Raw genomic sequence first — 57,671 nt, forward strand, 5'->3', positions numbered from 1 at the left:
GACAAGTTGAACAAGGATTGGAGAATACTGATCCATCTAATCTCATAATTGCTTATGAACCTATATGGGCGATTGGTACCGGTAAAACTTGTGAAGCAAGTGATGCCAATAAAATATGTGCTTTGATAAGGGAGTTAATAGGTTTTGATGATGTAATTATTCAATATGGAGGTTCTGTTAAGCCTAATAATATTGACGAGATTATGTCGATGAGCGATATTAATGGAGTATTGGTAGGGGGCTCTTCTCTAGATCCAATTAGTTTTTCAAGAATTGCAAATTACGAATAATAATTATCCTTGGCCTGATTATTGGGGACGAAAAACTTCAATAATGGGGATTATAAATTTAACTCCCGATTCATTTAGTGATGGAGGTGAATTTTGCTCAACTGAAAAAGTTTTAGAACAAGTAAATAATTTTGTATCTAATGGAGTAGATGTTATAGATCTTGGTGCTCAAAGTACCAGACCTGGTGCTTTAGAAATTGGAGCAAAAAAAGAATCAAAAATTTTAATACCTTATTTAAAAAAAATTAGAAGCCAATTTCCCAGTATTCTCATATCTATTGATACATTTAATTCTGAAGTTGCTCATGACGCTCTCCTAAATGGAGCTGACTGGATTAACGATGTCACTGGAGGTAGGAGAGATGAGGAGATATTAGATGTTGTTTCAGAATTTAATTGCCCTTTTGTAATTACTCATAGTAGAGGAAATAGCCAAAACATGAATAATTTGACAAATTATGATGATTTAATAAGGAATATAATAGATTCTCTTGAAAATTTGAGCAATATAGCAACAAGTAAAAATGTTCCTAAAGATAAAATAATTTGGGATCCTGGTATGGGATTTTCAAAAGATACTAATCAAAACTTAGAAATTTTAAGAAATATTGATGCCTTCAAAAATTATGGGTTCCCTCTTTTGATTGGTGCTTCTAGAAAAAGATTTATTGGAGATATACTTGAGGAAGATAATCCAAAGGAAAGAGACATAGGAACTCTTGCTATTAGTTGTTTTTGTTCTCAAAAAAACTTACATCTTGTAAGGGTTCATAATGTAAAAATAAATTATCAAGTTTTAAAAGTCTCAGATCAAATTTTTAGGTAAAAAATATTAAAATTTATTCTTTAACTCCTTCAATTTTATCTTCTACCTCTTGATAAAGTTCTTTTAATTGTTCAATATTTTCATCTGATGTTTCCCAATAACCTCGCCCATTAACTTCTAATAATGTACCTACAATTCTTCTGAAACTATTAGGATTTAAATCCATAAGCCTCTTCCTCATTTCTTCATCATTGATGAATGTTTCATTAGTTTCTTCGTAAACGAAGTTATCTACCTGGCCGCTTGTTGCACTCCATCCAAGTGTGTAGTTTAGTCTATTAGAAAGTTCTCTAACCCCTTCATATCCTGATTTAAGCATCCCCTCATACCATTTTGGATTTAAAAGTTTTGTTCTTGAATCAAGTCTAATAGTCTCGCCTAGTGTCCTAACTTGAGCATTAGAAGTAGTTGTATCAGCAATGTAGCTACTAGGTTCTTTTCCATCCTCTCTTAATGTTTTTATTAATTTAGTTGGGTCAGAATCAAAATAGTGACTTACATCAGTTAGAGATATTTCAGAAGAGTCGAGGTTTTGAAATGTTACATCAGCCGTTTTCATGACAGACTCAAACACATCCCTTTTTTGGTTCATTTCTCCTGGATTATCAGCATTAAAAGCATATGTTTTTCTTGATAAATACATTTCTTGCAATTCATTTTCTTCTTCCCAGGTCGAATTTTCAACAGCTAAATTGACATTTGAACTATAACTGCCACTTGCATTAGAAAATACTCTTGCTGAAGCTTCCCTTATAGATGTCCCCTCTTTTTCTGCTTGTTCTAAGGAATGTTTTCTTACAAAATTAGATTCTAATGGTTCTTCCGCTTCTGCAGCTAATTTTACAGCCTGATCAATAAGTGCCATTTGGTTAATAAACAGGTCTCTAAAGACGCCTGAACAATTCACAACAACATCTATTCTTGGTCTCCCAAGCTCCTCTAAAGAAATAAGTTCTAATTTATTTATTCTTCCAACAGAATCAGGTTTTGGTTTAACTCCAATAAACCATAAAATTTGTGCAAGAGATTCACCATAAGTTTTGATATTATCCGTTCCCCATAAAACACAAGCGATTGTCTCCGGCCAAGTTCCTTGCTCTTCTTTTTGTCTATCAATAAGTTTATCTACAACAGATTTAGCTGCCGCTACAGCAGCTGTGGTAGGAATTGATTGTGGATCAAGTGCATGGATATTTTTTCCACTTGGTAATACACTTGGGTTCCTAATAGGATCTCCTCCGGGTCCAGGTAATACATAATTTCCATCTAATGCTTTGATGAGGCTATCCATTTCCTTATCAGCACAAACCTGCTCCAAGCAGAATAATAAATAGTCAAATAATTTGTTTAATTCTTTTTGATTTACGTCATTAAATCCATTCAATCTACAGATCCTCAGCCAAGGAGTCGGAAAATTTAATCCAAAGATTTTCAAGAAGTCTAATAATTTGGAAAATAGAGATTTCTCCAAATAAACCCTTCCATCAACTATTTTTAAAGAGTTGACCATTGCAAATATTGATTCTCTGGCAGTTTTAATAATTTTTTCATTAAGTTCAACAAACTTAAGTTCTCCTTTATTATTGCCGTCATAAACTTCTTCTATTTTTAGATTTATTGATTCCGCCAATAAACCAGGAAGAGACCTTAGACCCTCTTGTTCTCTCTCTAATGAAGCTATGTTTACTAAGGTAGCAACAGCCTCCTCAGCTGTTGGAGCCTCTCCAATTGTATGTAGTCCACAAGGTAATAATCTACTTTCTATTTCCATTAATTGTTTATATATATTTCCTACGAATAGGTCTCTTTCTTCAATAGTTATTTCGTCTACCTCTCCCATTGGAAGATCTACATCTTTATCAAGATTACATTGCTTTGAAGTTTCTACAATTGCATTTACTATTTGAATACCTCTACTGCTTTCTCTTAATTGTTGATAAGAGCCTACAAGCTCGCTTAATTCTTTAAGACCTTTATATAGACCTGCATTTTCGGCAGGAGGAGTAAGATAACTTATAGTTGATGCATATCCTCTTCTTTTGGCGATTGTTGCTTCTGATGGATTATTCGCTGCGTAATAATATAAGTTTGGAAGGGATCCTATTAAAGAGTCGGGGTAGCAAGTTTCACTCATACCCATTTGTTTGCCAGGCATAAACTCAAGTGAACCGTGTGTTCCAAAATGAAGAACTGCATCTGCTCCCCATATTTTTTCAACATAGGTGTAATAAGCCGCAAAGCCATGATGAGGGCTGGCACTTCTTGAGTAAAGTAATCTCATTGGATCACCTTCATAGCCAAATGTTGGTTGTACTCCTATAAAAACATTTCCAAAATGTTTTCCGTAGATAAGTAAATTTTGACCATCGCTGTTTAAGTTGCCCGGAGGTTTCCCCCAGTTCTCTTCTAATCTATTTGAGTAGGGTGTAAATTCTTCGTATTCTTTTACAGTCATTTTATGTGCAATATTTAGTTCAGGAGAACCATCCATTGCCTCTGGATTATTAATAACCTTTTCCATTAATTCTTTTGAGTTTTTAGGAAGATCATCAATTTGATATCCTTTATCTTTCATTTCTAAAAGAACTCTATAAATAGATCCAAATACATTCAAATAAGCCGCTGTACCAACATTTCCTTTGTCAGGAGGAAAACTAAATACAGTTATCGCTAACTTCTTTTCTTCTCTCTTTTTAACTCTTAGAGTGGACCACTTTATTGCTCTTTCTGCAATTACATCCACTCTATCTTGGAGAGTATGAGCCTTTCCTGTAGCGTCATCACGTCCTGAAAGAATTATTGGTTCAATAGCTCCGTCTAACTCTGGAATCGCAATTTGTAGGGCAACTTGAACAGGATGCAGCCCTAAATCACTCTCCTCCCATTCTTGAGTTGTCTGAAATACTAAGGGTAATGCGACCATATAAGGTCTATTTAGCTTTTTAAGAGCATCTATAGCCTTCGGATGATCTTGTCTAGCAGGACCACCAACTAGTGCAAATCCTGTTAATGATACGACCCCATCTACTATTGCACTTTTCTTATCAGTTGAATAATAAAATTCATCTACAGGTTTAGAGAAATCTAATCCACCGCAAAAAATAGGAACTACTCTAGCCCCTCGATATTCTAGTTCTTGAATAACAGCTACATAATGAGCATCATCTCCAGTGACGATGTGACTTCTTTGAAGAACTAATCCTATAGTTGGAGTATTGTTATCCTTTGGTTTTATATCATTTCTATTATCTTCCCAATTTTGATATTCACCAAGAGTTTCAAACATATTTGGCGCTAATGGATGCCATATTCCTAAATCAGGAAATGTTTCAGGATCTTGGATTTTAAACTCTTCTAATTGATCTTTTAAATTTTCAGTAACTACATATTTTTCTGAAATCATAAGTAAAAAATTTTTCAGATTCTCTTTAGTTCCCCCGAGCCAATATTGAAAACTTAAAATAAATGTTCTTGCATCTTGCGCTTTCTCAACGGGTAAATATTTCAGAATTGAAGGTAAAGTATTCAGCAATTTCAACATAGAATCTTGGAAACTTGCACCATCAGATTCTTTCTTCTTTTTAATAAGATCTCCGATGATACTTTTAGATTGACCAAGTTGAGCCATACTAAATGAACCCAATTTATTTAATCTCATCACCTCAGGCATTGAGGGAAAGATAATAGAAGCTTTAAGTTTTTCTTTGTATGGAGAGACAGCATCGACAACTTTTTGTGCTAAGTCTTCAATGAAGATTAATGAAGCAACAAATATGTCAGCATCAGCTATGTCTATTTTAAAATCTTCGTAATTTTTTTCGTTTCTTAACTCTTCAATTAAATAACCACTAAGATCTATCCCTACAGGGCCGTTCATATCGTTTATTGATTTTGCAGCTTCGGTTAAGGAGTTTTGGTATTGTGGCTCAAGGACAACATAAACTGCTTTAATAACAACTTTATGTTTGTTATCCTCAACAGGAGATACTCTGCGACTTGCTGAGCGGACCTGCGTAAACATTGATTTTCTTTAAGTATTTTTACCAGCCTACGGGTGAATTGACGTTATTGTGTGCTTTATAAATAGCGTGTAACAACCTTTAAAAATTTTATTTTATTAAAAATGACCGAAATTTCAAAAAAAACCATTCCTGTACTTGTTTCTGGAGCATTAGGAAAAATGGGGAGGGAAGTTGTAAATTCCGTTTTAAATGCCTCAGATTGTGAACTTGTTGCAGCAATTGATATAAATAAAAAAAATAATGGAGAAAATATCTCGCAATTATTAAATTTAAAAAGCAGCGAAATTTTTGTTTCAAATGATCTAGAGGGAACTTTATGTTCAATCAGTCAAAACTATAGAAATCAAGAAATAAATCCTGTTTTAGTAGACTTTACACATCCAGATTCTGTCTTTGAAAATACTAGATCTGCAATAGCCTACGGAATATCACCAATTATTGGAACTACTGGTCTTTCTCCTTCTCAAATAAATGATTTATCTATTTTTGCGCAAAAAGCCGAAGTTGGTTGTGCAATTATTCCTAATTTTTCAGTAGGTATGGTACTTCTTCAACAAGCTGCTTCTGTTGCGGCAAAGTTTTACGATAATATTGAATTAATAGAAATGCATCATAATCAGAAGGCAGATTCTCCAAGTGGAACCTGTATTAAGACCGCTGAAATGATTGAGGAATATCCAAAGCAATACAATGAAGGATTAGTTAAAGAAACTGAATCTTTAAAAGGTGTTAGAGGTGGAGTAAGAGATTCTGGTCTAAATATTCACTCAATAAGATTGCCAGGGCTATTAGCTCATCAAGTTGTAATGATGGGGTCCCCTGGCGAGACATATACGATAAGACACGACACCATTGATAGAAAAGCTTATATGCCAGGTGTATTACAAGCAATAAGAAAAATTGGTAAATTTAACTCTCTAATTTATGGACTTGAAAAATTAATTTTTTAAATGCTTATTCCAATAAAACAAACTCAAATATCTAAACTCATTCCTTCTGTTGGAACAGGGGGGCAATTTAAATATGCTCTTGGAGATCCCAGAAAGATTCTTCAGAGGTTGATTATTTCGTCTATCGGAGGTGTTTTAAATCTTTTACTTTTTATTAATCAATCATCTACTCAGACAGAAAATCTTTGGTTGATATTATGTGTAATTTTTATTCTATATATAATTTGGGGACCAATACTTGAATCCAGTAGAAAAAATATTAGTTATAAAAAATCAAAGTTCTTCTCAATCTTTGATGGTTATATTTCTGATATTTACAAAACTGAAAAAATAGAAAGTTCACGTGAACAATCAAATAGACAAGGTCGTTTAGAGTTGATTGAGAAAAAAAGAACCTGGCTTGTGATTGAATTAGAAGATGAAGATGGGTATTTAGATAAGTTAAGTTTTCCTATGGAAAATAAACATAGTCAAATTAGAATTGGCTCCAATATTAGATGCTTGGTTTCTTCTAATTACCGTAATTTTGATAGAGGTCTCTCTTTGACCGATGCATGGATACCTAATTCAAACATTTGGGTAGGTGAGTATCCATATTTGCTTAGACCAGCGTTTGAAGAAATTTGCTATATTTATTTGAAATGAGGAGACAGTTACATATTTCTTGCAAATGAATAATTATTTAAATTTTAAAATTGTAGGTTCAGGCCCTACAGGTTTGCTTTTGGCAATAAGTTTATCAAAATTAAATTTTAATATATACCTTACAGATACTCTAACTAGAGAGAAACTCATAAACAAAGATAAAACATATGCTATTACTCATTCCACAAGAAAAATACTTTCAAAATTTAATCTTTGGGATAAATTAAGTTCTTATCTTTATAAATTTGATTCTCTTTCAATCTCAGACAGTGTTATCTCAAAGTTCACTATATTGACTACTCCTGATTTAGATAAAGATATAAGTTCTTTAGATACTATTGGATGGGTAATTAAACATTCCGAGCTTATGAATGTTTTTTTCGATGAGATTGATAAAGTAGACAATATATCTTTTAAATCTTCCTTAGATTTATCTTATGAAAAGATTAATTTTGATTATAAATTTATTTCAACTGGAGCAAATTCAAATTATAAAAAAAATCATAACTTTTTATCTTTTAAAAAATCATATAATCAGTCTTGCTTAACGTTTGAGGTTTTAGTTAGAGGTAATGTTCAAAAACGTGCATATGAAATTTTTAGGAAGGAAGGCCCCTTAGCATTGTTACCTTTGGATTATAATAGATACCAAATAATATGGACATCTAGCACTTCTAAATCAGTTGATAGATTAAACTCTAATAAAAGCTTTTTGTTAGATAATCTATCTACAATATTACCTGAATGTTTTAAGCTAGATCAAATTAATAGCGAAATTAATCTCTTCCCTGTTTCACTATCTTTATCCCTTCCAATTTTTAATTTCAATAAAGAAGTACTTGTAGGAGATTCATTTCATACCTTTCACCCTGTAGGTGGTCAAGGACTAAATACTTGCTGGAGGGATGTTAATGTGATTTATGACATGTTTAATAAACATTTATCTACAACTAATAATGCTTTAAATATATTTAAATATAAATATTATTTTAAAAGATCTTTAGATATATTTTCAATTATTATTATTACAGATACTTTAATTAAACTTTTTGCTAACAATAATATTATATTATTACCTTTTAGAAAAATCTCATTTTTACTTTTAAATAAGTCTCATTTAATAAGAAAGTTTGTCTTAAATAAGATGACTAAGTCTTTAATCTTTTCATCTATTAAATAATATTTATGATTAATAATTCAAATAGTAAAATAATATCTTTTCTTATGGATGAAATTGGTTTAGAAGAGCCTTCAATTGAGCTAGGAATAAAGTTGTCAATAAAGAATAATATCCCACTACCAATTCTCCTTTGGAGTTATGGAATGTTGACAATTGAAGAGCTGGATGATTTATATACATTTTTGTTTAAAAGAATATAATAGATATTCTGTTATAATTTTTATATAGCTTTCAAAGTTAATCATTACTACTTTATTTAAAGGAAAAAAGATATCAAGAGAATCTATTCAAAGACTTGATTTGCTTTTATTAGCATTAGAAACTATTGATCTAAATGGTGCTGAGTCTCTATATTCTTTATCGGGTAAACTTAAATTAAATGAGGTTTTACCTAATAAAGTTACTATTTGGAAATTAAGGAATAATAATCCAATGAGAAATTCATTTAATAATAATAATATTAAATTTGAGGAATTTGAAGCATTGATTAAACTAACAGCTGAAATGGGAAAGTTTTTATATCCTTATATAAGGCAAATACTTCAATCCAGAGATGATTTCAATAGGAACCCCAAAGAATGGAATGAATTTAAGAGTAGATATATTGAATTAATTAGTGAGAGATTTAATACTAATAGTATGAGAGTTAAACGCCTGCTTGATCCAAATTATAATGACGAAGTTTTCATAAAAATCATACTTACATTAGCGTTTTGCATTTCAGATGATGGTTTTTTAAAATTGAAAACAACTCTCCTTAATTATTGATATGTTGCAAAATAAAATTTCATTTAATCAATCATCAGTCAGTCTTGAAATTATTGGATTACCTGATTATTCGAATAACGAAAATATAGATAATATATCAATTATTTCTCAATGGAAACTTATGATTATTGACAAACCAGTTATTGAGGGAAACATAGATCATCTAAGTTCGGTAATGAAGGCATTCTATTCTTATTCTATTTCTTTTTTACATGATGAAATCGCATTATATGAGTCAAGTTTTATAGATATTAAACCTCAAAATTACTATACACATATTCTCCATTTAAAAAGTTCAAAACCTGAGGTTAAGCCATTAAATATTAAAATTGGCAATTCAACATTAGCAGACATAATCTCTTGCTTTGATCAATTAACCTCTTCAAGTCAAGTGAAAAAAATATCTTCTAGTGAATTTAAAAGGTTAAAGAAAAAAAAGAAAAAAAATTTATTGGATAAAAAAAATATTTCAAATTTATTATTGCCACCATTAGTTTCCTTATTCTCCATTTTTCTTGTATCTACTGCTTTCATCTATTTTTATGATGGAAATGATAGTGATAGTAATCGCTCATTATTAAAGAATAAAAACAAACTTATTAGCATTGAATCCATAAACAAGTTACTATAAAAAAAATAATTCTCATCTAAGAAGAATTATTAAATAAATTGCGTAATTTTTATAAATGGTTGATTTGAAAATACCCAATTTGAATAAGAAATCTAATAAATTTTTTTTAAAAAAGAAGTTAACTTTAAGAAGAAAATCCAAGAGAAAGCTAATAAATGAAAGCATTATTATGTTGTCTCTTAGTATATTTATTTTTTATCTTAATTATATAATTCCAAATCAAATATCCATCTTAAATAATCTGTCTAATAATTTCAATAAATTATTTGCTAATTTTTTGTTGTCATTGTCATATTTTTACGAAATATGTATAGGTTTGTTTATTATTATCTCTTTAATATTTGCTTTGATTCTGATGTTGGGCTCCCTCTCAAGATTTATTAAAATTATGAAAAGAAAAAAAAGAAGAATTAATTTAAATTAAAAATTTAAATAGGATTCATTAATCCTCCACTTCCTGAATCAGAATCGTCATCGTCATTTTCAGTCTCAAAATCAATTAGTGCGTAAGCTCCAACCGCAATTGATGAAAGTAATAATGTAAATGGTAACATCGAACTTTGCAATCCGACATCGATGTATTCGCCCATACAATAAGTAAATTTTTACAAACCTAACGGAATTTAGACTCTTTCGTGATTATTAAATATTTATTTAATATTTAAGTTTTTGGATTCAACTGTATTTTTATCGAAGTTATTTATTTCATTTACAAATAAACCTAACCAATAAATTAACTGATCAATTTGATTTTGTATATCAGTAATACCTATCCCTCTAATTGTTATTTTTGAGAACTGATCATCTTCCTCAAAACTAAATTTATTTTGAATATTTGTTGGTAACGCTTTTTTAATAAGTTTAAATGTTGAGATTTTTAATCTAGTCTCTATTATTATGTTAGGTTTTTTAAGTTTAATTTTATTAAAGCCACATTTTTTTGCTAATAATTTTAACTTCATTAAAAGTATTAAAGATTCAACAGGTTTGGGTAAAACTCCGTATCTATTAGACCAGTCAGTTGCCAGCTCTGTAAGCTCCTTGTGGGTATTACATTCTGTAGCTTCTTTATAAGCATCTAGTTTCTCTTCTCGGTTTAATATCCAAGTTGCAGGGATAAAAGCATTAATTGGCAAATCTACTTGAGTATCCTTTACTTCCGGTATTTCCTGACCATTTATTTCTGAGATTGCTTCGTGTAACATTTCAATATATAGATCATATCCAATTGCATTAACTTTTCCACTTTGCTCTTCCCCCAATAAACTTCCAACTCCTCTTATCTCCATATCTTTCATGGCAAGTTGATATCCGCTTCCTAGTTCAGAAAAATCTTTTATAGCCTTTAGCCTTTGCTTGGAAGCTTCATTAATGTTGTTTAAATTTGGATAAAATAACCATGCATGAGCTTGTATCCCACTTCTCCCGACTCTTCCTCGTAATTGATAGAGTTGCGATAGCCCAAATTTATGTGAATCTTCAATTATGATTGTATTTACTTTGGGTATATCTAATCCGCTTTCAATAATTGTTGTGCAAATCATCAAGTCTACCTCGCCATTATTAAATGCAATCATTGCATTTTCAAGATCTATTTCATTCATTTGGCCATGAGCAACTATAAATTTTAAATCATTAAACATATTTGTTAATTTATTAACGGCTTGATCAATATCCGATATTCTTGGAAGAACGTAAAAGATTTGACCACCTCTATCAAGTTCTTGACTTATTGCAGTTCTGATTACATCCATATCAATTTCAGATAAATATGTTTTAATTGATCTTCTGGATGGTGGAGGAGTATTTAATAAACTCATTTGTCTAAGGCCAGACAAACTCATGTAAAGGGTCCGTGGTATTGGTGTGGCCGATAGAGTTAACACGTCAATATTAGTTTTAATATTTTTAATTTTTTCTTTTTGTCTAACTCCAAATCTTTGTTCTTCATCAATAACAAGCAATCCTAAATTTTTTATTTCGATTTCTTTTCCTAAAATTTGATGAGTGGCTACAACTAAATCAATCTTATTATTTTTTAAACCAGCATAAATATCTTTTTTCTCACTACTAGTTTTAAATCTATTAAGTAAAGAAACTTTTATTGGATAAGGTGAAAATCTATTATTAAAAGTTCTCCAATGTTGTTGAGCTAAAATTGTTGTTGGAGCAAGTAAAATCACTTGCTTCCCTGATGTAATTGCTTTAAAAATTGCTCTTACTGCTACTTCTGTTTTTCCGAAACCAACGTCTCCACAAACTAATCTATCCATAGGTTTATCACTTTCCATATCAATTTTGATTTCCTTCACGGCTGTTAGTTGATCAGGAGTAGGTTGGTAAGGGAATGACTCTTCTAATTCTTTTTGCCACGGTCCATCTTCAGGATATATATGGCCTTTAAGTTTCTCTCTTTTTGCGTAAAGTTTTAGAATATCATAAGCAACTTTTTTTATTATTTTTCTATTTTTATCTTTAATTTTTAACCATTCTGCTCCTCCTAATTTATTTATTTTGGGCATAATTTTACCAGTAGATCTATATCTGTTTATGCTCCCTAGTTGATCAGCAGCAACACTTATTTTTCCATCAAGATATTTAATAACTAGATAGTCTCTTGATTCACCTGTTATATTTATTTTTTCTAATTTTAAGAATTGTCCAATACCATGATTTTTATGAACTATATAGTCTCCAGGATTAATTTTATTAACATTTATATTTGAATTTACGCTCCTTTTTCTTCTCCTTATAAAGACATTATTAAATAAAGCTTGTTGTGAAAATAATTCCTTATCTGTTATTAAAATTATCTTCCATATTGGGAGATAAAAACCTTCTATTTCATAGTTGTTTTTATTTTTAATAATAACTGGTGTAGGAATATCTATTAATTTATAAGCGTTATCAAGATCATTAGGTTTTTCCAAATAATTAGTATTGCAATCATGTTCAAAGAGTAAACTCCTTGTTCTTAATGGCTGTGCAGATAATATCCAGACTTTATCTTTATTTAAGATAAATTTATTAATTTCTTTTGAAAGTTTACCTATGTTTTTAGAGGATGAATTTATACGTTTATCTGATAAAAGAAATCTGTTATCTAAATTTCTCTTTGATTCAAATTCATACAAGTTTATTACAATAAAATCACTGAATGTTTTTAATATATACTCGAATTTTTCATGTAGATTAGGTTTAACTTTTATATTTATATTATTGGACCGTAAGTTTTGAGTAATTTCATCTTTGAAATGATCAAAATTATTAACTGATTCAATATACCAATTGTTTGCAAATTTAGTGCAGTCATCTATTTCATCTATAACAATAATTGAATCTTCATTTATATAATTTATAAGATTAGATGGATATTCTTCAATTATTCCTAAGTATCTATCTAGATTATTTTTAGTTGTTATTTCTTCTGAATTAAAAACCCCTTCGTCTGATAGTAGTTCTAACTTTTCTCTTATTAATGAATTATATCCAACCTGTACAATCTCAACTTTATTAATACTATCTAACGTTCTTTGAGTTACTGGATCATATTCTCTAATTTTATCAATAATATTATCGAAGAATTCTATTCTTATGGGTAGTTCATTGTTAACTGGGTATATATCAATTATTTCTCCTCTTCTGCTCCAAGAACCTTCCTGTGAAGTAAGATTTTCCTTGTTATAACCTAATGAAACTAACTGACTTGTTAACTCTTTTATTTCTATAGCTAAACCCTTATTAAGTGTTATTATTTTTTGCTTAAATATATTTTTTTTAATTAAATGTGGTTGAAGAGATCTTTCAGTTGTTATTATTATATTTTTTTCTTCTTTGTCATTATTTATTAGTTTTGAGATAACTGATAACTGTGAATATTCAGTCTCTTTTGATTTATTAATTGATCCGTAAGGTAAATTTTTACTAGGTGGATAATATAAGATATTTCTGTTACCTATACTATTAAAATATCCATACCATTTATAAGCAATTTCTTCATTAGGGCTCACAAGTATAATATTTTTATTTTCTTTTTTTGCTAAACTATTTATAATAATAGATTTTGCATATCTACTAGACCCAATGATATTTAGTTCTTTATTTTTTTCAATTCTTTTTACTAACTCTGTTATAATTTGTGAATTTGAAATATAACTAATTAAGGAGTTTAAACTCATTTATTTCTAATTAACTTGATTACTACTTAAGGTTATATTATATTATATTTTATAAAGATTGTGAATAATAATAGATGGATTCAGCCGCAATAAATTCTTTTATTCCAACGCTAGATCAAGTTGATAGTTGGTCTGAGATTCTTACACTTCTACCAATTTTAATTATTTTAGAATTGCTACTTTCGGCTGACAACGCTATAGCTTTGGCTTCACTCACTAAATCTCTTGATAGTCCAGAATTAAGATCTAAGGCCTTAAATATAGGTATCACTATTTCTTTATTATTTAGAATATTTCTTATTCTATTATCTAATATTCTTCTGAAATTTATCATAATTCGAATTTTTGCAGGACTGTATCTTATTTATTTATTTATTTCAAATGTTTTTTTAAGTAATGAAACCGATTTACAAAATTCTGACAATGACAAAACAAATATTAATTTCAAATTTTTAAAGATTGTAGCTTTGCTATCTTTTACTGATTTTGCTTTTTCAATAGACAGTATTACAACAGCTGTTGCTATAAGTGATCAATATATTCTTATTATTTTTGGAGCAATTATAGGTGTATTAGCATTACGATTTACCTCCGGCATCTTTCTTAAACTTTTAGAGAAATTTTCAAGGCTAGAAACTGCCGGTTATATCGCTATTCTTATTGTTGGGATTAAGCTTCTTCTAAATACATTAATTACAGAGACAATTCTTCCTGATTATTATTTTTATATTTTGATATTAATCTCCTTCCTTTGGGGTTTGTCCAAAAGGGAGATAATAACTTAATCTGAGAATTTTTCTCCTATAAGAGGATTTAATTGTTGTAAAAGCTGCTTTTGCTTAGATATATTTTTACCCTCTAGTTTTGCCTCTAATAAAAGAATTGGATCAGTTTTAGTTGATATAATGATACCTTTGTTTTCTATAAGACCAATAACGTATCCAGGTTTAAATTTATCGCTTACAATTTTATAATTTTTATTCTGTATCTCATCTGTTGTTAGAATTTTTATTTTAATTATTTTTAGATTTTTCTTTTTAAATGTTGTACTAACTCTAGGGTATAAGGCATTTATTTTTCTGTATATATCAGTTGAATTATTTGCCCAATCTATTATGTAGTCTGATTTGTTAATCATTCTTGCATATTTTAATTTTCTTTGAAGATCTTTTTGTTTTTTAAGTAAATGATTAATATCTTTATTTTTATTTTGCTCTATTTTTGATATCGCTTTTAATAATAATTCTGATGATAAATCACTTAATTTTTTTGTTAACGTCTGAAGATTATCTTCTTTCTCAATTTTGATTTGTTTTTCAACTAATACATCTCCAGTATCTAATCCTTCTTCCATTCTCATTATTCCAACACCAGTAAAATCATCTCCCTCCAATATTGACCATTGGATGGGAGCGGCACCTCTCCATCTTGGAAGTAGTGATGCATGCGCATTCCATGATTTATATTTAGGAATATCTAATATTTTTTTTGGTAATATTTTTCCATAAGCAATAACAACAAACAAATCGCAAGAAAATTCTTTAAGTAAACTTATAAAATGATCATTTTTCTTTAAAGTTTCAGGTGTGAAAACTGGAAGCCCTTCCTTCATAGCATATTGCTTTACTGGGGACGCTATTAATTTATTACCTCTAGATCTTTTTTTATCTGGCTGCGTTATGACAGCTAAAATTTCATGATCTGATTTTTTTAATACTTCAAGACTTTTTACTGAATATTCAGGAGTTCCCCAAAATATAATTCTCACTCGTCTCCAGTTATTGATAATTCACTAATCCAAATATGTGGGGAAATTCCACTTGTAGTTAATTCTTCTTCATTTTCAATATTAACTATATTTCTAAGAAGATATTTTATATCCCCTGCTACAGTCGCAGACTCAATTGAGGATTTTTTCCCATTACTATAAATCCATCCCTCGAAAGGAAGAGAAAAGGATCCTTGACTGGCTCTTACTCCTGCATGAATAGCATTCAATTCTTCAATATATACAAACTCTCCTTCATAATTTGTATGCTCCAATGACATATTTAGTTCCGAACAATCGCTTGATCTTTCAATTACTAGCCAATCTGGAGAAACCGATACTTTTGAACCAAGACCTGCATGACCAGTAGGTATGGTATTAAAAATTTTTGCTGTCGATTCAGAATGTAGAAAGTTTTCTAATTTACCTTTTTTAATTATGCTCAGTTTTTTTGTTGGAGTGCCTTCACCATCGAATGGTGCTGAAGATATATTTTTATCATTAAGTCCATCATCATAGATATTCAAAGCTGAGATTGAAATCATGTCGCCTATGGAGTTTTTATCTGAAAGACTTACACCATCAATAATGCTTCTTGCATTGAAGAGTGAACTAAAGGCATTTATTATTGTCAGAAAGGCTTCAGGTGATAGACAAACTAAATACTTACCAGTTTTTATTGATGAATAGTCTAAATGTGCAATTGTTTTCTTTGAAGCTTCTTTAATGCATGATTCAATATCAATGTCTTCGACACCATAACCAAGTTTAACTGAACCTGAACTCCTGGGTTTTTTATCTTTTTCTTCTGCTCTGGCATATAAATATAAAGCAGCTTGACTTTTACTGTAGTTTCTAAATGCGCCATCACTATTGGCATAAATTCTTTCGTAAAAACTTTCTGACAAACCATTGTAAGGAATAGATTTAATAGCTTCGTGACTGTCAATAAGTTTCGATTCGGCTTCCCTAAGAATTTTAAGTAGCTTTTTAATTCCTAATGGATTCTTTTTATCTATTTCTTTAACTTGTATAGGATCTTTGGCTAATGGAGAAAAATCGGTAAATTCATTTTTATTTCCAAATTCTGAGGCAATATTTGCTTGTTTTAAGGCTTTTTTGATTCCAGTTTCACTTAAATCACTTGTCGTAGTTATACCAACTAAATTTTCTTTATTCCAAACTCTCAACGTTATAACCTGTTTTTGAGAAGCTTTTAATTGTTTTGCTGCACCTCTATCAACTTGAACAGAATAATCATTAGAAAAACTAGCTCCGTAATCCCATTTATCGATATTTAATATATTTGCTGTGTGTTTTATTTGATTTGTTATTTCTGTTGCATTCATTTTTATCTACCTCCTACAGTTATTGAATCAACTTTTATATGTGGCTGACCGACTGTTACATTTACGCTTCCGCTTACTGAGCCACAAAAACCTGGTGCTAACTCTAAATCATTTCCACACATAGATATTTTTGGCATGACTTCTTTCGCGTCCCCTATCAATGTGGCTCCTTTAACAGGTTTAGTTAATTTTCCATTCTTTATTAAATAACCTTCCTCAACAGCAAAATTAAATTGACCTGTCGCCCCTACACTTCCACCTCCCATAGATTTACAGTAAAGCCCATCAGCAATACTATTTATTAATTCTTCCTTTGTGAATTCACCTTTAGCTATATATGTATTTCTCATTCTTGATGCAGCAGCAAATGAATAGTTTTGCCTTCTACCACTACCAGTTCTTTTGTGACCAGTTCTTAGTTCACCTGCTCTATCAGAAAGAAATTTCTTTAAAATTCCATTCTTAATAAGAATTGATTTCTCAGGTTCCATTCCTTCATCATCAATGGATAATGATCCAAAGGATCCTTCTGAGAGGCCTTCATCTATAGCCGTAACTGATTCATGAGCAATTTTTTTATTTAACTTATCGCTAAATGGAGTTGTTCCGCGTTCAATCTGTGTTGTTTCGAGTAAATGACCACAGGCCTCATGAAATATTACACCACCAAATTTATTAGCTAAAACAACTGGCATTTGTCCAGCTTGTACATAGTCTGCATACAACATATTCAATGAACTCTCATATACTTCATTTGCTGCTTTTTCATGGTCCCATAATCTAAATTCATTAGGAATTCCGTGTGATCCAAATCTTCTACTGCCGTTCGATCGATATTGAGCATCATTAGCAATTAAGTTAAGTCCTACTGTTTGATGTAATCTAATATCAGTAGCGTAAGTTCCGTCACTTGAAGCTATTATTACTTCTTGCCAATTTCTTGAGTAGCTCCCTTTCCTCACAACAACTTTGTTGTCCTTTTTTAGACACTTTGTGCTGAGTAATAATTTTTCACTTATTTCGTATATTGTAGGTACTTCATTAATCCAATTGATTTTTGACTTACTGTAATCCTTTAGTTTATTAAGTCCATTGAATATAGAATTATTTGTTTTTTCAGTTATATCTAACATTTCAATAGCTTGAGAAATTGATCTCATTAATCCATGTTTTGATAAGTCGTTCGTGCTAACAAAACCATCTCTTTTATCTTTAAATATTCTTATACCTGCTCCTTTACCAAATGATGGACTAACACTTGTAATAAAATCTTCTTCTGCAAGAACACTTGAATTATCCGAATTTTCAATAAACAATTCTACAAAATCAGCACCAAGTGATATTCCATAGAAAATAACTTCTTCTAGAAGTTTTTTATTACATTCTCCAAATTTAATTTCACTAGTGTTAATAATCGAAGATACCATTTGAATCTTATAGCTTATTCTCTTAAGTAGGTCGGATTATCTTATTGATGGTTGAAAATCGTTGCTTTCAAGAGGTTTTAATAAGTATAGTCTTATCAGTTGATAACCGTTTGAAATAAAGATAGGTAATTTAGAAATAACTTTAATTAAATTTGAATTATTTCTTTTATCTATGGCTGATAAGAGAGTACCATTCTCAACTATTTTGTCTAATCTTTTGTAAAAAGATTCATCATAAACATTTAAAACAACGGGAAATACTCTGGCTGAGGTTTCATTTGTTTTGTTAATAACAAACTGGTCATATTCTCTAGCGTTTAATCCTAGTGCTCCATAAAAATCTTTTTTTGTTCCAAGATCTCTTATATACATTGTTGCAAAAACAGCTAGTAGAAAGAATCTAGACCATAATTTTGAAACTATAGGATGATTATTTAAAAAATATCTAAATCTATGGTAGTAATCAAAAATCGGATGTTTAAAGGTATAACCGAAGATCTCAAACTTATGACTTAAACTTTTTACTGTTCGGGGTTGTGCTTTCATTAATGCATCAAAGAAATCCCCATGTCTATTTTCATCTTGACACCAATTTTCAAAAAAATTAAAAAGAGGGAAGATCTTACCACCAGGGTTTTTTTCGAGGTGTCTGAAAATTGCTATATATCTCCAATATCCAATTTTTTCAGATATGTAGGTAGCGTAAAAAATTGCTCTAGGAGCAAAATATGTATAATCTTTGTTGGCTGTAAGAAAACCTAAATCCAACTGTAAACCAAAGTCATTCATGGATTTATTCAAGAATCCTGCATGTCTTGCTTCGTCTCTAGCCATATGAGCGAAACATTCTGCAAGAAGTGGGTTCTTATCTTTTATTCTTTTACTTAATTCTTTATACAATAGGAAGCCTGAAAATTCTGAAGTGCAACTTCCTTCAAGAAAATCAACAAAAAGTTCTCTAGTTTCAGGATCTAGTTTATCTGCAGCACCCTCAAACTCCTTATTTCTTACAAAGTGATGTCTATTATAATCTTTTCTAAATTCTTCACATATTGCTTCAAGTTCTTCTTCATTAATGGATAAATCCATTTTTTCCATAGCTTCAAAATCGGTCGTATAAAAATTTGGGGTCAATATTGTATCCTTTGCGATATCCTTTCCCCTATTAATCGATTTTCTATTATTTGTTGTAATTGTTTGTTGAGGCATTTTCCATAATTCGTTATTACTATTATTTACTATTTATTGCATTTTTGAGTAAAAAGTTAACTAGGTGTTATTCTTTTAGATTTTTTAATTAATCCCAATTAATTTCTGACCATTTAATCTTTGCAGAATTCTAGAAATGATTAATTTGAGAGTTATTCTTTTTTCATCTATTAAAAATGATTCAATCACACTTGGTTTTTGATTAGATTTACATAACGAAATACTTTTTGATGAGCTTATGTCTTCTTTCTCAAAGGATAGCCAGAAATTACATATGTCTTTTATTTCGCAGAAAACAACCCAACATTTATCTCCAGCAATTGGTCTTGATGTGTTTTTTAGATTAATTTCTTTAACTTCAAATCCTCTTAATTTAAATTCCTGAATTATTGAAGGTAGTAAATGTTCATTAATAAATTCTTTAAAAGGTTTTTTTTCAATAGGAATTTCCTTTTTTGGCTTTATTTTTAAAGGTTTTAAATTTTCCTCTGCAACTTTTTCTTTATTAATATCTTTGTTTACTTCTTTTGAATTTTCTTTTGCAACTTTTTCTTTATTAATATCTTTGTTTACTTCTTTTGAATTTTCTTTGGAAACTTTTTCTTTATTAATATCTTTGTTTACTTCTTTTGAATTCTCCTCTGAAATTTTTTCTTCATTAATTTCTTTGTTTACTTCATTTGATTTTTCTTTGGCAACTTTTTCTTCATTAATTTCTATGTTAACTTCATTTGAATTTTCTTTTGCAACTTTTTCTTCATTAATTTCTTTGTTAACTTCATTTGATTTTTCTTTGGCAACTTTTTCTTTATTAATATCTTTGTTTACTTCTTTTGAATTCTCCTCTGAAATTTTTTCTTCATTAATTTCTATGTTAACTTCATTTGAATTTTCTTTTGCAACTTTTTCTTCATTAATTTCTTTGTTTACTTCATTTGATTTTTCTTTGGCAACTTTTTCTTTATTAGTATTCTTGTTATCCTTTTTAAAAGTATCTTTTTCATTAATATAACTATCTCCTATAGAATCTACATTTTCTTCCATAACAACAAATTAAACTTCAGGTATTATTATAAATAGAATTTTACATATTTTTATCAATATTTAAAATTAACTATATTTTCACCATTCGGAACCATTATTATTCCAATCATCGTCTGATTGCGTATTATTGATTGATTGGTTTCTACCTTTGAATTCGTTTTCGCCATTATTTTTAATAACACGGTAATTAACAGAAATTGTGGGTTGAGGATCTCTTATATCTCTTTCAGGAGTAATTTCATACTGTTCATTATTTTCGTCTTTATTTGTAAGATATTCATCTTCATCAGTTGTTTTATCATCATTATCAATTATACGTTTAGTAATAAAGTTATTATTTATTGATTTGTTTAATAAAGAACTCATTAATAATCCAGATACAAAAGAAATACAGATTAATCTACCGATAGAGACTTCTTCAACATTCCAAATTAAATATCTAAAAGAGGATTTTTGTTTGTTATTTATTAACAATAAAATCTGTATTATTAATATTAAGAAAATACTTAATAATATACCTTTTTTTTTATAATTCATTTTATTGTAAGTTATTAATAAAAATTAATTAAATTGTTTAGAGTATATAGATTAGTTATCTCTAAACAAGTTCAAGATCTATTTGATATTTAAGAATATCAACCTTAATAATTTTGACATCAATTATATCTCCAATCTTATAAGATTTCTTTGATTTTCTGCCAATTAATACGTTTTGTCGAGATCTATATTCGTACCAATCATTACTTAGGGTACTTACATGTACTAAACCTTCCACAAATAACTCTCTTATCTCAACGAAAAAGCCATAACTTTGAACTGTCATTATTAAACCGCTATATGTATTTCCTATAAGTTTTTCTGCTTTTCTTACTTGTTTTATATTAATCATATTTAACTTGAATTGCCTTACTTTATTTTTATATTCGTTAATTTTGTCTATTAAATGTTGATTAAATAATAAATCCATACTTTTTAAAGTTGTTGAATTATAAATACTCCAACTAACATCTTTCCAAGTGTCCTTTTCCATAATATTAATAATATTTCCTTTAGTATTTTTGGTTCTTTTACCATTTATTATCATGTTATAGATATTGTATTGATTAATTAAATTTATAAAATCGTATGATGGTAAAGTCCATGGTGAAATAATTTTTTTAGAATCTATTTTATTAAAATCTTTTGTTATCAGTTTCACTTCATTATCTCTTAAAACATTTATTAATAACTTATGCAAAATTCTTTTTTTATTATCATCATCGCTACATAATTCAACTAATTGCTTAAATGTTAAGGTGCCATTTTCATTTAGCTCGATATCACTATTTATTAATTCTGAATTTTTAATAATTTCACTAATATTTATGTAATCTAACTCTTGGGAAATATATGAAGCATTAATTAAGCCGTATTTATTTGAATGTTTAAACCATAATGAATTAGCCTCGTATAGTAAAGGTGATAAATATGATTGAATATCATTATTATTTAATGGTTCAAAATATTCCTTTGAATAGTCAACAGGATTGTGGACTAATAATTCCCTTAAAGAATCTATATTACTATTTGGTTTTGGTATCTCAATTTTTCCATGCAATATTTGTTTTGTTCTAAAAAACTTAGATATTTCTATAATTTTATCTAAATCTTCTATGTAATCCTTAATAGGTTTGAGGATTCTCGACGTAATTCTAGTACTACTTTTCCTCGTTAATAGGGCATCTAAATGTTTATTCTCCACTAAAAGTGTACATTTTACTTTTGTCAAATGGAATGACCAGTTTGTTATTTCATTCTCAGTATTAATATCTATACATAAACTTATAGCTTCATTAATTTCTCCTACATTAAATTTTGAAGAATTGCATATTTCCTCACTAATATAAGGTTGCCATTTTTCTAGCAAAGGGAATGATTCAAAACTATTAAAAAATACTTCTAAGCCCTTCTTACTACTTAGATCTATTTTTTCTGCAATTGTATTTGTGTGAACCCAGAGTTTATATGAATCATCTTTATTTTTGTCTATTTGAAATATTGGAAGTGTTGGTGAATTTTCACCATTCCAACTTTTGAACATATATGAATTTTTATTCGTTAAATCTAATCTTGGAAGTTCATTTTTTCCAGCAATTTTTGGATCTTTAAGTTTGATAATTCTATTAAGATTACTTTTAGATAATACGAAATCTGCATCTAGTTTTTCGTTATTATTTAGTTTTAATTCCTTTATGACATGACCAACTCCGTCTTGTTGTCCAATTGGGAATAGGTCAATCTCTATTTTTACAATATTTTTATTATCAGGAATATATTTATATTTTTCATCTTCTTTTGGGAGTTTTATTTTAGATAGAATTCTGTCATCAATAGGTACTCCATATATCTCCTCGTTGATTACTTCAACTTTTGCTAAAAGTATTTGGTTTGTTCTTTCAAGTATACAATCTACTATTCCTTCAGGTGATCTTCTTCTAACTCCTTCTTTTATTATTCTTACAAGAACTTTATCTCCATTCCAGGCACAATTAAGTAAATTTTCTTTGATGTATATATCTTCCTTATTGTTTTCTCTAACTGCAAAGCAATATCCCTTGCTGCTACATCTAATCCTCGCAACTAAATGATTACTTTCTTTAACATTGAAATATTCATTATTTTCATTTTTATCTATTATTTCAAGTTCTTCTAATGCTCTTAATGCAATATCTAACTTATCTTTATCCGCATTTTTTGATAATTTTAATAATCTGCATAATTTTTTATATTCCAATCCTTCCTCTTGTTTTAATTTATCAATTATTGAGGAGGTTGAAAACATAATGACCCTAGATATTCAACTGATGTGTAGAGATACGTTTACATTATATCTTTCTTTTTAATCAAAAACTAATTAATATTCCTTTCTTTATTATAAGCTTCATTTGAAATGAATGAATTTATAAAAATTCTAATCCCAAGAATAAAAAAAGTTAATGATGCTATTGATTTCAATATAATTTCGGGTACAAAATTTGAGATTGACCCACCTGCTAATGCTCCTATTAAACTTGCTAAAACAAGAGCAGTTGAAGAACCTAAAAAAACAGCTAATGGTTTATTGGATGTACCACTCATTGTTAAAGTGGCTAACTGCGTTTTGTCTCCAAGTTCAGCAATAAATATTGTTAGGAATGTCGACAAAATTAAGCTTAAGATCATTTATATGAAAGGTCTAATAATGTCATATCCTAAGAATAAACTAATTAGTATCATTAATAAACCTGTAAAAAAGGCAAATTTATTAGGAGAAATTTTATTTGATAGCCATTTACCAATTAAAACACCTACTAGGCTAGAACTTATTAATGCTATTGAACTACCTAAGAAAACAATAACTGGTTTTCCCGATTCTGCTGATAACATTAATGTTGCTATTTGCGTTTTATCGCCAAGTTCAGCAATAAATATAGCTGTAAATGTTGTTGTAAAAACAGATGAAAATCTTTTTTCGACGTTTTTGTCTTCTTTTTCTAAATTAATATTCATTTTGTAGAAATAGCCGTTTTAAAAGCCTTCATTTGTTTACTTTTTCTCCCATAAATTGATGATATATGTTGATTACAGCATTCTATTAAAAATTTATCTCCTTTTTTTAAATAAGCTTTGAATGATTTTGAAAATTCACTTACACGACAAAAATGAGGTCTAGATTCATAAATCATGCACGCTTTTTTTGATTTATCAAAATATTTACACCAACCATCCTTCCTTGTCATTGAATTTATTAAATCAATATCTTTACGACTTAGTACACTTGATATGTTTTTTCTCTCAGCTAAATCAAAACGACAACAAGCTCCACAATTTTCTATACAACTCCATGACTTCATAATTTAATTCAATCTTGTAACGTATTGGTACAGTTGAAAGGTTTATTTGTAAAAATAGTATCACATCACATCATTATTTACATGGCAACTCTTATACCTTTAGCAGTCGTAGCATTGGCTGGACCAGCAATAATAGCTCTTGTATTTTTTCGCAAATAAAACTATTCTCTAACTCTTTGTGACTAACCTTGAGGGTGTTTATTGGGATTTAGATGGAACAATTGCTAATACTGAATTAGAAGCTCATTTACCGGCATTTAATTATGCTTTTAATGACTTTAATCTAAATTGGAATTGGGACATAAATACATACATAGAGCTTTTAAAAATTAATGGAGGTAAGAATAGAATTTCTTATTATTCAAAATTAATAAATAAGTTTATTGATAATGAAGAAGTCAAAAGGATTCACGAAAGAAAACAATATCATTACATTAATTATGTTAGAAAAAATAATGTCATTTCACTTAAAACAGGTGTTTATAGATTAATAAAGGAATTAAAGAAAAAAGAAGTTAGACAGTTCATAGTAACTTCAAGCTCTAAAAGGCAAGCTAGTCTGATAACTAATCAATTATTTAAAGAATTTAATCCATTTGAATTTATCATTTCAAGTGATGATGTTAAATTTCATAAACCACATCCCATGCCTTACTTAAAAGCCATGAAAATAAGTGGTATTGAATTTAATAAATCAATAGTTTTTGAAGATTCGTCTCCAGGACTTAGATCCTCCTTAGCTGCTAGGCTTCCCACTATTTTTGTTCCTTCAAATATACCGGCTGTTATTGATAGTGATATAGATTTAAATTGTTTTATAGATAGTCTAGGTAATGAAAGTTGCAAATCTAATGTAATTAAAGGACCAAAGTTAGATAGTAATTATGTAGATTGCGCCTATCTTGAAAAATATTTATTGACATTTTAAAGTGCAACAAACTAAATTCTCAAGAATTAATGATCAATTTAATAAATTATTGTTTGGTTTTTTAAGTTCTTCCTGGAAATCAAAATCTATCAATATTATCTCTGTTTTGACAGGTTATTTTTTATTTGCAAATTTTGTGACTAAATTCATTTCTGAAGGTCGAAATGAATTAATAATGGTTCCCATAATAATCTTGATTATTGAAATAATTATTAGGATTAGACCATCCACAAGTTCTGGTTTCTTTAACCTTTGGTCAATATTAGATAAAGTTCGAATTGGAGCAACATATGCTGTGATTCTTGAAGCATTTAAATTAGGATCTTGATTAAATTATTCTTCACTCTCTTCTTCCTCGTCAATAGGATATACAAATCCTTGAGCTTTACCAGTTAAAACAGATTTACCTAGTGAAATAGCTTTTTGTGCTGCCAACGCTGCTTTACCTTTCCATACAGCATGTCTGTGATTTCTCTTGCTTTTTGATTTTTTCTTCTTAGGGACAGCCATACTAATTTCTTATTTCCATCTATTAATATAACCTTTCGATGGTTATCTCCCAAATATTTGAGTATATTTGTTTTAAATACTGCAATTCTTAAACTGGGCTTTTAAGCTCTATTCATTATATTTTATTGAAGATTAGTGTTCTTTAAATCAAATTTTTCTTATTCAAATTCTAATAAAAGTTATTCTGATCTCATATTAGAACTAGATTCGGGAAACATAGAATCAATATATTTCTATCCTCGAAAGAGAGAAATCGATGTTTTGTACAAGAATGGGAGAAAGGAAAAAGTACCCATACTATACAATGACCAATTAATTCTTGAAAAAGCATCTGAAAATAATGTTGATCTAACTATCAATAACAGTCGTAAAGAATATTCGGCAGCAAATTCAATAGCATCAATTGGACTCTTTTTTATTTTTTTAATAGCTATAGTTTTAATATTGAGAAGCACTTCTAAACTTGCTTCGAGAGCTTTAGGTTTTGGAAAAAGTAAATCTAAATTTGTCACCATTGATGATGTTGATACACGATTTGATGATGTTGCAGGAGTCCCTGAAGCAGCGGAAGAATTAAAAGAAGTTATTAAATTTCTTAATGAACCAAAAAGGTTTACAGATTTAGGAGCAAAAGTGCCCAAGGGTGTTTTATTAATTGGTCCTCCTGGAACTGGTAAAACATTATTAGCTAAAGCAATTGCAGGTGAGTCAGGAGTTCCTTTTCTTTCTATAGCTGCTTCAGAATTTGTTGAACTATTTGTTGGTGTTGGTGCAAGTAGAGTTAGAGACTTATTTGTAAAAGCAAAAGAAAAGTCTCCATGTATTATATTTATTGATGAGATTGACTCTATCGGTAGACAAAGAGGCTCAGGAATAGGCGGAGGTAATGATGAAAGAGAGCAAACTCTTAATCAGCTTTTAACAGAACTAGATGGGTTTTCAGATAATTCAGGAATAATCGTTATAGCTGCCACAAATAGGCCAGATATTCTTGACTCAGCTCTTCTAAGGCCAGGACGATTTGACAGAAAAATTGAAGTCATGTTACCTGATTTAGATGGTAGAAAGAAAATACTTTCAGTTCATTCCTTATCGAAACCACTTTCAAAAAATGTAGATTTGGGATATTGGGCTACACGAACAGTAGGTTTTTCAGGAGCTGATCTAGCAAATTTAATGAATGAAAGCGCTATTCATTGTGCTAGAGAGGAATCTAAATTAATTTGTGATATCCATATAGAAAATGCTTTAGATAAAGTTACTTTAGGTCTACGTACATCAATTATTTCATCTCATAATATGAAAAAAATAATTGCTTATAACGAGGTTGGACGTGCAATTGTATCAGCCGTTAAAAATGGTATTGATTCAGTTGATAAAATAACAATTCTTCCGAGATCTGGTTATTTAGGCGGTTATACTAAATTAAATCCAGACGAAGATATTGTATCAAGTGGATTAATTTCGAAGAAATTATTATTATCTAAAATTGAAATAGCTTTGGCAGGCAGAGCTGCTGAAACAATAGTATTTGGCAAAAATGAAATTACTCAATGCTCAATTAATGACATATCTTATGCGACAAACATTGTTAGAGAGATGGTAACTAAATATGGATTTTCTATAATAGGTCCTCTATCTCTTGAAAGTCGTAACAATAATTTCATGGGAGATGGTTTTGTTAGAAATAATTCAATAATAGCCGACAATACTTACTCCAAAATAGATAATGAAATTATTAATATTTCAAAAATTTCTCTCAATAATGCTATTAATATTTTAAGTAAAAACAGAATATTATTAGACAAATTAGTTGAAATTTTAATCAATAAAGAAACTATAGATAATAATACTTTTAAAAAAATAACTCATAATTTGTTAAAAGTATGATTTAAATCCTAAATTTATTTATAAATTATTTATTTTGATAATAAAATTAAACCTATTAAGAATTTTTATAATTTCATTATTAGTTATAATTTTTCCATTAATTCAAAATCAATGGTTAAATTTATATCTATTTGATAAAAATAGTTTTACGATTTATAAGACATTATATTTTTTAAGTGGATTATTGATTCCAGTTCTTGTAAGCATTACTTCATTAAAAAATTTTACATTTTATAAATTTAGTAATTACAAAATTAAGAAAAATAAAGAAATTACCGGTAAATTATTATTTATAATCGTAGTGACAGCTTTATTTATATTCTCTTCACTTTTTTTGACTTATCTTTTTATTAATTTTAAAATATTTTTTAACATAGTTATCTCTAATAATAATTATTTATTGGATTTTAACTTTAATAAATACATTATATCTGTTGTAATTATTTCTATATTATTAATATTTAGAAAATTAAAATTAATTATAAAAAAAATTATACTTATAAATTTTCTTATGATTTCATCTATGATTTGGTATGCAAAATTAAACAATATATTATTTAACGATACATTCTTGGTTAAAAATCATTTAACCTTTGATAATGTAAATTCTATAAATTTACTTTTATTGTTATCACTTGAAATATCATATTACTTATGGTCATATCTTTCACAAGCGAATTATTTAACAGATTGGAGTATTCCAGCTCAACCAAATAATTTACTCATTTCATTTGTTAAAATTATATTTTTTTATTTAATGGTTATTTTATATTATTTTATAATTTCAAATTAGATAAAATTTATATCTAAAATATATAATTATATCTAGAGTGCAGAAAAGTATTCTTTACTTCCTTTTGGATCTTCTAACATTGTTTTTTCTCCTGGAGTCCAGTTTGCGGGACAGACCTCATCAGGATTAGCTGCAACATATTGGTAGCCTTGAAGTATCCTTAACGTTTCGTCTACATTACGTCCTACAGGTGCTTTATTTACTGTGGTATGCATTACTATTCCTTGCGGATTAATAAGGAATAAACCCCTATCTGCTTCTCCATCATCATTAAGAACATTGTATTCTTGGCAAATTTCTCGTTTTAAATCTGAAACTAATGGATAATTAATATCACCAATACCACCTTCATTTCTTGGTGTTTGTATCCATGCTAAATGACAATGCTTACTATCTACGGATACTCCGAGTATTTCGGTATTTAATGCAGAAAATTTTTCGTATTCATCACTAAAGGCAGTAATTTCAGTTGGACATACAAATGTAAAATCTAGTGGATAGAAGAATAAAACAACCCACTTACCTTTGTAACTTGAAAGAGTTATCTCTTTAAATTCTTGATCATAAACTGCTGTTGCAGTGAAATTTGGTGCTTCTTGGCCAACTCTTAAACTCATGGAAATTGTAGTCCTTTTTTTGAAAAAAATTATAGGCCGTGGAGACCTTATTTATTGTTAAATTAAACGTATATAATATAGCAAGAAATTCCATAATTTGAATATATGAAATGGCATCAATCTTTAACTAGAAAATTTACAATTATGAACTATTCAAAATTAATAAAAAATCTTAAACGTGAATTAATCAAATATCCTATCAATAGAAGCGGTGATGATAAGAATAGTAAATAATAATGTTTTTTTTAGATCAATATAGACATTTTTTTATCTAAATTACTATAAATTATTTTAAGAAATATTTTGGTGGATTATTATTAAGTATGTCAAATTATAGAGAAAAGTTAAAAGCCAAACTTAAGATTAAAAAGTTAGATTCTGATCAACCGATTAAAACTTGGCTTTTTGTTTTATTGTTAAATGTTGTTGGATTTGCTGGATACTTTTATTTAAAGATAAATAACATTCATTTGGGAGAATAATTTTAGCTTATCTCTTTTTTTATTGAACGACAAAAGTTTCTATATCTCTCTATTCTAGTTAAATCTGGTAAAGTCCAGACAGATTCATAATCAAATAATGGATCTTGCCATTCCTTGAATTCTTCTTTTATTGAATTATCGTTTAATGAAGTTAATCTTTTTGTTCTTTTCTTTAAATGCCTTTTAATTATCTTTATATTAGTTTTTATATATTCTCTCATGGAAATAGTTGAACTTAATTAAATTTAGCATTTAATAGGTTAATTAATATTTTAATTAGACGTTCTGTACTGCTTGAAATAATCCGAATGAATAACCCCCTATTAAAATCCAACCCAAAACACTAGAGATTATAGTTGATCTCCTATTATGTCTTCTTAGGGCATTTTCGATCATTTCATTTGCTTCTTCCTTACTTATGTAATTTGGAGTTGATTTTTTGTCCATATAAAGTTTCTTTTACATTAAACGATAAGTAATAAAATTGTGTTTTAATTATTTAATTTAAATTTATAAAAAGGAATTAAAATTATTAATTTTACTAATAAGGGATAATGTAATTTAATTTAGAGCAAATTGATCTTTATATAAAAAAATCTCCAATAAAAACAAGTAACCTTTATTTCTTACTACAATAAATGTGAACGAATTAACCAAATTAAAAATTGAATGAATGTTAATGATGCTTCTGTTCTCGAGATGATTAATAATCTTATTGCTTCTAAAAGATTAAATGAGAATCAAATTCTTCAATTAGTAAACTTGGCATCAATTTCTGATAATTTAAAAGAACTAAAAGAAAATATGAGATGGGAGAAGTTTAAATCCAAATATTAAATTAATATAAAAATCAAGATGATTTCTGTAATTATAAATAAAATTAAAAAAAAAAATCATCATTACATGTATTCTAGATCTCTTGAAAATAAAAAATTAAAAAATAATCTTCCGGAAATTAAGGAAATATCAAATAAATGTAAGGTAAGTAAAGCTAGTAATGAGATAATGCTCGATAGATTTTATAATGGGAAAAGTATAGAATTTCCTTTCACATAATAATTATGAAATGTTATTTTTAGAAGTTTCGCTAATGTTCAGATATAAGTGAGATTGGTCGTCACTATATTCGGCTCTATTAATAAAAAATATTGTTGAAATTATAATTACTGAAACTATTAATAAATCACCGACAGTTACTCCTCTTTCTTTTAAATTCATATCTTTTTTTAATTTAATATAATTATAGCTGAGTTACTAAAAATTCTTTCTTAGAATATGTAAAAGTTTTGTCCTCTTAACAAAATTTTCCTCTTCCCAAATACATGTTGCTTCATCATTATTTATTGGTTTAGCTTCATAGGCTAAATACCATAGAAAAAATCCTATTGGAATTATTAGAACTTCCATTAATTTTACGTTGACTTATACTAAATATAGTGCAACACTAGAAAGACGCAAGTGTCACAGAAATATTGTATTATGCCCACTCAAAGAAAAAGAATTGGGTTCTTACCAAGTGCAGAAGTTCAGAAAATAATAGATCAACTTTGCAAAAATAATAAATTAAGTCAATCAAAAGTGACTGGGATATTAGTTGAAGAAGCACTATGTTCTAGGGGAGTATTAATTAATTCAAAAAATAAAAAAAATTATGAATTTTCGTCTAATATTGATAATTCGGCACTAATTACTAATGATATTTTTGATAACAAAGAACATAAAAAGTGTGAAGATCTCAATTTAGATGAAAAATATGTAGAGGATGAGGTCCAAATGATTAATGACTACATTGAGTTCAAATTTTTCAAGAATATAATGAACAAAAATAAAAAAATAAATTAGCTGTACGTGTCACACCATAATAATAATGTCTCGAGCGTGACTTGAACACGCGACCTGCGGGCTATGAATCCGCCGCTCTAACCAGCTGAGCTACCGAGACCTACATATATCTTAAATCATGAATAGTCTTAATTACCAGTTTGAAAATTTATTTGTTTATTAGCCTCATAAATTGCTATTCCGCACGCAACTGATAAATTAAGACTCCTAACACCTTTTTTATCATTATTAGATAATTCTACATTAGGCATGAAAATTGATATTAATGAATTACTACCGTTAATAACGCTTTCTGGTAATCCTGTATCTTCTCTTCCAAATAATAAAATATCATCTTTTAAGAATCTAAATCTGTTCAGATAAATACCATTTTTTTTGCTAAAGGCGATAATTCTTTTATTTTTTTTTGATTCCTTAAATTTTTTAAAATTAGGATAATTATTTAATTTAACTAAAGGCCAGTAATCAAGACCAGCTCTTTTTAAATATTTATCTTCTAATTTAAAACCTAATGGCTCTATAAGATTTAATGTTATGTCAAAAGCAGCACACGTTCTAGCGATACTACCAGTATTTTGAGGAATCCGCGGTTCAAAAAGTGAGATTTCCAATTACTAAAAAGGTATTTCAATACTAATTTTATCTAATTTTATTGCTCTACCATTTATGGTTAGCCAATTCTCTTCTGAAATTCTAGTTATTCTTTTTTGAAGATCTCCAAGCCTTTCTATATATTTATTACCAATTTCGTATTCTGAAACTAAACTCCAACCAACTTGTTCTCCAACAATTAATGTTGTTTTTATTCTGTTTTTTAAAAGATTTAAAAGCAAATGTATTTGATTTTCCCATTCTTCATCATTTTTATAGATACTCTCCATTATAAAGCCTCCTATAGAGTCAATTAATATTGGACCTTTGTCTTTTTTTAATACATTTACAAGATTATTTGTTTCTATTAACGCCCAATTTTTAGGCCTTCTTTTACGATGCTGAAGAATTTTTTTTTGCCAATTTAAATCGTCTGGTCTTGACTCAGATAAGGCTATATAAGTTATTTTTGGTAATTTTCTACCTAAATATTCTGCAAATTCGCTTTTACCGCTCTTTGTTCCCCCAGTTATAAATATTACTTTTGCAAAATTATTACCATGATTTTCCATCTTTAAAAAAACTTATTTTGAGAAAAACCACCATGTTGCAAGAGGTATTATTGTAGCTGCAACTAAGAGGCCAATAACTATATAAGTAGCTGTAGAACTCTCAGCATCCTCAGCTCTCATTGCGTTAAAGTTGGGATCAACTACTGGGTTATCAATTGAGGAAGGCTGACTTTTTTCGTAATTTATAACTGTTTTTTGCTGAGTAACAATAAACAGGTCGCTAATTTTATTAAAATTATCAGCATAAGTTTTTATTGGTAATGTAATGAAAAGAAAACCTATCATTACGATTGAAAACACTGACTTATAAATAGACTTAATCATTTTGGTTTTTTAGACAATTATATAATAATAAACTATAAGTCTGAGAATCTTTGGATAAAACCCAATATAATTATTTCAAGTAATTTTTTAATTTACTTAGAAGCAGATATGAATTTTAATGGTAAATCGTTAATAATTATTGGCTCCATACTTTTTTTCTTTCAATTAGGAAATTTCTTTTCAATTGATTCAATATCCCCCGCACTTGAAAGAGCTCAAGTTTTAGCAGCTATCTCATCAGTAATCATTGTATTAATAGGTTTTTTATTTAAACAATTTAATCCAAATCTTGGAGAAAGAGTTGATTTAATAGGGGAAAATAGATTTATATTTGATCCTGAATTATCATCAGAAATATTAGATGAATTGGCTTGGGGATCAGAGACAATATTAACTTCAACAGCTGCGGCTACTATATTAATTCACAACGATGGTAAAAATATTTTAAGAAGAGGTATTATTTCCAATGATGTTTTTAAACCTCGAGAAACTTGTTTGAGATCTGTGAAAGATATGAAATTAATTTCTTTAGCTAACACGAAGTTTTATCCAGGAAGAGATGAATTCTTCAGTTTTTGCCCAAATATACCTTCTGTGCTTATAGTTCCTATAAATAAAAAATCTTTTATTTTAATAGGAGGATGGAGTTATAGATGTTTTACAAAATCAGATGAAAAATGGATTAATAATTGGGCAAAAAAATTAAACAATCTATTTTTGAAAAATAGTTATTAAAAATATATTTTAGAACGAACTCTCTCTTCTTTTGATCTGAAGATTACAGATTTTTTATCGATATCATAGTAGGCATTTTCAGAGTTGACTTCATATCCACTGTCTTTATTACTGTTATTGAATTTATATTTAACTGGATTATAAAATTCAATAATTTTATTTTTTTTATTAAGAATTGCTTTATTAGAACTTAGTGTAATTGAGTCATTTTGAAATAAAACATTTCCAATTAATAAAAACTCAGAATTTTTAATATCCCATTTAAAAGAGTTTGAATATAATTTATCTTCTTGTTTAAGTAATGTTTTGACTGATACATTACCAGACAATTCTAGTAGTGTATTATTGTTCGAGAGTTTTGACTTGTCCGAATTTATAATATATTCACTTTCATTATTTTGAAAGAGATTTATTGTGGTTTCATTAAGATTTAAAGTATTTTTTTCCCTATCGTATCTTGAGTAGGGACTCTCAATTGAAAGTAATTTATTACCCTCATTAGAGAATATATTCATATTTAAACTATTAATACTTTGGTTAGTTATTTTATCTTCTATATCTCGAGTTTTACATCCTCCAATAATTATTGTAGTTATTAAAAAAAGTTTATAAAATCTATTCATATTCTAGTTTTTCAATAATTGGATATGGAGCTGGTAAATTTGATTTAGATTTCAATAAACCCCAATTCAATTGATCATTCCAAGACTCATTTTTATTATATAGAGATCCCAATTGCATGTTAATTTTGGAGGATAAATCCGGTAATATTGGTAATAATAATAAGCCAATAATTCTTGTACTTTCTAATACATCATAAATTATATTACATACAATAGAAATATTATTTTCATCTTTAATTAATTTCCAAGGCTGTTTTTCGTTAAGATATAAATTTGTATTAATTGCAAGATTAAGTATAACATTAGCTGCTAAATCTAACTCATATAAATTAAAATGATTTATAAATTTTTCTACTGCTTCATTGCAGCATAATTGCAATGTATTATCAATGATTAACTCATAAGTATCTGGAACTTTATTGTCAAACCACTTTCTAGACATTGAAGATGTTCTATTTAATAAATTTCCAATTGTGTTAGCCAAATCATTATTAATAATGTCTACAAATCTTTTATTTTGAAAATCACCATCACTACCCAATGAAATATCCTTTAAAAGATACCATCTAACTGCTTCCTTACCATATTTAGATAATAAAAGATTTGGATCTAATACATTTCCTAAGCTTTTCCCCATTTTTTGACCTTCTCTTGTTAAGAAGCCATGACCAAATACTCTTTTAGGTACATCCATACCAGCTGAAAGAAGCATCGCTGGCCAATAAACAGCATGAAACCTTAGGATATCCTTACCTATAAAATGTATGTCAGCAGGCCATCCATTATTAATAGATGATTCCAATGATGGATCACTCATATTTGGGCATATAGCACTTACATAGCCAAGTAAAGCATCAAACCATACGTAAAAAGTATGATCCTTTGTATCGGGTACTGATATTCCCCAAGATACATTTGTTCTAGATACTGAGAAATCTTTTAAACCTTTGCTTACGAAATTGATAATTTCATTTCTTCTTTCTTTGGGATAAATAAATGAAGGCTCATTAATAAGTTCTTCGATTTGTGATTGATATTTAGATAATCTAAAAAAAAGATTTTCTTCATTTTTCCATTCTAAGTTTTTTTGATGAATTGGACATTTATATGATGATAGATTTTCTGGATTTTCTTTAAATTCTTCACAACCGACGCAATACCATCCTTTTTGGACTCCCATATAGATATCTCCAGAAGCTTTTACTCTGTTGTAAAATTCATTAACTATAGATTCATGATTTTGAGAACTGGTTCTTACAAATTTATTATTTGTTATGTCCCAAGATTTCCAATTTTGTTTAAAAATATCAGAAATCTCATCACAATGAGATTGAGGATCTACACCTTTATTACTAGCAGTTCTTTGAATCTTTAAACCATGTTCATCAACTCCAGTAATGAAAATTACATTATCGCCTGATAGTCTCTTGAACCTTGCTATGGAATCACAAATTAAAGTAGTATAAATGCTCCCTAAGTGAGGCTTATCATTTACATAATATAATGGGGTAGTAATTACAAAGCTCATAATATCTTTTTTCTAATAGTAACAAATATAATATCTAAATATTATGATATAGAGTTTATTTATAGCTAGTGAATAAATTCTAAAAGATTATTATCATTTTCATTATATTTAACTTTATATATTTTATTAGTATATGTTTCTATAGAAATATATAATATTATTAGAAGCTCTAATGAGTATTCTTGAAAATAGACTAAAGCTATACTTTTTTTTATATTTATCCATTTAATAAATATTATTTTGTACGATGATTTATTTTCATTAATAAAAAATATATTTAAATATTTTAATTTATTATTTTTATAAATATTGTTAATCTCTAATTGTTTAATCTTTGTTAAATCTATTATTTCATTAATCTTATTTATATTTAGTTCCTTTTTATTTGTAATATAATTAAATACTTGTCTTTGAACAATTAAGTCTAAATATCTTCTAAGTGGTGAAGTACATTGAGTATACATTTTAAGACCTAATGATTCATGTTTATTAGCCTTTGTAGTGATATAACTTTTACCCATAAATTGTTTTAATATTGAAAACTTTATATCACTATTTTTATATTTTGCTAGTATCTCAGATACATCACAATTTATTTTTTGGGTTCTATAAGGTGTAACTATATTATTTTTAAATAAAAATAAACTAGTGACATAACCCATTAATATCATTGATTCAGATACAATTGTTTGCGAAACATTTTTATATATATTATTAATCACGACATTTCCGTCGATAATATCTATTTTATTACTTGGCATATCAAAAATAATTGCACCTTGTGTTATTCGATATTTAAGACTTTTAAGTAATAGATTTTTAATTTCTATTAATTCAAATTCTTCTTTAGGTTCTAATTCAATAATTTCTTCTGCATCTTCGTATGTTAATTGATATTTAGGTATTATTTTCGCCTCTAACATCTCATATTCATTTATTGAACCATTCTCATTAAACGTTATTGAAGCACTTATTGTTTCTGATAATTTATTTTGATTTAAATTTGCATTTTCAATTATTTCAGAAGGCAACATAGGAATATATTGATCAATTAAATATAAACTACTGCTCTTACTTTTTGCCTCAAGATCTATTTTTGAATCAGTTGAAAATAATTTGCATGGATTGCTAATATGAATCCATAATTTTTTTTTACTTCCATCTATTAATTCTAAAGAGAAAGCATCATCAATCTCTTTGGGATTCTCAGAATCAATAATAAAAGTTTTTAAATTAGTTAAATCTCTCAAATATTTAGAATATTATTTAAGTAACTATTAAATTTAAATTTTTTATCCTTCCGGATTAACAAATGGCAATAAGGCAACAATTCTTGCTCTTTTTACAGCCAATGTAAGATCTCTTTGTTGTTTGGAGGTTAGTCCTGTCATTCTTCTTGGTAAAATCTTGCCTCTTTCAGTAATGAATTTCTTTAGAAGCTCAACGTCTTTATAATCTATAGGGTCACCAGGTTTGATTGGTGATAATTGTTTTTTAAAAATAGAATTTGGCATGTTTTTAATTTATTTGATTTCCTTATGAATTGTCATTTTGTTCAAATGAGGATTAAACTTTTTGAGTTCTAATCGTTCTGTAGTATTTCTTTTGTTTTTTTCTGTTGTATATCTTGAGATACCATTAGATCTTCTTGGTTCTGAACTTGTTCTAGCTTCAGTGCATTCTAAGGTTACTACAACTCTTGTACCTTTTTTTGCCATTTTGATTAATACGCTGATGTATAATTTTCTATTGTACAACTTCAAGAAACTATTTTGCATATATTCACTTTTCTTTTAGTATCATTAGACAAAAATAATAAATGAAGGTTTCTCAAAATTGGTTAAAATCCCTTGTAGATATAAATACTTCACCTGAAGATTTATCTGAAAAATTATCAATCGGCGGATTTGAAGTTGAGTCTCTTATTAATTGCTCAGAAAATGTTAAAGGAGTTGTCTTAGGAAAAGTTATATCAGTAGTTAAACATGATAATTCTGATAAATTATCTATCTGTAATGTTGATATTGGAAGCTCGAATTCTCTACAAATAGTATGTGGAGCAAAAAATGTAAAAGCAAATATATATGTCTATGTTGCTACTGTTGGAGTCCATTTAAACGCAATCAATTTAACTATCAAAAAGAGTGAAATAAGAGGAACTTTGAGCGAAGGAATGATATGTTCATTAGAGGAGTTGGGAATTGAAGATAATAGTGAAGGTATTGCTATTATTGAGGAGGAAAAGGCTTCAAAGCATATATTAGGTACCCCTGCTGCCCTTTTACTTGATTTGAACGATTACGTATACGATCTAGCTATAACTGCTAATAGACCTGATGGAATGTCTGTTGTTGGAATTGCTAGAGAAATATCCGCTCTTCTGGAAACAAATTTAAATCTTCCAAAAATAAAAAATGTATACGAAATTAATGTTCATAAGGATTTTGATCTGTGCACTGAGGCTATTACAAAAAAATGTCTTTATTCAATTAGTAAAATTGTATCTGTGAGTGGTAAGAAAATTACTCCTCAATGGATTAAAGATCGTTTAGATAAATCTGGGATTAATTCGATTAATCTTTTGGTGGATATAACTAACTTCATACTTTTAGAGCAAGGTCAACCATTACATGCATTCGATTTCGATAAATTAACAAATTTAGTTGGTAGAGAGGTTTTACCTGAAGATTTTTCTGTTAGAAAAGCAAAGGAAAACGAAAGTTTATTGTGTTTAAATGGTGAGATTTATAAATTAAATGAAAACATAACAATTATTGCTTGTGATGATAAGCCAGTTGCCATAGCGGGTGTGATTGGTGGTTTGCAAACAGCTGTGGATAAAGAAACATCTTCAATTTATCTTGAAGGTGCTGTTTTTAATCCCGTTACAATAAGAAAATCAGTAAAAGAAATTGGAGTTAGAACAGAATCTAGTAGTAGATATGAAAAAGGAATCTCTTTTAAAAATACATTAAATTCTGTAAGCCGCGCTATCAATATAATAGAGGAGTACTTTAATATTACGAAACCTGTAATTCATACTTCAATAGATTTACCGAATACCGAAATATTAATACCACTAAGGAGAAATAGAATTCACAAACTACTTGGTCCTTTGGCAATTAGAAATAACGATTATGAGATGAATGGTCAAATACAAAAGAGAAATTTATCAGATAAAGAAATAACAGATAAATTAAAGCTAATTGGTTGTAAATTAAATAATAAAGAATATGGATGGGATGTTGAAGTTATTCCCAACAGGTCGCAAGACTTAGTAAGAGAAATAGATTTGATAGAGGAAATTGCACGGTTAATAGGTTATGACATGTTTGATTTTAATTTGCCAAATCCTATAAAACCAGGAAAACTTTCTTCTTCTCAAATAGCACTAAGGAAGTTAAAAACTGGATTTATAGATAATGGCTTTAACGAAGTGTTGTCTTATTCTCTTGTTCCAGAGACTAATAATGATTTAATAAAAATTTCAAATCCATTATTAACTGAAACAAGTTGCTTAAGAGATAATATCTGGCAAGAACACATTAAAATTTGTAATCAAAATATAAATTCAGGATATGATTATTGTTGGATATTTGAAGTTGGAAATATATTTCATAAAAAACCTGACATATCACAAGAAGAAATCTTAAATGGAGCAATTTATGGAAATAACAAATTCGATAAATGGTACAGATCAAGTAAAGATGAAAATTTGAACTACTACGAAGCAAGAGGAAAGTTAAAGGAAGCATTAACGCTTTTAAATATATCAATTGAAGATAAGCCAACTGATTCAATAGATTTTCTTCATCCAGGTAGGACTGCCAAGTTATTTACTGAAGGTAAAGAAGTTGGTTATTTTGGAGAAATTCATCCAAAATTAGTCTCGAATAAAAAGGCATTAAAAAAAATGTACCTCTTTAGTTTGAAAATACCCAATATTTTAAATGCATGTACTAGAAAAAATAAATGGATACCAGTTTATAAACAATTTCCTACAGTTCCAAAAATGGAACGAGATATTAATTTTATATTCAATAAAAAATACTTAGTAAATGAGATAGTCTCACAAATAAAGAAATCTGGCAAAAAATTATTAGAAGAAGTTAATTTAATTGATGTTTATGACGATAATAGTTTTGGTAATGATTTCATAAGCTATACATTTAGATTGTCATATAGAGATTCTGAAAAAACATTATTAGATTCTGATATCGTTGATCTACATGAAAACATAGTTGAAATTATTGAAAAAAAATTCTCCACAAAATTAAGATAGCAGCATTATCGTAAGTCTTATAATAGACTAATAATAGGTCTAATATTAATTCTTATATGAGATAGTTAATATTCATATAAAAACAACTAATCTTATATAATAATGATCATGATAAATATACTCTCTTTTTTAATTTCATCCGTACTGTGGGTTCAAGTTCCTCAATGGGCTGATGACTGGTCTAAATGTGCAGTTGATGTGCCAGACTCGTCATGCCATTGGTATATTACAGCCCCAGATAATACATTCGGAGAAGGTTTTGATTGGGCCAATGCTCCTTGGTTTGATGCAAATGGATTGAGTGACATACCCAGCATTGATAAACAAACTGCAATTGAGAAATTACAAACTTCGTAGTACTGTCTATAAGGCAGATCCTTGTTCTCGTAAATACAGTTATATCAGTCTATAAATTAATTAATCTTATTTTTGGACACTTGAAGGACTTAATTTATAAAATATTCTAAGATGTATTACAAATCTAATAATAGAATCAGAGTAAGACTATTTATTAGTCTAGTTTAAGACTGTTGATATCAAAATTTCTCTATTCAATAATTAGTGTTTTCTATTTAAACTAGCCTTAAATTCGACTATCGAGGTCTGCTGTGATTATTTAATAAGAGATTTGTTTATTACTTAAGCTGTTAAATAAAACTAAGATTTATATGTCTTAATTTTCTTTTTTTGGACTAAATAATAGACTTAATCTTAGTCTCATATAAGACTACTGCTACTTCTTTCTGTATAGGTTTTTAAGTAACTGATATGCATCGTTTAACTTCCTCATTTCATCAGTTGATCCTCCTGCGTCTGGATGAGTTTCTAAAGCTATAGTCTTATATGCCTCTCTAATTTTATTTAAAGTATGAGCTGAACCTGCCGCTGTTGATAATTTTAATAATTTTAAAGCACTATGAACTGTCATTGTTGAATCCAATGCTTCAAAAGAATTTCCTTTGTTTTTTCTTTTAAATCTGCTTACAAATCTTCTTACTAATGTTGGTACTCTGTTTATTAAATCAGCTGTCGCAAATGGATCTTCCAAGACTCCTATCATTAAAATGACTAATTCTAAGGAAGGCGTTTGTTTGACCCAAAAGGGGCAAAGTTCAGAAATTAATTTGTTGGCTGCACTCCATGTGAATGGTAATTGTTCAGTTCCATCTATATTGGGCCATATATCTATACAGAACCAATCCATTGATGCTTCTATTATCTGTTCATTCGGAATAGTTCCATATAAATTTTTCCAATGGCTAATTATTTCAATTCGACATTTTATTAAGTCATTTTCTTTGATCGTATTAATTTGAATATCATTAATATTTTGTTGTGTCTTTTCTATATTTATACTTCTCCTAAGATTTCTAACTTTTTTTCCTACAAAATTAGGTAAGTTGATGTTTAAATTTGGTTTTTCAATAACTTTTTTATTATTTATGGGGATTTTTACTTCAAAATCTTTTTTAATTTTCTCTTCTTTATCCGATTTAATTAGAACTAAAGCATTATTTTCATCAAAGTTAGAATAATCATTTATGTTTTCCTTACCGCCATAATCTATTGATTGTTGTTGATGTTTAGGTAATAAATCTTCTTCTTGAAGAAGTTCTGTTAGCAACTTTTCTATTACAGGACCTCTTGCTCTAAAACCCCATTCTTTTCGTAATTGATCGAACCTAGAAATTAATTCTTCTGGCAAATCAATTGAAATCCTTTTAGTATTTGAATTCTCAGAAGTACTCAATTAATCTTTTTTTTTATAATAGAACAAAAAATTAATTGTATTAATAATATGAAAGTCTATATAAACATATTGTCTTTAAATCAGAATCAAATCTTATTTCAGTCACAAGTAAATTAAAAAAATTTTTATAATATAAAGAAAAAAAAATGTTTAATTGTAATTTCAAATCCTCTAAAGAAAGAAAATCTTTTTATCAAAATAAGAAGCTAGAGATGCTTAATTTTGTCAAAGACTCCCTTGAGAGAAAAATAGCATCAGTAAGCGCTTCGATTGAAGTTCTAGAAAATCAAATAAAAAGAGACAATATTGAAATTATAAATTAATTTCTAAACGAAATTTTCAAGGAGTTTAACAGGTCCATATTTTTGCAAGTATTTAATATTTGAATTATCTGTAATTAGTAAATATCCAGCAAAACCTAATCCATTAACACTAAATCCCTTTATATGATCGTATTTTCTCTTGATTATGGCTATCCAATCATTTGTAATTAATATGTTGTGAGGATATTTTGGCTTTTCACTATTCAAGGGATCACCCAAGCCAATTTTTTTTGATAATTCTAAGTATTTATTATAAATATCTGATGAATTTCCTGATAAGCTAAATTTAGAAACAATAATATTTTTTTTAAGCTTACTATTATTATTATTATCTAATTCCAAATCTAGAAACCACTTCTCTCTTGGGCAAATAATTTCACCATAAGTTCTTCTTAAAAGTTGGAAATGTCTATGGGGTTGACTTGCTCCAGCTATTGGCGAACTATTAAAAAACCATAGACCTGATGTATCGTTATTTACTCTTTGTATAGCTGACCAATCATGAATATCTAACCATCCATTTTGAGGTTTCCAAGTATTTGTTATTAGTAAAATATGTCCCTCTTGCACAGGATATTTATTTAGTATTAATTGATGATTAGCTCCGATTTTATCTATTTCTAGTACTTTATCCCATGGGTTGAATGGATTTTGTTTTGGACCGTAAATATTATTTTTCTTAAATCTCGAAGTATCTAGTTTTCTAATTATAAAGTCATTTTTATTATAAAAATCTCCTGTAACAACTTTAGTTTTAAGAGGAAATAAGCTATGTTTTTTGATAGATAAATGTGTTTGATCTAAGGCTTTTTTCCAGTATTTTTCACATCTCATTTCGAATATACAGATAAATTCCCATGCTTATTTTAAAAAATATAATAAATTTAGAATTACTTTTTATTAAATTGATATTCTTTTAGTTTTTCTAATGAAACAAATTCTAAAACTATAATATTTGTTGACTCCAATATAACCATTGGTGCTAAGCCATCAAGTAAAGCTTGTCTCCACCTATCTAAACAAATACACCAATGATCTCCCTCCTTAAGACCTGGGAAGGAATACGCAGGCATAGGTGTTATCAGATCGTTACCCTGAGACTTACTATATTTAAGAAAATTATCATCCATAACACAGCAAATTGAATGATTTCCTCCATCATTTAAATCATATTTGCAAAATCCATCACGGAACCAACCTGTTAAAGGGTTACAGCTGCATACTTCAAGCTTCTGACCTAAGACATTTAAATGTTCATTATTTATTTGTTTATCCATTTCATTAATTGTGAATTTAGTTAAATAATAATAAATACTCGTACATTTCTTAAAAAAGGGTTGACGAATATGGGGGGTGAAGAGTTATTTATTTTAATAAGGTTTTTTTCAATATGGATTGGGACTTTACTGAAAACATAGCATTTAAATCACTGAGTGAGGCTTTTAATGAAAGCGATGAAACGTCAGCAATCGAGTTCTTATCGAGTGATGGAGCCTCATACTATTTAGAGTTGATACAGGATGCGGCTGGCGAAGGCATTGATTTAAGTGATTCTGAAATTATGGAAGAACTTCAAAGTGAAATAATAGATTATCTTGAAAAAAATTTATAGAAATTCTATGCACTGAAATATTTTGCTTTTGAATGTAGGGAAATAATAGCGGTAGTACTTTGTTCAGGGTGTAATTGCTCTGATTCGTCCATTGTTAAATTTATCCTTTTAGCATCTAATAAAGATAATTGTATATTTGAATCCGAAACTTTAGGACAAGCTGGATATCCAAATGAATATCTAGCTCCTCTATATTTTTGAGCTAAGATTTCACGGTTATTGGTTGGCTCAAATTTTTTAAATCCACATTCAATTCTTACTAAAGAATGAACATATTCTGCAAGAGCTTCTGCTAATTGGACTGTTAAACCATGAAATATCAAATAATCACTATATTTATCAGCTTTAAATAATTCTTGTGAATATTCGCTTGCTATTGCTCCCATAGTTACTGCTTGCATTGGAAATATATCTAATGGCTGGTTATTTTTAAGATCACAATAAAAATCTGCTATGCAAAGATTATTTCCGGATTTTTGTCTAGGAAAATTAAATTCAGAAATCTTTTTATGAGATTTATTATCGAAGAGGTAAATACTATTATCTTTCCTCCCGCAATTAAAATAACCATATACTGCTTTTGGCGATATTAATTCTTTATCTAAAATAATATCGATCCATTTTTGAAGTAATGGATTTGCGTATGACTCTAAATATTTATTATATTCTTCAACTGATTGACCTTTGTTTTTTTTAATTTGCCATTGGCCACTAAATAATGCTTTTTTATCTAGATAGAAAAGCAACTTTTCAATATCTATATCTACATTTTGAAGAACTCTTGTTCCAATGAATGGTGCTTTTATTGGTTTTTCTTCATCTACAAAACTAGATCTTTCAAAATTCTCTATTATTTTAATTTTTTCAGTATTTTTAATATTTTTATTTAAATATCTATTCTTATCAGTAGATCTTGGAGAAGCTAATTTAATTTGTATATCATCCTCATTAATAAAACCATTTTCATTAGACCAGTTTCCATTCTTTTTACTTTCCATAAATTCATTCATGAATTGTAAATCTGTAAAAGCATCTTTCCCGTATAGTATTTTTCCTTTATATATTTGACTACAATCCTCATTTACGAATTTTGGAGTTAATGCTGCGCCTCCAAGTATTACTGGAACATTAATTTCAGCATTATTAAATGCTTCTAAATTATCTTTCATAAATGCTGTTGATTTTACAAGTAAACCACTCATAGCTATACAATCTGCTTTATGAATTTTTTGTGCTTCAATAATGGCTGAAACATCCTGTTTTATTCCAAGGTTGATTACATCAAAACCGTTATTTGAGAGAATTATATCAACTAAATTTTTTCCTATATCGTGAACATCTCCTTTTACAGTTGCTATTAGTAATTTTCCATTTGATACTTTTTCATCTACTGTTTCCATATGAGGTTCTAATACTGAAACAGCGAATTTCATCGTTTCTGCAGATTGCAAAACAAATGGTAATTGCATTTGGCCAGATCCGAATAATTCACCAACTACCTTCATTCCATCTAATAAATATGTATTAATTATTTCAAGTGGATTATATTTTTTTAAGGCATTATTTAAATTTTCTTCTAAACCAATCTTTTCTCCATCAACAATATGGTTTTTAAGTTTTTCCTCTAAACTTAATTTTTTGTTTGAAGTAGATGCTTTTTTAAAGTCACTTATTGTTAAATCTTGAAATGCTTTTGTTAACTCAACTAATGGATCATATACACATATTTTATTTTTAAAATTTCTTCTATCATAAATTAAATCCAAACATAATTTTTTAGTATCTTCAGAGATTTTTGAAAGAGGCAATATTTTATTTGGTGCAATAATAGCTGAATCTAATCCCGCCTTAATGCATTCATCGAGAAATATTGAATTAAGATTTATTCTTGATAATGGTGAAAGGCCAAAGCTTATATTAGATATTCCTAAGATGATGTGTATATCTGGAAAACTTTTTCTTATTTTTAATATTGCTTCAATAGTTGCTTTTGCATTTAATCTATCTTCCTCTATTCCAGTCGATATTGGTAATGCTAAAGGATCGAAAAATACTTCGTAATCTTCAAGGCCACTTGATCTAGTTTGTATTAATGCTCTTTTTGCAATGTTATATTTTTTATCTGAAGTTCTTGCCATTCCATCTTCATCAATAGTACCAATAACGATTCCCGAACCATAATCTAAAGCGAGTTTTAAAACCTGATTAAATCTGTCATCTCCGTCTTCGTAGTTAGTTGAATTAATAATGCATTTTCCACCTGCAGTCTTTAATCCACTTTCCATTTTATCTGCCTCTGTTGAATCTATCATTAAAGGAAGATTTATATTAGTAACTAATCTTGAGGTGATTTCCTTCATATCTTTAACTCCATCTCTACCCACATAATCAACATTGACATCTAATATGTGAGCATTTTCTTTTTGCTGCTGTTTAGCAATAGATACTAAACCATCCCAATCATCTTTATTTAGTAATTCCCTGACTTTTTTTGAACCGCTAGCATTTAAACGTTCTCCGACAATTAATATTGAATTATCTTGTTTGTATGGAACAGAATTATAGATAGATGCTGCAGAAGGAATAAAACTATTTTTTTCAGTTGAGGATTTTGTATTTATTTTCTTTTTATCAACTATTTCATCAATAATGGAAGATAAATATTTGATATGTTCCGGAGTGGTTCCACAACATCCTCCAATAAGTTGAACGTTATAATCATAAATAAAGTTCATCAACTGCATTTTTAACTCAATTGGAGTTAATTTATAATGAGCAACTCCTCCAACATTTTCAGGTAGTCCGGCATTAGGAATGCAACTAATTGCGAAGGGTGAATTTTCAGATAGATACTTTATATGATCTTTCATTTGAACTGGACCAGTTGCACAGTTAAGTCCCAAAATATCAATTTTGTATGGCTCTAATATTGTCAAGGCTGAAGCTATATCTGAACCTACAAGCATTGTGCCTGTAGTTTCCATTGTTATAGATATCATTATGGGTAAATCAATATTCTTATTTTTAATAACTTCTTGAGATGCAAATAATGCTGATTTTATCTGTAAAACATCTTGGCATGTTTCTATTAATAAAAGGTCAATACCTCCGTCTATAAGACCATGTATCTGTTCTTCATAAGATTCTTTTAGTTTATCAAATTCAATATGACCTAATGTCGGTAATTTAGTAGTTGGTCCAATAGATCCAGCAACAAATCTAGGCGAATTAACTGAAGAAAATGAATTTACACTTTTTTGAGCTATTTGAGCTGCTTTTTTATTGATATCATAAGCCTTACTGGCAATATTATATTCATCTAAAACAATTGATGAAGCTCCAAATGTATTGGTTTCAATTACATGACAACCTGCTTCAAGAAATGAATTATGTACTTGTTCTACAATATTTGGAGAAGATAAAACTAGATTTTCATTACAGCCTTCTAATTCATCTCCACCAAAGTGATTAGATGATAAATTTAAATTTTGAAAAGAAGTGCCTGTACCACCATCGAAAATTATAATTGGTTTATCATCTCTATTTAAATAATCCCTAAATGAAACCATATGTTTATACGAAAACCTAAATTAATTAATTTTAATACGAGTAATCCAACTATCATAGTCTTGTGATCGCCCTTCCGTTATTTCTATAAGCTTATTTTTCAGTTTATTCATTATTGGACGTTTTTTATCAATTCTAGTAGATTCTATTTGTTTTACCGGTGTAATTTTAGCCGCAGTACCAGTTAGAAACACCTCATCTGCAATAAGTAACTCAGTCTTATCAACGGGTCTTTCTATAACATTTATTCCAAAAGACTTAGCTAATTCAAGAACACTAGCTCTCGTGATTCCTTCCAGAATGTCTTGATCAACACCTGGTGTTATCAATTCACCATTTCTGACTATAAATAAATTCATACCACTTGCTTCACTTACTTTTCCACTTGAATTTAAAAGTAAAGCTTCATCAAACCCAGATAAACTAGCTTCTGTTTTAGCTAATGAACTTGTAATGTAAGCACCACTTATTTTTCCTCTTAATGGCAAAGATCTATCTTCTTGTCTTGTCCAACTACTCATTCTGCAAGATACACCATCCGGAGATAAGTAATCTCCCAGTTCAATGCAATAAATAAAGAAATCGGTTTCTATATTATGCAATCTTGGAGCTATACCTAAATCACTAGTATAGACAAATGGTCTTATGTAGATTGGTTTTGATGGTTTATTAATTTTTAAAATTGTTTCAATGGCATTAAAAATATAATCTTCAGATATTTCTGCTAAAAGCAATTTGGCGCTTTGAGATAACCTTTTTATATGTTTATCTGTTCTAAATAAGAGAAATTCATTATTATCTTCGGGATTTGGGATAGCCCGCATTCCTCCAAAGGCGGCTGTTCCATAATGAAGTGAATGAGTTGCTATAGATACTTTTGCGTCTTTAAAAGGTATACACTTACCTTCAAACCAGGCATATGGAAGAAATTCTTGCATATTTAATTTTAGAAATGAGTTAAAATTGTTCTAACTTACTTAAGTATTCTAAACCTAATTATTATATTTAAATGCATAGGATATTAAATATTGCGGGAAATGAAAATAATAATATCGATTTTGTAGAACAGCCTAGAGCTGATTTTATATTCATTACCAGCGTAAAAGCTGACATAAATATAATTTCATCTTTAATAGAAGAAAATGAATTCAACTTATTTAAAAATAATATTAGAGCTTTAGAAATTACAAATCTTAATACCTTCGCACAAATAGATAATTATTTTTTTAAAACAATAAATTATGCAAAAGTAGTCGTTCTTAGATTGTTTGGTGATAAAGGTACATGGAGTTATGGAGTCGAGCAATTAATAAAATGGCAAGAAGCAAATGATAATCGAACTCTTTTAATTCTATCCGGGACTGAAGAGGAGGATTTATCGTTAAATGAATTAAGCAGCATTAATTTAAAGACTTCAATAAAAATAACTAAACTACTTAGAGCAGGAGGTAGGGAGAACTATAGAAGATTTCTATATTGTTTAACTTTTTTATCATCTATTGAAAAAAGTATTCCAGAAAAATATACTACGGAAGTTTTTTATCCAGATCCTTATCAATATGATTGGCAAAATGAAAAGGGCTTAAAAGTTGGAATAATTTCTTATAAGTCATTATTTTTAGCGAACGAAATTGAATTATCAAAAGAATTGATTTACCAGCTAAGGTTAAATGGTTTATCACCCAAAACAGTATTTATATCAAGTCTGAAGAATTTAAATGTACAGAAAGAATTGATTAATATTTTTAAAAAAGAAGAGATAAAATTGCTAATAACTACTACATCTTTTTCATCGTCGCTTAACACACATAGCAAAGATGTAGATGAAAATTTAAATATATTTAAGTCATTAAATATACCCATTTTACAAGTTCTTACATCTAACAAATCTAGAAAAGAGTGGATTCATTCATCAACAGGAATGAATTCAACAGATTTATTAATGCAAATAATAATTCCAGAATTTGATGGACGAATTACTACAAAGCCATGTGCTTTTAAAGAAGTTATATCTATAAATAAAACTTTATGTAGCAAAATTACAAATTATAAAGTTGATAATAGAAATATTAAATGGATTACAAAACTTGCATGTAATTATGTAAAACTGAATAATTTAAAAAATTTTGATAAGAAAATATCATTAGTAATTGCTAATTATCCCGTAAAAAATGGAAGAATTGGAAATGGAGTTGGTTTAAATACACCACAGTCTGTTCTAAATATTCTTTATTGGTTAAAAGAGGAAGGATATGATCTTGGCTCGACAGAATTACCTAAAAATTCTTCACAACTTTTTTCATTGCTTATTAAAACTAGAACAAATGATATTGAGTCACAAAACAATGAACCTCTTGATTATTTATCACTAACTGAATATCTAGAATTTTGGAACAAATTATCGCTTAATTCTAAAAATTTAATAATTAATAGATGGGGTCTTCCATCTAAAGCTCCAGATATAGAAAATAAAGGTTTTTCTATAAATGGACTTTTATTTGGAAAAATTTGTTTATTAATTCAACCTCAAAGAGGTTATGATATTGAATCTAATAGAGATATTCATTCTCCTGATCTACCACCTCCACATAGATATTTAGCACAATATCATTGGCTAGAAAATAATTTCAATTCAAATGCTATTTGTCATATTGGTAAACATGGAACTGTTGAATGGTTACCTGGAAAATCTATAGGACTTAGTAATGATTGTTTTCCAAGTATTATTTGTCCTCCTATTCCAAATATTTACCCATTCATTGTTAACGATCCAGGAGAGGGTTCTCAAGCAAAAAGAAGAACACATGCGACTATAATCGATCACCTTACACCCCCTTTAGATAGATCTGAATTATACGGAAACCTTTCGATTTTAGAACAATCACTAGACGAATACTATGAGGCTAAATTACTGAATTCTAAGCGTATTAATATTATTGAAAAATCTATATTAGAAATAATTAAATCTGATTTTAAAGATATTATATTATTTGAAGAGTCAAATAAAATAGAAGCAATCGACTCTTACCTATGCGAGCTTAAAGAATCACAAATCAGAACTGGGCTTCACATATTTGGAACTAGACAAAAATTTTTAAATGAAATTAATTTGATCTTAAGTATTGCAAGAGTCCCTACATCTAAACGTTGCGGATTAATCCAATATATATCAACAAATCTAAATTTAGAGTTAGATCCATGGACAAATGATTATCAACAAATTCTTAGTGATAAAGATAAGGAAATTATTAATTATTATTCAAAGGATAAAATTAATAATTTTAGAAGAGCTTTAGAATTTTTAGAATTTCAAGCTAAATATTTAATTTATTATAGTTTCTATAGAAATCAAATAATTTTAAATGATTTAGAAATATTAGAAAATAAAAAGATATTATTATTATTAACTGAAAATAAAAAAAATGAAGAATATTTTTATATTATTCACAAAGAAATTGTTGATCCTATTATTAAGTCTTCTATAAATGAGAAGCTATCATTTATAAATTCTTTAAAAGGATTATATGTAAATAGCGGACCTTCCGGAGCTCCAACAAGAGGAAAAACAGAGGTTCTCCCAACTGGTAAAAATTTCTTTTCTATTGATTCAAGAGGATTACCAACTGAATCAGCTTGGATAGTGGGATGTCAATCAGCTTCTCAAATAGTAGGATTATATAAACAAGAACACGGACAAGACCTTAAAAAAATAGCAATTTCAGTATGGGCAACATCTACAATGAGAAATGGTGGTGAAGATATTTGTCAAATTTTATATTTAATAGGAGTAAAACCAATTTGGGATGGCCCTTCTAGAAGAGTTATTGATTTAGAAATAATTCCTTTAAGTGTACTTGGCAGACCAAGAGTTGATGTTACTTTGAGAATTTCTGGAATGTTTAGAGATGCATTTCCACAATTAATATCTTTAGTTCATAAAGCTATTCAGATAGTTTCTCATCTAAATGAAGATATTAAATTTAATCCAATTTTAGACTCTCTTAAAAATGGAGATTCCCTTAATCGAATTTTTGGTTCTGCTCCTGGTGCATATGGAGCTGGTTTACAGGAGTTAATTTCAAATTCTAGTTGGGATAATAATGATGATTTGGCTGATTCATACTTAAATTGGAGTAAGTGGATTTACTCTGATAGTAATGAACCTATCGAAAACAAAAAAGAATTAGAAAAGGTACTTAAAAATATTCAAGTAGTTATTCATAATCAAGATAATAGAGAACATGATATTTTAGATTCAGATGATTATTATCAATTCCAAGGTGGAATATCATCCGCAATTAAAAAATTAAAAGGAAAATATCCCGAAATATATCACGGTGATTTATCAAAGTTTCGTAAATCAAAAATAAATAAATTAAGTTATGAAATTAATAAAGTCGTTAGAACAAGAGTTCTGAATCCAAAATGGATAGATGGAATGAAAGAAAATGGATACAAAGGAGCTTTTGAATTTTCTGCAACTCTTGATTATTTATATGCTTATGATGCAACAACGGAACTAGTCTCTGATTGGTGTTATAACCAAATATATAAATCATGGATATGTGATGAAAAACTTAAACAGTTCTTTTTTGAGAATAATCCTTGGGCTTTGAGGGATTTATCTCAAAGATTTATAGAGATTATTTATAGGAGAATGTGGAAAGAATCCACTCCAGAAATATTAGATAATTTAAAGAAAATTGTTAACATGGCCGATTCAAAAATCGAGAAAAATGAATACTAATTTATCGGCCCAATAAAGAATATCCATGACTATCTGTTCCGCATGTCTTTAGCATATTTAGGCTTTCTGTTAATTTGTTTATCTTTGAACATACAAAATTACTAGCTTGCCATCTTTCATTTAAATCATAGTCGTACCAAACTTCAATTCCATCAACTCCTTGATTATTAGCTTCAGGAATAAGTTTATAAAAAGGAATCCTATACCTTGCAGGATGAGCAAGAAAAGATATTCCTCCGGCTAATCTGATTGCCTTCGTTACTGATTTAATGTGTAAATCATTACCAATTGGCGACTCACCTTGTATGTAAGGCGTAAGATATTTACTATTTACATTAATTCCTAAGCCAATAACATGAACTAAACATCCAAGAAGTAAACAATTTATTTCGATTCCAGAGATTAGATTAAATGAATCGCTTGGATATTTCTTAAGAATATTGTTTTTTTCAATAAAAGTATGAGCTTTTACAGTGTGATGATCTGTAATAGCTATAAATTTTAGTTTGTTAATAAAAACTTGATCTAATAATTGTTCAGGTTCAAAGCTTCCATCACTAAATTTAGTATGACAATGAAAATTTATTATATGAGGACAACTATTTATATCTATATTTGAAGTTAATTCAATTAACTCTTTTTTATTCATTTATGAGAAAGTGTCAAAGTTTTGATATGGAATTAATTAATTTATCTACTTTTTTCCAATCAGTTAACTCGTAGGTTTTTGAAGTATCTTTTGGACCATTAGTTATAAACATTATAAATAAAATTGCTAATTTATTAAATGTGTCCAAACTTGGATAATCTAATCTACCAGCAAATACCTCTTTAGTTGAAGGATTCCATTTTACTTTTTTTAAGAATTTTATTAAATAAGGGTTAGTCTCAGGAGTTGATTTTTCTGGTTTTCTTGCTGTTAAATTTAATGAAAAGAAAGCTGTTTTTAAATTATTTAATTCTTGTAAATTTTTTTGAATATATTCATAAACATTCTTTCTGTGATATCCGTACCTAACACTTGCCCCAATAACAACTTCATTAAAATCCTCTAACTTATATTCTGAAGATTTTTCTATTGAAACAATACTTACACTTTTTTTGCCTTTTAGTTTCTTATAAATATATTCGCATATATTTTTTGTATGACCATCAACAGTAGAATATAAAATTAAAACCTTTGATTTTCTCCAGAACATTATTTTATTTATCAACTTAAATAATCCTACTTATTAATTTACACAAAATACAATAATATCAACATCTATGAATAATTCTAAAATAATTTCTCATATCCAAATTTAATCGCAATTGAAATAATCATATATATCTTTTGCTGTATTGCTCCCAAGTCCCTTTACTTTCATTAGTTCTTCTTTACTAGCAATTCTTATTGCATCTACAGAATTAAAATGCTCTAATAAATCCTTTATTCTTGAAGAACCTAATCCTGGTATCTGAGTAAGTTGTGACCTGTTCATTCTCCTAGATCTCTTATTGCGATGAAATGAAAGTGCAAATCTATGTGCTTCATCTCTTAATCTTCTTAGGAGCATTACTCCCTTTTGATTCATATCCGTATTAAGAGGTTTTGTTAATCCAGGTACATAAATTTCTTCATTCTTTTTTGCTAAGGAACATAGAATAACATCTTTTTCTAAATCAAGTTCTTCCAAAGCCTTATAAGCGGAGTTTAGTTGCCCTTTACCTCCATCAATCATTACCAAATCAGGCCAGTCAGAAAATAGTTCATTATCAAGACTACTTTGTTTAGTATTATTTATGGTACTTAGATTCCCTCCATTTTGTTTATATCTAGACCATTTTCTAAATCTTCTATGAATAACCTCATATATTGAAGCGTAATCGTCGCTATGACCTATGTAAACATTAGAGTCTTTTATTTTATATTTTCTATAATTTTGTTTCGATGGCAATCCATCTATAAACACAACTTGTGATGCTACTGGATCTGTACCTTGAATATGACTTATATCGTAGCCCTCTAATCTTCTTGGATGAATACTCAAATCTAGTATTTGAGATAAATCCTCAATAGCAGATTCATTATCTTGTATTCCATTTAATATTCTATTTAGTTCTAATCTTGCATTTTTTTGAACCATTTCAATTGTTTTTAATTTATTACTTCTTTTAGGATTAATTATTTTAACTTTTTTTTGTTTTATCTCACTAAGCCATTCTTCAATAATCTTTATTTTTTGGAAATTATATTGAACTAATATTTCAGAGGGAATTTCTATCCCTTCAACATTTATATAATGTTCTTCTAGAATTCTTTGAAGGATTTCACTTTCTTGAAGCCCATTCAATTTTTGACTATATCCAATACGACCAATTAATTTACCTGATCTCATCTGAAAGATTTGAATACTAGCTATATTTTTTTCCGAAACTATCCCGAAAATATCTCTATTTATGGAAGAATCAGGAATAGATATTTTTTGAGATTCAGTTAATAATCTTAGTCCGTTAATTTGATCTCTAATTTTTGCTGCTTTCTCATATTGAAGTTCAGTTGAATAAAAAGACATTTTTTTTTCAAGAATTTTAATTAAATCATCGTTTCTTCCTTGAAATACCATTGACGCTTGTTTCATTATTTTTTTGTATTCCTCTGATGATATTTTTTCTAGATCTACTCCTGTAATTTCACGATAAAAGGATTTTGATAATTTACTGTGTCTCAACGGAAAAATTTTTTTTATTAAAAATAATGTATTTCTTAAAAGACCAACATCTACATAAGGACCGTAATATCTATCTAAATTATTTCTATTCCTCCTTTTTCTAGTTATAAATATTTTTGGATATTTTTCACTCCATGTTATGCAAAGATATGGATATTTTTTATCATCTTTTAATAAAATATTAAAATATGGTTTATTGGTTTTTATTAAATTTGATTCTAAATTAAGAGCTTCATACTCACTGTCCGTGACGATAATATCTATCTCAGTTATCTGTCTTACCATTAAACATAATCTTGGTGAAAGATCAGCATAGTTATTGAAGTAACTACTTACCCTATTTCGAAGTGTTTTTGATTTTCCTATATAAAGTAAATTATTATCTAAATCCTTAAAAAGATAACATCCAGAACTCTTTGGTATTTCTGATAATCTTGATTTTAATAATTGCTTATTATTGATAAGTTTATATTCTATTTTAAAATTATATTTTTTATCCAATACTTTAGTTGAAGGATTATTCATCTATAGTTTCTAACCTCCATAATTCCATCCTGTACTATTTAAATTTAAAGATTCCACATCATTATTTAAATATGCTGTTAAAACTTCTCCAACAAAAACAGTATGATCACCATAGATAACATTACCTACAACTTTACATTCAACACCGCCAACACTATCTACTAAAATCGGTAACCCATATTCTCCCAAATTAAATTCCACGGATTCAAATCTTCCACCTAGTGCTTTTTGTGGTTTAAAAAAAACTGCGGCTAAATCCTTTTGATCACTTTTTAGAACATTTAATGAAAACTTACCAGTATTTTTAATTATTTCATGACTAGATCCTTCTGCTCTAACTGCCATTACAACAAGGGGAGGAGTGAAGGATCCTTGTGTAACCCAACTTGCTGTAAAACCATTTACTTCATTTTTCTCTTCATCTCTTACTCCGCAAATAAACAATCCATGTGGAATTTTTCTTAATAAGATTTTTTTTGCTTCAAGATTTAATGTCATAATTAATTTAATTAATAATTTTATTTTAACTAAATATCCTTTCTAATCATAATCAAGTTATGAAAATACTTTACCCAGGTACATTTGATCCTTTAACAAATGGACATCTAGATTTAATACAAAGAGCAGAGAAATTATTTGGAAATGTAGTAGTAGCGGTTTTAGAAAATACGAGTAAGAAACCTACTTTTGAACTCAGTCGGCGACTCATACAAATAAATAACGCAATATCTCACCTTTCAAAAATAAGTGTAATTTCTTACGAAGGTCTTACCGTAGATTGTGCTCAGGATGTTAACGCTAACCTTATTTTAAGAGGATTAAGAGCCATGAGTGATTTTGAATATGAACTTCAAATAGCACATACAAATAAATCTCTTAATAGTGAAATAGAAACTATTTTTTTATCTACTAATACAAACTTTAGTTTCTTAAGTAGTTCTTTGGTTAAAGAAGTTGCTAAATTTGGAGGAGAAATAAATCATATGGTTCCAGAAGCTGTGGAAAGAGATCTAAAGGAATATTTCAAAAAAAATTAAAAACATCCTTCTAATTTATAAATATTTTTTAATAAGTTAAATGTAGTATCTCTATCGATGTTTTCTGAATTTTGAATAATACTTACAACAAAAGATTTGTTATCTTTAAATAGGTATCCTGATAAGGCAAATACATTTGATAAAGTCCCAGTTTTTCCAACAAATTTACCTTGTAATTCAGAGTTTGAGTATCTCTTAGCCAATGTTCCTCTTACTCCAATAATTGATAGTGAGGATTGGTAGGTACTAAAATCTTTTGAATATTTCATCTTATTCAAAAATTCAGCTATTAATTTGGTGTTTACTCTATTATTTCTAGAAAGTCCACTAGCATCTGCAAATGATGAATTTGCTACATTTAACCCTATATTTCTCAACCAATTTTTTAATTTAAAATAATTATTATCATTCCAGGTATTTGATGCATTTTTAAATAGTGATTCAGATGTAAAATTATGACTTTCAGAATTAGCTAATGTTATTAAAGATAATAATGGATTAGATCTGATTGAATCCAATTCAATTGAAGGTTTCATATAAAATTTTTTTGAATTTTCTACAATTTTTACTTTTATTGAGGAGGATGGATATTTATTAAATAAATATTTTTCAATACTTCTTTTTAAGGTTTCTATATTTTCATATTTACTCTGATTACTATTTAATGCCAAAGTTGTAATTGGAGCTCCATATTCAAACTTTTTATCTCCAGATGTCCAACCTTTTGGCCAATAATATTTAGAATTTATTTCAAATATGTTTAGATTAATTTTCTTATTATAAGAAATATTAGATAGTAATTTATATATATCTGAATAACTAAGATCTGGATCTCCGCTACCTAATAAATAATATTTATTACTATTTCTTCTAAATATTGATGTTTTAAAATTTTTTGATGATTTATATTTATTTAATAAATATGCAGTGGAAAATAATTTTAAATTAGAAGCTGGAATCCTTAATATTTTATCATTATATGAACTTATTAAAGTTCCATTCTCGTTAATAATTGATACACTATATGTCTCATCAAGTGATTTGTATAAAAAATCATAATTTCGACATTTTTTTTTATTATTAATAATTACTGGCAAATTAAAATAAATATTATTAATAAAATTACTTTTTTTTGTAATTATTAGATACCTTAATATAAATGGAAAACTTAATAAAGAAGATATAACAACAATTAAAAAGTAAAATTTTCTTATCACTTAGAATCTATAAATTTACAAAAATTGTTTCATTGTCTGGTTTCTCCTCAAATTCTTTTTTAAATAAATATTTGTTGTTAATTTCTTTAAAAAGTAACCAATTATTGGGATAAGAATGCATTAGAGCACCATTATTAATCGGTTGAAGAAAGTATATATTTTGCCATGTTTTTACAAAGTTTTTTCTTCTTTCTCGTATTACGCTACCTATACCTATATTTGCATCCTCAAATTTTGGATTTAATGAATAATGCAATCCTTTAAAGTTTTCGCACATTGGTTCAAATAAACCAAAATCGTAAGGTT

At 28.2% G+C, this 57,671-nt stretch carries 60 protein-coding genes and 1 tRNA gene (2 of these 61 cut by a window edge); 23 read left to right on the forward strand and 38 right to left on the reverse strand.

The features are described 5' to 3' along the window. Both tpiA and folP read left to right on the forward strand, forming a co-directional pair. On the forward strand, window positions 1–290 hold the 3' portion of the coding sequence (gene tpiA, locus P9515_RS04435) for a triose-phosphate isomerase (protein WP_011820215.1). It extends 436 nt beyond the left edge of the window; the window shows 290 of its 726 coding nt (coding positions 437–726); its start codon lies off the left edge, out of view; its stop codon occupies window positions 288–290. Continuing rightward, entirely contained in the window at window positions 274–1,116 is an 843-nt protein-coding gene (gene folP / locus P9515_RS04440; RefSeq protein WP_011820216.1) for a dihydropteroate synthase, read from the forward strand. The genes tpiA and folP overlap by 17 nt, the downstream gene beginning before the upstream one ends. 13 nt (window positions 1,117–1,129) lie before the next feature. Here the strand turns inward: folP and P9515_RS04445 are convergent, their stop codons facing one another. Then, entirely contained in the window at window positions 1,130–5,137 is a 4,008-nt protein-coding gene (locus P9515_RS04445; RefSeq protein ID WP_011820217.1) for a magnesium chelatase subunit H, read from the reverse strand. A 102-nt stretch (window positions 5,138–5,239) separates the two neighbouring features. Between P9515_RS04445 and dapB the strand changes: the two genes are divergently transcribed. From dapB to P9515_RS04475, 6 genes are all read left to right on the forward strand, one after another. Continuing rightward, a complete protein-coding gene (dapB, locus tag P9515_RS04450; protein WP_011820218.1) occupies window positions 5,240–6,088 on the forward strand; it encodes a 4-hydroxy-tetrahydrodipicolinate reductase in 849 nt (282 codons plus the stop codon). Beyond that, window positions 6,089–6,733, forward strand: coding sequence for a hypothetical protein (locus P9515_RS04455; protein ID WP_011820219.1), 645 nt, complete (start codon window positions 6,089–6,091; stop codon window positions 6,731–6,733). Window positions 6,734–6,758: 25 nt separating this feature from the next. After that, on the forward strand, window positions 6,759–7,913 hold the full coding sequence (locus tag P9515_RS04460; protein ID WP_011820220.1) for a Rossmann-fold NAD(P)-binding domain-containing protein: 1,155 nt from the start codon (window positions 6,759–6,761) through the stop codon (window positions 7,911–7,913). A 5-nt stretch (window positions 7,914–7,918) separates the two neighbouring features. Then, window positions 7,919–8,113, forward strand: a complete 195-nt coding sequence (locus P9515_RS04465; protein ID WP_011820221.1) for a DUF2949 domain-containing protein — start codon at window positions 7,919–7,921, stop codon at window positions 8,111–8,113. Between the two features lie 85 nt (window positions 8,114–8,198). Then, a complete protein-coding gene (locus tag P9515_RS09325) occupies window positions 8,199–8,681 on the forward strand; it encodes a DUF3038 domain-containing protein (RefSeq protein ID WP_080513411.1) in 483 nt (160 codons plus the stop codon). Window position 8,682: 1 nt separating this feature from the next. Next, complete coding sequence (locus P9515_RS04475) at window positions 8,683–9,312, forward strand: DUF4335 domain-containing protein (RefSeq protein WP_011820223.1); 630 nt, start codon at window positions 8,683–8,685, stop codon at window positions 9,310–9,312. Window positions 9,313–9,740: 428 nt separating this feature from the next. Here P9515_RS04475 and P9515_RS09675 read toward each other — a convergent pair whose 3' ends face one another. Together P9515_RS09675 and mfd are read right to left on the reverse strand one after the other, a co-directional pair. Beyond that, a complete protein-coding gene (locus P9515_RS09675) occupies window positions 9,741–9,902 on the reverse strand; it encodes a hypothetical protein (protein WP_011820225.1) in 162 nt (53 codons plus the stop codon). 60 nt (window positions 9,903–9,962) lie between these two features. Beyond that, window positions 9,963–13,490, reverse strand: coding sequence for a transcription-repair coupling factor (gene mfd, locus P9515_RS04485; RefSeq protein ID WP_011820226.1), 3,528 nt, complete (start codon window positions 13,488–13,490; stop codon window positions 9,963–9,965). Window positions 13,491–13,564: 74 nt separating this feature from the next. Between mfd and P9515_RS04490 the strand changes: the two genes are divergently transcribed. Next, window positions 13,565–14,275 (forward strand): TerC family protein, encoded by a 711-nt coding sequence (locus tag P9515_RS04490; protein WP_011820227.1) that lies wholly within the window; start codon window positions 13,565–13,567, stop codon window positions 14,273–14,275. On the opposite strand, the gene fmt is transcribed toward P9515_RS04490, so the two are convergent. The 10 genes from fmt to P9515_RS04535 form a co-directional block, all read right to left on the reverse strand. After that, window positions 14,272–15,258 carry a methionyl-tRNA formyltransferase gene (gene fmt, locus P9515_RS04495; protein ID WP_011820228.1) on the reverse strand — a complete coding sequence of 329 codons (987 nt, stop codon included), beginning with the start codon at window positions 15,256–15,258 and terminating at the stop codon, window positions 14,272–14,274. The two genes, P9515_RS04490 and fmt, sit on opposite strands and share 4 nt — an antisense overlap. Further along, on the reverse strand, window positions 15,255–16,607 hold the full coding sequence (locus P9515_RS04500) for a TldD/PmbA family protein (protein ID WP_011820229.1): 1,353 nt from the start codon (window positions 16,605–16,607) through the stop codon (window positions 15,255–15,257). Before P9515_RS04500 ends, fmt begins: the two co-directional genes overlap by 4 nt. Window positions 16,608–16,609: 2 nt before the next feature. After that, window positions 16,610–18,034: a TldD/PmbA family protein gene (locus P9515_RS04505; RefSeq protein ID WP_011820230.1), complete on the reverse strand. Its 1,425-nt coding sequence runs from the start codon at window positions 18,032–18,034 to the stop codon at window positions 16,610–16,612. Between the two features lie 36 nt (window positions 18,035–18,070). Then, the gene (gene acsF, locus P9515_RS04510; RefSeq protein WP_011820231.1) at window positions 18,071–19,243 is read right to left on the reverse strand and encodes a magnesium-protoporphyrin IX monomethyl ester (oxidative) cyclase; all 1,173 of its coding nucleotides are present in this window, start codon (window positions 19,241–19,243) and stop codon (window positions 18,071–18,073) included. 84 nt (window positions 19,244–19,327) lie between these two features. Beyond that, window positions 19,328–20,287, reverse strand: coding sequence for a DUF2996 domain-containing protein (locus P9515_RS09415; RefSeq protein ID WP_011820232.1), 960 nt, complete (start codon window positions 20,285–20,287; stop codon window positions 19,328–19,330). Window positions 20,288–20,365: 78 nt separating this feature from the next. After that, window positions 20,366–20,824: a hypothetical protein gene (locus tag P9515_RS04520; protein ID WP_011820233.1), complete on the reverse strand. Its 459-nt coding sequence runs from the start codon at window positions 20,822–20,824 to the stop codon at window positions 20,366–20,368. Between the two features lie 61 nt (window positions 20,825–20,885). After that, window positions 20,886–23,108, reverse strand: coding sequence for an RNB domain-containing ribonuclease (locus tag P9515_RS04525; protein ID WP_011820234.1), 2,223 nt, complete (start codon window positions 23,106–23,108; stop codon window positions 20,886–20,888). 68 nt (window positions 23,109–23,176) lie between these two features. Continuing rightward, window positions 23,177–23,488 carry a TMEM165/GDT1 family protein gene (locus tag P9515_RS09330; protein ID WP_071818452.1) on the reverse strand — a complete coding sequence of 104 codons (312 nt, stop codon included), beginning with the start codon at window positions 23,486–23,488 and terminating at the stop codon, window positions 23,177–23,179. Beyond that, window positions 23,489–23,815 carry a TMEM165/GDT1 family protein gene (locus tag P9515_RS09335; protein ID WP_011820236.1) on the reverse strand — a complete coding sequence of 109 codons (327 nt, stop codon included), beginning with the start codon at window positions 23,813–23,815 and terminating at the stop codon, window positions 23,489–23,491. Beyond that, the gene (locus tag P9515_RS04535) at window positions 23,812–24,159 is read right to left on the reverse strand and encodes a YkgJ family cysteine cluster protein (protein ID WP_011820237.1); all 348 of its coding nucleotides are present in this window, start codon (window positions 24,157–24,159) and stop codon (window positions 23,812–23,814) included. The genes P9515_RS09335 and P9515_RS04535 overlap by 4 nt, the downstream gene beginning before the upstream one ends. A 178-nt stretch (window positions 24,160–24,337) precedes the next feature. Here P9515_RS04535 and P9515_RS04540 point away from each other — a divergent pair, with 178 nt between their 5' ends. Further along, window positions 24,338–25,087, forward strand: a complete 750-nt coding sequence (locus P9515_RS04540; protein ID WP_011820238.1) for an HAD-IA family hydrolase — start codon at window positions 24,338–24,340, stop codon at window positions 25,085–25,087. A gap of 1 nt (window position 25,088) precedes the next feature. Next, window positions 25,089–25,415, forward strand: a complete 327-nt coding sequence (locus tag P9515_RS04545; RefSeq protein ID WP_011820239.1) for a DUF565 domain-containing protein — start codon at window positions 25,089–25,091, stop codon at window positions 25,413–25,415. 5 nt (window positions 25,416–25,420) lie between these two features. Here the strand turns inward: P9515_RS04545 and rpmF are convergent, their stop codons facing one another. Continuing rightward, window positions 25,421–25,597, reverse strand: a complete 177-nt coding sequence (gene rpmF, locus P9515_RS04550) for a 50S ribosomal protein L32 (protein ID WP_011820240.1) — start codon at window positions 25,595–25,597, stop codon at window positions 25,421–25,423. Window positions 25,598–25,732: 135 nt separating this feature from the next. On the opposite strand from rpmF, the gene ftsH reads away from it, so the two are divergent. Further along, entirely contained in the window at window positions 25,733–27,487 is a 1,755-nt protein-coding gene (ftsH, locus tag P9515_RS04555) for an ATP-dependent zinc metalloprotease FtsH (protein WP_011820241.1), read from the forward strand. Between the two features lie 825 nt (window positions 27,488–28,312). Here the strand turns inward: ftsH and P9515_RS04565 are convergent. Next, window positions 28,313–28,897, reverse strand: a complete 585-nt coding sequence (locus P9515_RS04565) for a peroxiredoxin (RefSeq protein WP_011820243.1) — start codon at window positions 28,895–28,897, stop codon at window positions 28,313–28,315. Between the two features lie 323 nt (window positions 28,898–29,220). Here P9515_RS04565 and P9515_RS09680 point away from each other — a divergent pair, with 323 nt between their 5' ends. Beyond that, the gene (locus tag P9515_RS09680; protein WP_011820245.1) at window positions 29,221–29,379 is read left to right on the forward strand and encodes a hypothetical protein; all 159 of its coding nucleotides are present in this window, start codon (window positions 29,221–29,223) and stop codon (window positions 29,377–29,379) included. A 2-nt stretch (window positions 29,380–29,381) separates the two neighbouring features. Here the strand turns inward: P9515_RS09680 and P9515_RS04570 are convergent, their stop codons facing one another. Beyond that, window positions 29,382–29,600, reverse strand: coding sequence for a hypothetical protein (locus tag P9515_RS04570; RefSeq protein ID WP_011820246.1), 219 nt, complete (start codon window positions 29,598–29,600; stop codon window positions 29,382–29,384). A gap of 55 nt (window positions 29,601–29,655) precedes the next feature. After that, window positions 29,656–29,826, reverse strand: coding sequence for a hypothetical protein (locus P9515_RS09685; protein WP_011820247.1), 171 nt, complete (start codon window positions 29,824–29,826; stop codon window positions 29,656–29,658). A 222-nt stretch (window positions 29,827–30,048) separates the two neighbouring features. On the opposite strand from P9515_RS09685, the gene P9515_RS09690 reads away from it, so the two are divergent. Together P9515_RS09690 and P9515_RS04575 are read left to right on the forward strand one after the other, a co-directional pair. Then, window positions 30,049–30,216, forward strand: a complete 168-nt coding sequence (locus P9515_RS09690; protein WP_011820248.1) for a hypothetical protein — start codon at window positions 30,049–30,051, stop codon at window positions 30,214–30,216. Window positions 30,217–30,234: 18 nt separating this feature from the next. After that, window positions 30,235–30,435 carry a hypothetical protein gene (locus tag P9515_RS04575; RefSeq protein ID WP_011820249.1) on the forward strand — a complete coding sequence of 67 codons (201 nt, stop codon included), beginning with the start codon at window positions 30,235–30,237 and terminating at the stop codon, window positions 30,433–30,435. Window positions 30,436–30,633: 198 nt separating this feature from the next. Here P9515_RS04575 and P9515_RS09695 read toward each other — a convergent pair whose 3' ends face one another. Then, window positions 30,634–30,786 carry a hypothetical protein gene (locus P9515_RS09695; RefSeq protein WP_011820251.1) on the reverse strand — a complete coding sequence of 51 codons (153 nt, stop codon included), beginning with the start codon at window positions 30,784–30,786 and terminating at the stop codon, window positions 30,634–30,636. A 72-nt stretch (window positions 30,787–30,858) separates the two neighbouring features. On the opposite strand from P9515_RS09695, the gene P9515_RS04580 reads away from it, so the two are divergent. Then, complete coding sequence (locus tag P9515_RS04580; protein ID WP_011820252.1) at window positions 30,859–31,221, forward strand: hypothetical protein; 363 nt, start codon at window positions 30,859–30,861, stop codon at window positions 31,219–31,221. A 26-nt stretch (window positions 31,222–31,247) separates the two neighbouring features. Here P9515_RS04580 and P9515_RS04585 read toward each other — a convergent pair. From P9515_RS04585 to P9515_RS04600, 4 genes are all read right to left on the reverse strand, one after another. Further along, a tRNA-Met gene (locus tag P9515_RS04585) sits at window positions 31,248–31,321 on the reverse strand. A 28-nt stretch (window positions 31,322–31,349) separates the two neighbouring features. Next, window positions 31,350–31,832: a tRNA (cytidine(34)-2'-O)-methyltransferase gene (locus tag P9515_RS09500; protein ID WP_011820253.1), complete on the reverse strand. Its 483-nt coding sequence runs from the start codon at window positions 31,830–31,832 to the stop codon at window positions 31,350–31,352. Between the two features lie 3 nt (window positions 31,833–31,835). Next, complete coding sequence (locus P9515_RS09505; RefSeq protein ID WP_011820254.1) at window positions 31,836–32,384, reverse strand: bifunctional adenosylcobinamide kinase/adenosylcobinamide-phosphate guanylyltransferase; 549 nt, start codon at window positions 32,382–32,384, stop codon at window positions 31,836–31,838. Window positions 32,385–32,396: 12 nt separating this feature from the next. Then, window positions 32,397–32,708, reverse strand: coding sequence for a hypothetical protein (locus tag P9515_RS04600; protein WP_011820255.1), 312 nt, complete (start codon window positions 32,706–32,708; stop codon window positions 32,397–32,399). 108 nt (window positions 32,709–32,816) lie between these two features. Here P9515_RS04600 and P9515_RS04605 point away from each other — a divergent pair, with 108 nt between their 5' ends. Then, window positions 32,817–33,443: a cofactor assembly of complex C subunit B gene (locus P9515_RS04605; protein ID WP_011820256.1), complete on the forward strand. Its 627-nt coding sequence runs from the start codon at window positions 32,817–32,819 to the stop codon at window positions 33,441–33,443. On the opposite strand, the gene lptC is transcribed toward P9515_RS04605, so the two are convergent. The 5 genes from lptC to rpmG all read right to left on the reverse strand — a co-directional run bounded on the left by lptC (window position 33,440) and on the right by rpmG (window position 37,312). Further along, window positions 33,440–34,066 (reverse strand): LPS export ABC transporter periplasmic protein LptC, encoded by a 627-nt coding sequence (gene lptC, locus P9515_RS04610; protein WP_011820257.1) that lies wholly within the window; start codon window positions 34,064–34,066, stop codon window positions 33,440–33,442. The two genes, P9515_RS04605 and lptC, sit on opposite strands and share 4 nt — an antisense overlap. Then, window positions 34,059–35,594, reverse strand: a complete 1,536-nt coding sequence (locus P9515_RS04615) for a methionine--tRNA ligase (protein ID WP_011820258.1) — start codon at window positions 35,592–35,594, stop codon at window positions 34,059–34,061. Before P9515_RS04615 ends, lptC begins: the two co-directional genes overlap by 8 nt. A gap of 65 nt (window positions 35,595–35,659) precedes the next feature. After that, on the reverse strand, window positions 35,660–36,844 hold the full coding sequence (locus P9515_RS04620) for a ribonuclease catalytic domain-containing protein (protein WP_011820259.1): 1,185 nt from the start codon (window positions 36,842–36,844) through the stop codon (window positions 35,660–35,662). Window positions 36,845–36,886: 42 nt separating this feature from the next. Beyond that, window positions 36,887–37,108, reverse strand: coding sequence for a 30S ribosomal protein S18 (rpsR, locus tag P9515_RS04625; protein WP_002806014.1), 222 nt, complete (start codon window positions 37,106–37,108; stop codon window positions 36,887–36,889). A gap of 9 nt (window positions 37,109–37,117) precedes the next feature. After that, the gene (gene rpmG / locus P9515_RS04630) at window positions 37,118–37,312 is read right to left on the reverse strand and encodes a 50S ribosomal protein L33 (RefSeq protein ID WP_011820260.1); all 195 of its coding nucleotides are present in this window, start codon (window positions 37,310–37,312) and stop codon (window positions 37,118–37,120) included. Window positions 37,313–37,413: 101 nt separating this feature from the next. Here rpmG and pheT point away from each other — a divergent pair, with 101 nt between their 5' ends. After that, window positions 37,414–39,876 carry a phenylalanine--tRNA ligase subunit beta gene (gene pheT / locus P9515_RS04635; RefSeq protein ID WP_011820261.1) on the forward strand — a complete coding sequence of 821 codons (2,463 nt, stop codon included), beginning with the start codon at window positions 37,414–37,416 and terminating at the stop codon, window positions 39,874–39,876. Between the two features lie 108 nt (window positions 39,877–39,984). Next, window positions 39,985–40,233: a hypothetical protein gene (locus P9515_RS04640; protein ID WP_041710593.1), complete on the forward strand. Its 249-nt coding sequence runs from the start codon at window positions 39,985–39,987 to the stop codon at window positions 40,231–40,233. A gap of 376 nt (window positions 40,234–40,609) precedes the next feature. On the opposite strand, the gene P9515_RS04645 is transcribed toward P9515_RS04640, so the two are convergent. Further along, window positions 40,610–41,626 carry a molecular chaperone DnaJ gene (locus P9515_RS04645; protein ID WP_041710594.1) on the reverse strand — a complete coding sequence of 339 codons (1,017 nt, stop codon included), beginning with the start codon at window positions 41,624–41,626 and terminating at the stop codon, window positions 40,610–40,612. 146 nt (window positions 41,627–41,772) lie between these two features. Here P9515_RS04645 and P9515_RS09700 point away from each other — a divergent pair, with 146 nt between their 5' ends. Further along, window positions 41,773–41,949: a hypothetical protein gene (locus P9515_RS09700; RefSeq protein WP_011820264.1), complete on the forward strand. Its 177-nt coding sequence runs from the start codon at window positions 41,773–41,775 to the stop codon at window positions 41,947–41,949. Window positions 41,950–41,952: 3 nt separating this feature from the next. Here P9515_RS09700 and P9515_RS04650 read toward each other — a convergent pair whose 3' ends face one another. Both P9515_RS04650 and P9515_RS04655 read right to left on the reverse strand, forming a co-directional pair. After that, the gene (locus P9515_RS04650) at window positions 41,953–42,783 is read right to left on the reverse strand and encodes an ATP adenylyltransferase family protein (protein ID WP_011820265.1); all 831 of its coding nucleotides are present in this window, start codon (window positions 42,781–42,783) and stop codon (window positions 41,953–41,955) included. Between the two features lie 56 nt (window positions 42,784–42,839). Further along, window positions 42,840–43,226 carry a DUF2237 family protein gene (locus P9515_RS04655; protein WP_011820266.1) on the reverse strand — a complete coding sequence of 129 codons (387 nt, stop codon included), beginning with the start codon at window positions 43,224–43,226 and terminating at the stop codon, window positions 42,840–42,842. Window positions 43,227–43,339: 113 nt separating this feature from the next. Here P9515_RS04655 and P9515_RS04660 point away from each other — a divergent pair, with 113 nt between their 5' ends. Then, the gene (locus tag P9515_RS04660; RefSeq protein ID WP_011820267.1) at window positions 43,340–43,561 is read left to right on the forward strand and encodes a hypothetical protein; all 222 of its coding nucleotides are present in this window, start codon (window positions 43,340–43,342) and stop codon (window positions 43,559–43,561) included. Window positions 43,562–43,566: 5 nt separating this feature from the next. On the opposite strand, the gene metH is transcribed toward P9515_RS04660, so the two are convergent. After that, complete coding sequence (metH, locus tag P9515_RS04665; RefSeq protein ID WP_011820268.1) at window positions 43,567–47,130, reverse strand: methionine synthase; 3,564 nt, start codon at window positions 47,128–47,130, stop codon at window positions 43,567–43,569. A gap of 21 nt (window positions 47,131–47,151) precedes the next feature. Then, on the reverse strand, window positions 47,152–48,066 hold the full coding sequence (locus P9515_RS04670) for a branched-chain amino acid transaminase (protein WP_011820269.1): 915 nt from the start codon (window positions 48,064–48,066) through the stop codon (window positions 47,152–47,154). Between the two features lie 71 nt (window positions 48,067–48,137). Here P9515_RS04670 and cobN point away from each other — a divergent pair, with 71 nt between their 5' ends. Next, window positions 48,138–51,875, forward strand: a complete 3,738-nt coding sequence (cobN, locus tag P9515_RS04675; protein ID WP_011820270.1) for a cobaltochelatase subunit CobN — start codon at window positions 48,138–48,140, stop codon at window positions 51,873–51,875. Window position 51,876: 1 nt separating this feature from the next. Here cobN and P9515_RS04680 read toward each other — a convergent pair whose 3' ends face one another. The 4 genes from P9515_RS04680 to P9515_RS04695 all read right to left on the reverse strand — a co-directional run bounded on the left by P9515_RS04680 (window position 51,877) and on the right by P9515_RS04695 (window position 55,609). Then, a complete protein-coding gene (locus P9515_RS04680; protein WP_011820271.1) occupies window positions 51,877–52,524 on the reverse strand; it encodes a PHP domain-containing protein in 648 nt (215 codons plus the stop codon). Window positions 52,525–52,537: 13 nt separating this feature from the next. Next, complete coding sequence (gene hemG, locus P9515_RS04685) at window positions 52,538–53,089, reverse strand: menaquinone-dependent protoporphyrinogen IX dehydrogenase (RefSeq protein ID WP_225867070.1); 552 nt, start codon at window positions 53,087–53,089, stop codon at window positions 52,538–52,540. 87 nt (window positions 53,090–53,176) lie between these two features. Beyond that, the gene (uvrC, locus tag P9515_RS04690; RefSeq protein WP_011820273.1) at window positions 53,177–55,111 is read right to left on the reverse strand and encodes an excinuclease ABC subunit UvrC; all 1,935 of its coding nucleotides are present in this window, start codon (window positions 55,109–55,111) and stop codon (window positions 53,177–53,179) included. 9 nt (window positions 55,112–55,120) lie between these two features. Further along, window positions 55,121–55,609 (reverse strand): flavin reductase family protein, encoded by a 489-nt coding sequence (locus P9515_RS04695; RefSeq protein WP_011820274.1) that lies wholly within the window; start codon window positions 55,607–55,609, stop codon window positions 55,121–55,123. A 59-nt stretch (window positions 55,610–55,668) separates the two neighbouring features. On the opposite strand from P9515_RS04695, the gene coaD reads away from it, so the two are divergent. Further along, window positions 55,669–56,148 carry a pantetheine-phosphate adenylyltransferase gene (gene coaD, locus P9515_RS04700; protein ID WP_011820275.1) on the forward strand — a complete coding sequence of 160 codons (480 nt, stop codon included), beginning with the start codon at window positions 55,669–55,671 and terminating at the stop codon, window positions 56,146–56,148. Here the strand turns inward: coaD and P9515_RS04705 are convergent. Together P9515_RS04705 and P9515_RS04710 are read right to left on the reverse strand one after the other, a co-directional pair. Beyond that, a complete protein-coding gene (locus P9515_RS04705; RefSeq protein WP_225867071.1) occupies window positions 56,145–57,245 on the reverse strand; it encodes a D-alanyl-D-alanine carboxypeptidase in 1,101 nt (366 codons plus the stop codon). The two genes, coaD and P9515_RS04705, sit on opposite strands and share 4 nt — an antisense overlap. Before the next feature lie 127 nt (window positions 57,246–57,372). Then, window positions 57,373–57,671: the 3' portion of a DUF1995 family protein gene (locus tag P9515_RS04710; RefSeq protein ID WP_011820277.1), read on the reverse strand. The gene runs 349 nt beyond the window's last position; only the last 299 of its 648 coding nucleotides appear in the window; its start codon lies beyond the right edge, outside the window; its stop codon occupies window positions 57,373–57,375.

The sequence above is a fragment of the Prochlorococcus marinus str. MIT 9515 genome, from assembly GCF_000015665.1.
GTDB classification, from domain to species: domain Bacteria; phylum Cyanobacteriota; class Cyanobacteriia; order PCC-6307; family Cyanobiaceae; genus Prochlorococcus_A; species Prochlorococcus_A marinus_P.

What these genes read in the sequence shown, in the direction of transcription:
- P9515_RS04570 (WP_011820246.1), bottom strand. Translation starts at nt 29,600, where the DNA reads ATGAGAGAATATATAAAAACTAATATAAAGATAATTAAAAGGCATTTA.
- P9515_RS04655 (WP_011820266.1), bottom strand. Translation starts at nt 43,226, where the DNA reads ATGGATAAACAAATAAATAATGAACATTTAAATGTCTTAGGTCAGAAG.
- P9515_RS04520 (WP_011820233.1), bottom strand. Translation starts at nt 20,824, where the DNA reads ATGAATTATAAAAAAAAAGGTATATTATTAAGTATTTTCTTAATATTA.
- P9515_RS04460 (WP_011820220.1), top strand. Translation starts at nt 6,759, where the DNA reads ATGAATAATTATTTAAATTTTAAAATTGTAGGTTCAGGCCCTACAGGT.
- P9515_RS04660 (WP_011820267.1), top strand. Translation starts at nt 43,340, where the DNA reads ATGGATTGGGACTTTACTGAAAACATAGCATTTAAATCACTGAGTGAG.
- P9515_RS09505 (WP_011820254.1), bottom strand. Translation starts at nt 32,384, where the DNA reads ATGGAAAATCATGGTAATAATTTTGCAAAAGTAATATTTATAACTGGG.
- rpsR (WP_002806014.1), bottom strand. Translation starts at nt 37,108, where the DNA reads ATGCCAAATTCTATTTTTAAAAAACAATTATCACCAATCAAACCTGGT.
- P9515_RS09700 (WP_011820264.1), top strand. Translation starts at nt 41,773, where the DNA reads ATGTTTAATTGTAATTTCAAATCCTCTAAAGAAAGAAAATCTTTTTAT.
- mfd (WP_011820226.1), bottom strand. Translation starts at nt 13,490, where the DNA reads ATGAGTTTAAACTCCTTAATTAGTTATATTTCAAATTCACAAATTATA.
- P9515_RS04490 (WP_011820227.1), top strand. Translation starts at nt 13,565, where the DNA reads ATGGATTCAGCCGCAATAAATTCTTTTATTCCAACGCTAGATCAAGTT.
- P9515_RS04605 (WP_011820256.1), top strand. Translation starts at nt 32,817, where the DNA reads ATGAATTTTAATGGTAAATCGTTAATAATTATTGGCTCCATACTTTTT.
- P9515_RS04615 (WP_011820258.1), bottom strand. Translation starts at nt 35,594, where the DNA reads ATGAGCTTTGTAATTACTACCCCATTATATTATGTAAATGATAAGCCT.
- P9515_RS04535 (WP_011820237.1), bottom strand. Translation starts at nt 24,159, where the DNA reads ATGAAGTCATGGAGTTGTATAGAAAATTGTGGAGCTTGTTGTCGTTTT.
- P9515_RS04500 (WP_011820229.1), bottom strand. Translation starts at nt 16,607, where the DNA reads ATGAATGCAACAGAAATAACAAATCAAATAAAACACACAGCAAATATA.
- P9515_RS04575 (WP_011820249.1), top strand. Translation starts at nt 30,235, where the DNA reads ATGATTTCTGTAATTATAAATAAAATTAAAAAAAAAAATCATCATTAC.
- cobN (WP_011820270.1), top strand. Translation starts at nt 48,138, where the DNA reads ATGCATAGGATATTAAATATTGCGGGAAATGAAAATAATAATATCGAT.
- P9515_RS09335 (WP_011820236.1), bottom strand. Translation starts at nt 23,815, where the DNA reads ATGAATATTAATTTAGAAAAAGAAGACAAAAACGTCGAAAAAAGATTT.
- metH (WP_011820268.1), bottom strand. Translation starts at nt 47,130, where the DNA reads ATGGTTTCATTTAGGGATTATTTAAATAGAGATGATAAACCAATTATA.
- P9515_RS04445 (WP_011820217.1), bottom strand. Translation starts at nt 5,137, where the DNA reads ATGTTTACGCAGGTCCGCTCAGCAAGTCGCAGAGTATCTCCTGTTGAG.
- acsF (WP_011820231.1), bottom strand. Translation starts at nt 19,243, where the DNA reads ATGCCTCAACAAACAATTACAACAAATAATAGAAAATCGATTAATAGG.
- P9515_RS04565 (WP_011820243.1), bottom strand. Translation starts at nt 28,897, where the DNA reads ATGAGTTTAAGAGTTGGCCAAGAAGCACCAAATTTCACTGCAACAGCA.
- P9515_RS09690 (WP_011820248.1), top strand. Translation starts at nt 30,049, where the DNA reads ATGAATGTTAATGATGCTTCTGTTCTCGAGATGATTAATAATCTTATT.
- rpmF (WP_011820240.1), bottom strand. Translation starts at nt 25,597, where the DNA reads ATGGCTGTCCCTAAGAAGAAAAAATCAAAAAGCAAGAGAAATCACAGA.
- P9515_RS09695 (WP_011820251.1), bottom strand. Translation starts at nt 30,786, where the DNA reads ATGGAAGTTCTAATAATTCCAATAGGATTTTTTCTATGGTATTTAGCC.
- uvrC (WP_011820273.1), bottom strand. Translation starts at nt 55,111, where the DNA reads ATGAATAATCCTTCAACTAAAGTATTGGATAAAAAATATAATTTTAAA.
- pheT (WP_011820261.1), top strand. Translation starts at nt 37,414, where the DNA reads ATGAAGGTTTCTCAAAATTGGTTAAAATCCCTTGTAGATATAAATACT.
- P9515_RS04600 (WP_011820255.1), bottom strand. Translation starts at nt 32,708, where the DNA reads ATGATTAAGTCTATTTATAAGTCAGTGTTTTCAATCGTAATGATAGGT.
- dapB (WP_011820218.1), top strand. Translation starts at nt 5,240, where the DNA reads ATGACCGAAATTTCAAAAAAAACCATTCCTGTACTTGTTTCTGGAGCA.
- P9515_RS04680 (WP_011820271.1), bottom strand. Translation starts at nt 52,524, where the DNA reads ATGAATAAAAAAGAGTTAATTGAATTAACTTCAAATATAGATATAAAT.
- P9515_RS09685 (WP_011820247.1), bottom strand. Translation starts at nt 29,826, where the DNA reads ATGGACAAAAAATCAACTCCAAATTACATAAGTAAGGAAGAAGCAAAT.
- P9515_RS04475 (WP_011820223.1), top strand. Translation starts at nt 8,683, where the DNA reads ATGTTGCAAAATAAAATTTCATTTAATCAATCATCAGTCAGTCTTGAA.
- P9515_RS09415 (WP_011820232.1), bottom strand. Translation starts at nt 20,287, where the DNA reads ATGGAAGAAAATGTAGATTCTATAGGAGATAGTTATATTAATGAAAAA.
- P9515_RS04525 (WP_011820234.1), bottom strand. Translation starts at nt 23,108, where the DNA reads ATGTTTTCAACCTCCTCAATAATTGATAAATTAAAACAAGAGGAAGGA.
- P9515_RS04580 (WP_011820252.1), top strand. Translation starts at nt 30,859, where the DNA reads ATGCCCACTCAAAGAAAAAGAATTGGGTTCTTACCAAGTGCAGAAGTT.
- P9515_RS04670 (WP_011820269.1), bottom strand. Translation starts at nt 48,066, where the DNA reads ATGCAAGAATTTCTTCCATATGCCTGGTTTGAAGGTAAGTGTATACCT.
- P9515_RS04465 (WP_011820221.1), top strand. Translation starts at nt 7,919, where the DNA reads ATGATTAATAATTCAAATAGTAAAATAATATCTTTTCTTATGGATGAA.
- P9515_RS04455 (WP_011820219.1), top strand. Translation starts at nt 6,089, where the DNA reads ATGCTTATTCCAATAAAACAAACTCAAATATCTAAACTCATTCCTTCT.
- P9515_RS09330 (WP_071818452.1), bottom strand. Translation starts at nt 23,488, where the DNA reads ATGATCTTAAGCTTAATTTTGTCGACATTCCTAACAATATTTATTGCT.
- P9515_RS04650 (WP_011820265.1), bottom strand. Translation starts at nt 42,783, where the DNA reads ATGAGATGTGAAAAATACTGGAAAAAAGCCTTAGATCAAACACATTTA.
- coaD (WP_011820275.1), top strand. Translation starts at nt 55,669, where the DNA reads ATGAAAATACTTTACCCAGGTACATTTGATCCTTTAACAAATGGACAT.
- P9515_RS04505 (WP_011820230.1), bottom strand. Translation starts at nt 18,034, where the DNA reads ATGGTATCTTCGATTATTAACACTAGTGAAATTAAATTTGGAGAATGT.
- P9515_RS04695 (WP_011820274.1), bottom strand. Translation starts at nt 55,609, where the DNA reads ATGACATTAAATCTTGAAGCAAAAAAAATCTTATTAAGAAAAATTCCA.
- P9515_RS04640 (WP_041710593.1), top strand. Translation starts at nt 39,985, where the DNA reads ATGATAAATATACTCTCTTTTTTAATTTCATCCGTACTGTGGGTTCAA.
- P9515_RS09675 (WP_011820225.1), bottom strand. Translation starts at nt 9,902, where the DNA reads ATGGGCGAATACATCGATGTCGGATTGCAAAGTTCGATGTTACCATTT.
- lptC (WP_011820257.1), bottom strand. Translation starts at nt 34,066, where the DNA reads ATGAATAGATTTTATAAACTTTTTTTAATAACTACAATAATTATTGGA.
- rpmG (WP_011820260.1), bottom strand. Translation starts at nt 37,312, where the DNA reads ATGGCAAAAAAAGGTACAAGAGTTGTAGTAACCTTAGAATGCACTGAA.
- P9515_RS09680 (WP_011820245.1), top strand. Translation starts at nt 29,221, where the DNA reads ATGTCAAATTATAGAGAAAAGTTAAAAGCCAAACTTAAGATTAAAAAG.